Source organism: Pseudotabrizicola alkalilacus (assembly GCF_003443995.1).
GTDB classification, from domain to species: Bacteria; Pseudomonadota; Alphaproteobacteria; order Rhodobacterales; family Rhodobacteraceae; genus Pseudotabrizicola; species Pseudotabrizicola alkalilacus.
Map to the genome: position 1 here is coordinate 282915 of NZ_QWEY01000001.1, position 56267 is coordinate 339181.

The 56267-nt window shown below is 64.9% G+C and carries 53 protein-coding genes, 1 tRNA gene and 1 riboswitch (2 of these 55 cut by a window edge); of the genes, 24 read left to right on the forward strand and 30 right to left on the reverse strand.

The window, feature by feature from the left end; translation table 11 throughout:
* The 5 genes from D1012_RS01390 to D1012_RS01410 all read left to right on the forward strand — a co-directional run.
* A protein-coding gene (locus D1012_RS01390; protein ID WP_118149545.1) for an amino acid ABC transporter substrate-binding protein crosses the window boundary here: on the forward strand, positions 1-828 show its 3' portion. 198 nt of this gene lie to the left of the window's left edge; only the last 828 of its 1026 coding nucleotides appear in the window; the start codon falls outside the window, past its left edge; the stop codon is at positions 826-828.
* Between the two features lie 136 nt (positions 829-964).
* On the forward strand, positions 965-2218 hold the full coding sequence (locus tag D1012_RS01395) for an amino acid ABC transporter permease (protein WP_118149546.1): 1254 nt from the start codon (positions 965-967) through the stop codon (positions 2216-2218).
* 1 nt (position 2219) lies between these two features.
* A complete protein-coding gene (locus tag D1012_RS01400; protein ID WP_118149547.1) occupies positions 2220-3530 on the forward strand; it encodes an amino acid ABC transporter permease in 1311 nt (436 codons plus the stop codon).
* A 12-nt stretch (positions 3531-3542) separates the two neighbouring features.
* Positions 3543-4331, forward strand: a complete 789-nt coding sequence (locus tag D1012_RS01405; RefSeq protein WP_118149548.1) for an amino acid ABC transporter ATP-binding protein — start codon at positions 3543-3545, stop codon at positions 4329-4331.
* Between the two features lie 111 nt (positions 4332-4442).
* The gene (locus D1012_RS01410) at positions 4443-5177 is read left to right on the forward strand and encodes a pseudouridine synthase (protein ID WP_118150007.1); all 735 of its coding nucleotides are present in this window, start codon (positions 4443-4445) and stop codon (positions 5175-5177) included.
* 17 nt (positions 5178-5194) lie between these two features.
* Here the strand turns inward: D1012_RS01410 and D1012_RS01415 are convergent, their stop codons facing one another.
* The 4 genes from D1012_RS01415 to argB form a co-directional block, all read right to left on the reverse strand.
* Complete coding sequence (locus D1012_RS01415) at positions 5195-5380, reverse strand: hypothetical protein (protein ID WP_118149549.1); 186 nt, start codon at positions 5378-5380, stop codon at positions 5195-5197.
* 184 nt (positions 5381-5564) lie between these two features.
* Positions 5565-6068 carry a SixA phosphatase family protein gene (locus tag D1012_RS01420; protein ID WP_118149550.1) on the reverse strand — a complete coding sequence of 168 codons (504 nt, stop codon included), beginning with the start codon at positions 6066-6068 and terminating at the stop codon, positions 5565-5567.
* 41 nt (positions 6069-6109) lie between these two features.
* Entirely contained in the window at positions 6110-6763 is a 654-nt protein-coding gene (locus D1012_RS01425; protein WP_118149551.1) for a ferredoxin, read from the reverse strand.
* A gap of 63 nt (positions 6764-6826) precedes the next feature.
* A complete protein-coding gene (argB, locus tag D1012_RS01430) occupies positions 6827-7705 on the reverse strand; it encodes an acetylglutamate kinase (protein ID WP_435530896.1) in 879 nt (292 codons plus the stop codon).
* Positions 7706-7842: 137 nt separating this feature from the next.
* On the opposite strand from argB, the gene D1012_RS01435 reads away from it, so the two are divergent.
* The 6 genes from D1012_RS01435 to yihA all read left to right on the forward strand — a co-directional run bounded on the left by D1012_RS01435 (position 7843) and on the right by yihA (position 14597).
* Positions 7843-8574, forward strand: a complete 732-nt coding sequence (locus D1012_RS01435; RefSeq protein WP_118149553.1) for an SDR family oxidoreductase — start codon at positions 7843-7845, stop codon at positions 8572-8574.
* Positions 8575-8674: 100 nt separating this feature from the next.
* Positions 8675-9544, forward strand: a complete 870-nt coding sequence (gene ttcA / locus D1012_RS01440; RefSeq protein ID WP_118149554.1) for a tRNA 2-thiocytidine(32) synthetase TtcA — start codon at positions 8675-8677, stop codon at positions 9542-9544.
* A gap of 158 nt (positions 9545-9702) precedes the next feature.
* The gene (locus D1012_RS01445) at positions 9703-11157 is read left to right on the forward strand and encodes a putative bifunctional diguanylate cyclase/phosphodiesterase (protein WP_233517004.1); all 1455 of its coding nucleotides are present in this window, start codon (positions 9703-9705) and stop codon (positions 11155-11157) included.
* A 190-nt stretch (positions 11158-11347) separates the two neighbouring features.
* On the forward strand, positions 11348-13204 hold the full coding sequence (gene yidC / locus D1012_RS01450; protein ID WP_118150008.1) for a membrane protein insertase YidC: 1857 nt from the start codon (positions 11348-11350) through the stop codon (positions 13202-13204).
* Positions 13201-13947: an MOSC domain-containing protein gene (locus tag D1012_RS01455; protein ID WP_118149556.1), complete on the forward strand. Its 747-nt coding sequence runs from the start codon at positions 13201-13203 to the stop codon at positions 13945-13947. Before yidC ends, D1012_RS01455 begins: the two co-directional genes overlap by 4 nt.
* Positions 13944-14597 (forward strand): ribosome biogenesis GTP-binding protein YihA/YsxC, encoded by a 654-nt coding sequence (yihA, locus tag D1012_RS01460; protein WP_118149557.1) that lies wholly within the window; start codon positions 13944-13946, stop codon positions 14595-14597. Before D1012_RS01455 ends, yihA begins: the two co-directional genes overlap by 4 nt.
* Here the strand turns inward: yihA and yidD are convergent.
* From yidD to rpmH, 3 genes are read right to left on the reverse strand one after another with little or no spacing between them, the layout of a single operon-like run.
* Positions 14568-14837, reverse strand: coding sequence for a membrane protein insertion efficiency factor YidD (yidD, locus tag D1012_RS01465; RefSeq protein WP_118149558.1), 270 nt, complete (start codon positions 14835-14837; stop codon positions 14568-14570). The two genes, yihA and yidD, sit on opposite strands and share 30 nt — an antisense overlap.
* Positions 14834-15247 (reverse strand): ribonuclease P protein component, encoded by a 414-nt coding sequence (gene rnpA / locus D1012_RS01470; RefSeq protein ID WP_118149559.1) that lies wholly within the window; start codon positions 15245-15247, stop codon positions 14834-14836. The genes yidD and rnpA overlap by 4 nt, the downstream gene beginning before the upstream one ends.
* A 42-nt stretch (positions 15248-15289) precedes the next feature.
* Positions 15290-15424, reverse strand: a complete 135-nt coding sequence (gene rpmH, locus D1012_RS01475) for a 50S ribosomal protein L34 (protein ID WP_118149560.1) — start codon at positions 15422-15424, stop codon at positions 15290-15292.
* Positions 15425-15673: 249 nt separating this feature from the next.
* Between rpmH and D1012_RS01480 the strand changes: the two genes are divergently transcribed.
* The 4 genes from D1012_RS01480 to D1012_RS01495 all read left to right on the forward strand — a co-directional run bounded on the left by D1012_RS01480 (position 15674) and on the right by D1012_RS01495 (position 19383).
* Positions 15674-16387, forward strand: coding sequence for a TVP38/TMEM64 family protein (locus D1012_RS01480; RefSeq protein WP_118149561.1), 714 nt, complete (start codon positions 15674-15676; stop codon positions 16385-16387).
* A 1-nt stretch (position 16388) separates the two neighbouring features.
* Entirely contained in the window at positions 16389-17807 is a 1419-nt protein-coding gene (locus D1012_RS01485) for a dihydrolipoyl dehydrogenase family protein (protein ID WP_118149562.1), read from the forward strand.
* A 99-nt stretch (positions 17808-17906) separates the two neighbouring features.
* Positions 17907-19256 carry a sensor histidine kinase gene (locus D1012_RS01490; protein WP_118150009.1) on the forward strand — a complete coding sequence of 450 codons (1350 nt, stop codon included), beginning with the start codon at positions 17907-17909 and terminating at the stop codon, positions 19254-19256.
* Positions 19257-19306: 50 nt separating this feature from the next.
* Positions 19307-19383 (forward strand) — tRNA-Arg (locus tag D1012_RS01495).
* Between the two features lie 170 nt (positions 19384-19553).
* Here the strand turns inward: D1012_RS01495 and D1012_RS01500 are convergent.
* The 8 genes from D1012_RS01500 to D1012_RS01535 form a co-directional block, all read right to left on the reverse strand.
* Positions 19554-21590: a vWA domain-containing protein gene (locus D1012_RS01500; protein WP_118149563.1), complete on the reverse strand. Its 2037-nt coding sequence runs from the start codon at positions 21588-21590 to the stop codon at positions 19554-19556.
* Positions 21587-22126: an RNA polymerase sigma factor gene (locus D1012_RS01505; protein WP_118150010.1), complete on the reverse strand. Its 540-nt coding sequence runs from the start codon at positions 22124-22126 to the stop codon at positions 21587-21589. The genes D1012_RS01500 and D1012_RS01505 overlap by 4 nt, the downstream gene beginning before the upstream one ends.
* Positions 22127-22422: 296 nt before the next feature.
* Positions 22423-23010: a peptidoglycan-binding protein gene (locus D1012_RS01510; RefSeq protein ID WP_118149564.1), complete on the reverse strand. Its 588-nt coding sequence runs from the start codon at positions 23008-23010 to the stop codon at positions 22423-22425.
* A 148-nt stretch (positions 23011-23158) separates the two neighbouring features.
* Positions 23159-24730 carry a 5-guanidino-2-oxopentanoate decarboxylase gene (locus tag D1012_RS01515; protein ID WP_118149565.1) on the reverse strand — a complete coding sequence of 524 codons (1572 nt, stop codon included), beginning with the start codon at positions 24728-24730 and terminating at the stop codon, positions 23159-23161.
* A 3-nt stretch (positions 24731-24733) separates the two neighbouring features.
* On the reverse strand, positions 24734-25909 hold the full coding sequence (locus tag D1012_RS01520; RefSeq protein WP_118149566.1) for a pyridoxal phosphate-dependent aminotransferase: 1176 nt from the start codon (positions 25907-25909) through the stop codon (positions 24734-24736).
* On the reverse strand, positions 25906-26559 hold the full coding sequence (locus tag D1012_RS01525) for a TetR/AcrR family transcriptional regulator (protein WP_118149567.1): 654 nt from the start codon (positions 26557-26559) through the stop codon (positions 25906-25908). The genes D1012_RS01520 and D1012_RS01525 overlap by 4 nt, the downstream gene beginning before the upstream one ends.
* A gap of 90 nt (positions 26560-26649) precedes the next feature.
* Entirely contained in the window at positions 26650-27552 is a 903-nt protein-coding gene (locus D1012_RS01530) for a cation diffusion facilitator family transporter (RefSeq protein WP_233516982.1), read from the reverse strand.
* A gap of 96 nt (positions 27553-27648) precedes the next feature.
* Positions 27649-28302, reverse strand: coding sequence for an SH3 domain-containing protein (locus D1012_RS01535; protein WP_118150011.1), 654 nt, complete (start codon positions 28300-28302; stop codon positions 27649-27651).
* Between the two features lie 185 nt (positions 28303-28487).
* Between D1012_RS01535 and D1012_RS01540 the strand changes: the two genes are divergently transcribed.
* Positions 28488-29474 carry a 2-hydroxyacid dehydrogenase gene (locus tag D1012_RS01540; protein ID WP_118149569.1) on the forward strand — a complete coding sequence of 329 codons (987 nt, stop codon included), beginning with the start codon at positions 28488-28490 and terminating at the stop codon, positions 29472-29474.
* A gap of 265 nt (positions 29475-29739) precedes the next feature.
* On the opposite strand, the gene D1012_RS01545 is transcribed toward D1012_RS01540, so the two are convergent.
* From D1012_RS01545 to D1012_RS01590, 10 genes are all read right to left on the reverse strand, one after another.
* Positions 29740-30744, reverse strand: a complete 1005-nt coding sequence (locus D1012_RS01545) for an NAD-dependent epimerase/dehydratase family protein (RefSeq protein WP_118149570.1) — start codon at positions 30742-30744, stop codon at positions 29740-29742.
* Positions 30745-30812: 68 nt separating this feature from the next.
* A complete protein-coding gene (locus tag D1012_RS01550) occupies positions 30813-31703 on the reverse strand; it encodes a DMT family transporter (RefSeq protein ID WP_118149571.1) in 891 nt (296 codons plus the stop codon).
* Positions 31704-31819: 116 nt separating this feature from the next.
* Positions 31820-32746 (reverse strand): 2-hydroxyacid dehydrogenase, encoded by a 927-nt coding sequence (locus tag D1012_RS01555; RefSeq protein WP_118150012.1) that lies wholly within the window; start codon positions 32744-32746, stop codon positions 31820-31822.
* Positions 32747-32749: 3 nt separating this feature from the next.
* Positions 32750-33889 carry a rod shape-determining protein RodA gene (gene rodA / locus D1012_RS01560; RefSeq protein ID WP_118149572.1) on the reverse strand — a complete coding sequence of 380 codons (1140 nt, stop codon included), beginning with the start codon at positions 33887-33889 and terminating at the stop codon, positions 32750-32752.
* A 9-nt stretch (positions 33890-33898) separates the two neighbouring features.
* Positions 33899-35842, reverse strand: coding sequence for a penicillin-binding protein 2 (mrdA, locus tag D1012_RS01565; RefSeq protein ID WP_118149573.1), 1944 nt, complete (start codon positions 35840-35842; stop codon positions 33899-33901).
* 10 nt (positions 35843-35852) lie between these two features.
* Positions 35853-36392: a rod shape-determining protein MreD gene (locus D1012_RS01570; protein ID WP_199489423.1), complete on the reverse strand. Its 540-nt coding sequence runs from the start codon at positions 36390-36392 to the stop codon at positions 35853-35855.
* Positions 36385-37368 (reverse strand): rod shape-determining protein MreC, encoded by a 984-nt coding sequence (gene mreC / locus D1012_RS01575; RefSeq protein ID WP_118149575.1) that lies wholly within the window; start codon positions 37366-37368, stop codon positions 36385-36387. Before mreC ends, D1012_RS01570 begins: the two co-directional genes overlap by 8 nt.
* 76 nt (positions 37369-37444) lie before the next feature.
* Positions 37445-38482: a rod shape-determining protein gene (locus D1012_RS01580; protein WP_118150013.1), complete on the reverse strand. Its 1038-nt coding sequence runs from the start codon at positions 38480-38482 to the stop codon at positions 37445-37447.
* 294 nt (positions 38483-38776) lie between these two features.
* Positions 38777-39490, reverse strand: a complete 714-nt coding sequence (locus D1012_RS01585) for an SGNH/GDSL hydrolase family protein (protein WP_118149576.1) — start codon at positions 39488-39490, stop codon at positions 38777-38779.
* 181 nt (positions 39491-39671) lie between these two features.
* A complete protein-coding gene (locus D1012_RS01590) occupies positions 39672-41249 on the reverse strand; it encodes a 2-isopropylmalate synthase (RefSeq protein ID WP_118149577.1) in 1578 nt (525 codons plus the stop codon).
* 458 nt (positions 41250-41707) lie between these two features.
* Between D1012_RS01590 and D1012_RS01595 the strand changes: the two genes are divergently transcribed.
* The 3 genes from D1012_RS01595 to D1012_RS01605 all read left to right on the forward strand — a co-directional run bounded on the left by D1012_RS01595 (position 41708) and on the right by D1012_RS01605 (position 45120).
* The gene (locus tag D1012_RS01595; protein ID WP_118150014.1) at positions 41708-42607 is read left to right on the forward strand and encodes an alpha/beta fold hydrolase; all 900 of its coding nucleotides are present in this window, start codon (positions 41708-41710) and stop codon (positions 42605-42607) included.
* A 327-nt stretch (positions 42608-42934) separates the two neighbouring features.
* On the forward strand, positions 42935-43597 hold the full coding sequence (locus D1012_RS01600; protein ID WP_118149578.1) for an SDR family NAD(P)-dependent oxidoreductase: 663 nt from the start codon (positions 42935-42937) through the stop codon (positions 43595-43597).
* Positions 43594-45120: a cryptochrome/photolyase family protein gene (locus tag D1012_RS01605; protein ID WP_118150015.1), complete on the forward strand. Its 1527-nt coding sequence runs from the start codon at positions 43594-43596 to the stop codon at positions 45118-45120. The genes D1012_RS01600 and D1012_RS01605 overlap by 4 nt, the downstream gene beginning before the upstream one ends.
* 274 nt (positions 45121-45394) lie before the next feature.
* On the opposite strand, the gene D1012_RS01610 is transcribed toward D1012_RS01605, so the two are convergent.
* Complete coding sequence (locus D1012_RS01610; RefSeq protein ID WP_233516983.1) at positions 45395-46861, reverse strand: MORN repeat-containing protein; 1467 nt, start codon at positions 46859-46861, stop codon at positions 45395-45397.
* A gap of 143 nt (positions 46862-47004) precedes the next feature.
* On the opposite strand from D1012_RS01610, the gene D1012_RS01615 reads away from it, so the two are divergent.
* Positions 47005-48669 (forward strand): NAD+ synthase, encoded by a 1665-nt coding sequence (locus D1012_RS01615; RefSeq protein ID WP_118149580.1) that lies wholly within the window; start codon positions 47005-47007, stop codon positions 48667-48669.
* Between the two features lie 152 nt (positions 48670-48821).
* Here D1012_RS01615 and D1012_RS01620 read toward each other — a convergent pair whose 3' ends face one another.
* Positions 48822-49766, reverse strand: coding sequence for a 1-phosphofructokinase family hexose kinase (locus tag D1012_RS01620; RefSeq protein ID WP_118150016.1), 945 nt, complete (start codon positions 49764-49766; stop codon positions 48822-48824).
* 188 nt (positions 49767-49954) lie between these two features.
* On the opposite strand from D1012_RS01620, the gene wrbA reads away from it, so the two are divergent.
* The gene (gene wrbA, locus D1012_RS01625; RefSeq protein WP_118149581.1) at positions 49955-50548 is read left to right on the forward strand and encodes an NAD(P)H:quinone oxidoreductase; all 594 of its coding nucleotides are present in this window, start codon (positions 49955-49957) and stop codon (positions 50546-50548) included.
* A gap of 72 nt (positions 50549-50620) precedes the next feature.
* Here the strand turns inward: wrbA and D1012_RS01630 are convergent, their stop codons facing one another.
* The 3 genes from D1012_RS01630 to D1012_RS01640 all read right to left on the reverse strand — a co-directional run bounded on the left by D1012_RS01630 (position 50621) and on the right by D1012_RS01640 (position 52645).
* Positions 50621-51064 carry a GFA family protein gene (locus D1012_RS01630; RefSeq protein ID WP_118149582.1) on the reverse strand — a complete coding sequence of 148 codons (444 nt, stop codon included), beginning with the start codon at positions 51062-51064 and terminating at the stop codon, positions 50621-50623.
* A 120-nt stretch (positions 51065-51184) separates the two neighbouring features.
* On the reverse strand, positions 51185-52117 hold the full coding sequence (locus D1012_RS01635) for an MBL fold metallo-hydrolase (protein WP_118149583.1): 933 nt from the start codon (positions 52115-52117) through the stop codon (positions 51185-51187).
* 117 nt (positions 52118-52234) lie between these two features.
* On the reverse strand, positions 52235-52645 hold the full coding sequence (locus tag D1012_RS01640; RefSeq protein ID WP_118149584.1) for a metallopeptidase family protein: 411 nt from the start codon (positions 52643-52645) through the stop codon (positions 52235-52237).
* 145 nt (positions 52646-52790) lie between these two features.
* On the opposite strand from D1012_RS01640, the gene gltX reads away from it, so the two are divergent.
* The 3 genes from gltX to gcvT all read left to right on the forward strand — a co-directional run.
* Complete coding sequence (gene gltX / locus D1012_RS01645; RefSeq protein ID WP_118149585.1) at positions 52791-54122, forward strand: glutamate--tRNA ligase; 1332 nt, start codon at positions 52791-52793, stop codon at positions 54120-54122.
* 137 nt (positions 54123-54259) lie between these two features.
* On the forward strand, positions 54260-55636 hold the full coding sequence (locus D1012_RS01650) for an MATE family efflux transporter (RefSeq protein WP_233516984.1): 1377 nt from the start codon (positions 54260-54262) through the stop codon (positions 55634-55636).
* A gap of 85 nt (positions 55637-55721) precedes the next feature.
* A riboswitch (glycine riboswitch) is annotated at positions 55722-55827 on the forward strand.
* A gap of 178 nt (positions 55828-56005) precedes the next feature.
* Positions 56006-56267, forward strand: partial view of a glycine cleavage system aminomethyltransferase GcvT gene (gene gcvT, locus D1012_RS01655; protein WP_118149586.1) — the 5' end (the start) only. Its footprint extends 875 nt past the window's final position; the window shows 262 of its 1137 coding nt (coding positions 1-262); it begins with the start codon at positions 56006-56008; its stop codon lies beyond the right edge, outside the window.

Below are 56267 nucleotides of genomic sequence, written 5' to 3' on the forward strand. Positions count from 1 at the left end.
GCCGTCGCCGGTGCGATCTTTGGCGATGCGTCGAAAGTGGTCTATATCCCCACCACCTCGTCGGACCGCTTTGAACAGCTGACCTCGGGCAAGATCGACTTTCTGATCCGGAACACCACCTGGACCTTCTCGCGCGACACCGACCTGAACATGGATTTTGTCGGCGTGAACTACTACGACGGTCAAGGCTTCATGGTCCGCAAGGATCTGGGCGTGTCTTCGGCAAAAGAGCTGAACGGCGCCACGATCTGCATTCAGACCGGCACCACCACCGAACTGAACCTGGCTGACTACTTCAAAGCCAACAACATGACCTACACGGCGGTTCCGATCGAAACCAACGCCGAAGGCGAACAGCAGTATCTGGCTGGCGCCTGCGACGCCTATACCACCGATGCCTCCGGTCTGGCTGCAACGCGCGCTGCGTTTGCTGACCCGGAAAACCACATCATCCTGCCCGAAATCATCTCCAAAGAACCGCTCGGGCCTGCCGTGCGTCATGGCGACAGCGCCTGGGGTGATGTGATCCGCTGGACGATGAACGCTCTGGTCGCTGCCGAAGAATTCGGCATCACCTCGGCCAACATCGAAGAGCTGGCGACCTCGTCGCAGAACCCGGAAATCCAGCGCCTTCTGGGCACCTCGGACAACCTGGGCGCGATGATCGGGCTTGACGCCGACTGGGCCAAGAACGCGATCAAGGCCAGCGGCAACTATGGTGAGATCTTTGCGGCCACCATCGGCGAATCGACCCCGATCGGTCTGGCGCGTGGTCTGAACGCGCAGTGGACCCAGGGCGGTCTGCTGTACACCCCGCCGTTCCGTTGATCGGCTGAAACGTCTGGGCGCGCCGTCATGGCGCGCCCTTTCCAAAAGTGAGAACAGGGTTATCCGCAGCGCCGGGGGAACATCCCCCACAAATAAGGGCAAAGCCCGGGGGCGCGCGGACTTCAGGGGAAAATAAATGGCCGTAGTCACGGAAGAACCGAAAGCTGGCTTTCGGCTCGGGATGCTCATCTATGACACCCGCTACCGTTCCATAACCATTCAGATCGTTGTGCTTATGCTGGTGATGTTGGGGGCTGCCTGGCTCATCGACAACCTGCTGCGCAATCTTGATGCGCTGGGGCGTGGCATCTCGTTCGGGTTCCTGTGGAACCGGGCCGGTTACGACATCAACCAGACGCTGGTGGAATACACCAATGACAGCAGCCACGCCCGCGCCACGCTGGTCGGTCTGCTCAACACGCTGCTGATCGCCGTTCTGGGCTGTATCGCGGCGACGGTTGTGGGCGTGATCGCAGGGGTGCTGCGTCTGTCGAAAAACTGGGTGATCGCCCGGCTGATGACCATCTATGTCGAGATTTTCCGCAACATCCCGCTCTTGTTGTGGATCCTGATGATCTACACCGTCTTCACCGAGGCACTGCCCGCCCCGAACGCCTTTCGCGGCGATACTCCGGCGGCGTCGATGGTGCTGTTTGACACGGTGGCCTTTACCAACCGCTACACCGCCATTCCCTGGCTGATCTTTGACCGCTCGCTCGGCTGGCTGCCCTTGGGCCCGCTGTGGCTGAACCTCGACCTTGCGCTGATCCTTGCGGCGCTGGTCGGCGGCTTCCTGATCAACCGGACCATCCTGCGCCGCGCCACCCGGATCCAAGAGGCCACCGGCCTGCGCCCCACCACCTGGTGGCAGTCGCTTCTGGCGCTGTTCGGGCCGATCATTGTGGTGTTTCTGGCGCTTGGCACCCACCTCGACAGCCCCTCGCTGCAAGGCTTCAACTTCACCGGCGGCTTGCAGGTGTCGAACTCGCTGGTTGCCCTGTGGCTGGCGCTGACGCTCTATACGGCGGCCTTCATCGCCGAAATCGTCCGCGCCGGGATCAACGCCATCTCGCGCGGGCAGTCCGAGGCCGCCTTTGCCCTGGGCCTGCGCCCGGGCCGCACGATGAACCTGATCATCCTGCCGCAGGCGCTGCGGGTCATCATCCCGCCGCTGATCTCGCAATACCTGAACCTGACCAAGAACTCGTCGCTGGCCATCGCCGTCGGCTACATGGACCTGCGCGGCACGCTGGGCGGCATCACGCTGAACCAGACCGGGCGCGGGCTGGAGGCGATGATGCTGTTGATGCTGATCTACCTGATCATCAGCCTGCTGATCTCGTCGGCGATGAACGTCTACAACAATTCCGTCAAGCTGAAGGAGCGCTGAGATGAACACCAGCACAAGCACCTTCGTCCGCACCGAAATGCTGCCCGAACAGTCCCCGCCGCTGACCGAGGCCGGGGCCGTCAAATGGGTGCGCGAGAACCTGTTCTCGTCCGTCCTCAACGGCATCCTGACCGTGCTGGGCGTCGCTGTCGTGGCCTATATCATCGTCGGCATCGCGCCCTGGCTGTCACGCTCGGTCTGGAACGCGGGCAGCCTGTCTGAATGCCGCCAGATCATTGCTGCAACCTGGGGTGAGGGCGTCACCGGCGCCTGCTGGGCAGTGATCCGCGAACGCTGGCCGCAATACCTGTTCGGCTTCTACCCGTCGCACCTGTACTGGCGCCCGGTTCTGGCCTTTGCCCTGCTGGTGGTCGCCGTGGCCCCGGTGCTGTTCGACAAACTCCCGCGCAAGATGCTGTGGTTCTCGCTGGTCTACCCGGCCGTGGGCTTCTGGCTGTTGTGGGGCGGCTCGGTCTGGGTGCCGGTCACTGCCCTTGCCGGCTTCGCCATCGGCTATGCCGCCGCCAAACTGATCCAACCCGTCGCCGGAACCATCCTGGCCACCATCGCGGCGGTGCTGGCCCCGGTCCTGTGGTGGCTGTTCCTCGCCGGTCCTGTCGCTGACGCGCTGCACTCCATCATGCCCATAGCGCTGCAAGGCGTGCGCTCGCGCGAATTCGGCGGCTTTGTTCTCGCCTTCACCATCGGCTTCACCGGCATCGCCTTTTCGCTGCCGCTTGGCGTGATGCTGGCGCTTGGCCGCCAGTCCGACATGTTCATCGTCAACAAGCTGTCGGTCGGCTTCATCGAGTTCATCCGCGGTGTGCCGCTGATCACCCTGCTGTTCACCGCCTCGCTCTTGCTCAACTACTTCCTGCCGCCGGGCACCGACTTCGACATCATCCTGCGCGTCATCATCATGGTGGTGCTGTTCGCCGCCGCCTATATCGCCGAAGTGGTGCGCGGCGGTCTCGCTGCCCTGCCACGCGGCCAGTACGAAGCCGCCGACGCTCTGGGGCTGGATTACTGGAAGGCGCAGCGCCTGATCATCATGCCGCAGGCGCTGAAAATCTCGATCCCCGGCATCGTTTCCACCTTCATCGGCCTGTTCAAGGACACCACCCTTGTTGTCTTCGTCGGCCTTCTGGATCCGCTCAAGGGCATCACCGACGCCGTCCGCGCCTCCACCGACTGGAAGGGGATCTATTGGGAACCCTACATCTTTGTCGGCGCCATCTTTTTCCTCTTCTGCTTTGGCATGTCCCGGTACTCGATGTACCTGGAATCCAAGCTGAAAACCGATCATCGCTAAGGGAGCCGGAACATGTCCGAAGCCATTGCCCGCCAGATTGACCCGTCCCAGATGAAGGTCAGCGACGAAGTTGCCATCCAGATCAGCCAGATGAACAAGTGGTACGGCACCTTCCACGTGCTGCGCGACATCAACATGACCGTCAACCGGGGGGAGCGGATCGTGATCTGCGGTCCCTCCGGGTCCGGCAAATCCACCCTGATCCGCTGCATCAACCGGCTGGAGGAACACCAGCAGGGCCAGATCATCGTCGACGGCACCGAACTCACGTCGGACCTGAAAAACATCGACAAGGTCCGGTCCGAGGTTGGCATGGTGTTCCAGCACTTCAACCTGTTCCCGCATCTGACCATTCTGGAAAACCTGACGCTCGCCCCGATCTGGGTCCGCAAGACCCCGAAGGCCGAAGCGATCGAGGTGGCGATGCACTACCTGCGCAAGGTGAAAATCCCCGAACAGGCCAACAAATACCCCGGTCAGTTGTCGGGCGGCCAGCAACAGCGCGTGGCCATCGCGCGCTCGCTGTGCATGAAACCGCGCATCATGCTGTTCGACGAACCCACCTCTGCCCTCGACCCCGAGATGATCAAAGAGGTGCTCGACACCATGATCGAACTGGCCGAAGAGGGCATGACCATGCTCTGCGTCACCCATGAAATGGGCTTTGCGCAGGCCGTGGCGAACCGGGTGATCTTCATGGATCAGGGCCAGATTGTCGAACAGAACAACCCGAAAGAGTTCTTCAACAACCCGCAATCGGACCGGACCAAACTGTTCCTGTCACAGATCCTCGGGCACTGATCCGCGCCGGATGTTTCGGAAAAGGGGCCCTCCGGGGCCCCTTTTGCATCTTGTGCAAGCGCGTCTGGTCTGAAAACTGGGGTCATGACCGTTCCCGAAGGCAGACAGCAGATGACCACCCCCCCGACATCCCGCGTGGACAAGCTCTTGTCCTCCATGGGCTATGGCTCGCGCAGCGAAATGGCGCAGCTGGCAAAGGGCGGGCGCATCACGCTGGACGGGGCTGCACTGTCAGACGCATCGGCGCGCATCCGCGTGACCGCCGATCTGCCCACCCGTATGAAGATCGACGGTCAACCGCTCGATCCTGTGGCAGGGCTTGTGATCCTGCTTCACAAACCTCTGGGCATGACCTGTTCACACAAAGAGGCGGGGCCGCTGGTCTATGACATCCTGCCGCCCCGCTGGCGGCAGCGCAGCCCGGCGATTTCCACCATCGGACGGCTGGACAAGCAGACATCGGGCCTGTTGCTGCTGACCGATGACGGCGCGCTGCTGCACCGCGTGATCAGCCCGCGCCGCCATGTCGCGAAAACCTATCGCGCCCGGCTGGCCCGCCCGCTGACCGGGACCGAAGCCGCGCTGTTCGCGTCAGGGGGGCTGATGCTGGAAGGCGATGCAAAGCCGCTGGCTCCGGCGCAGCTGCAGGTGATTTCGGAGACCGAGGCGCTGCTGACGGTGACCGAAGGCCGCTATCATCAGGTGCGCCGCATGTTCGCCGCCACCGGCAACCACGTCGAAGATCTGCACCGCGAGAGTTTGGGCAGTCTGGCCCTGCCGGACAGCCTGTCCCCCGGTCAGTGGGCGCTGCTGGACGAAGACCAGATCGCGCTGATCTTCGCATGATCAAAGGCGGCCGCGCGTTATTCGGCGGTCTTGCCCGCCGCCTTGGCCTTCATCCGCTCCAGCAGCTCTTCCTTGCTGGGACGCAGGTTCGGGGTCTTGGTCGGGGCCTTGGCCTTCAATTCCTTGCCCGGCTTGGCGCTGGGGTCTTTCTGGCGACCCTGATCCTTGCTCAGTTTCGGGTTGCCTGATTTCGCGTAATCCATGGGCTGTCGCCTTGTTTTAGATCCTGATCATGCGTCATGCCTGAAACCGGGCACCGCCGCAAGCGGTGCCCAAGGGGTGGCTCAGTGTGGGAAACCATTAACATTTGGTAAATTCCACAGGGTCAAGCCGTTGATTTCATGGGTTTCCTTCCCTTGTAACACAGGGGGAACCCGCAGGCAGCGGTCAGGCCATGATCTCGCGCGGAACGATGAAATCATCCACCGCCCCCTGCCCAAAGCCCACATCCGCCCAGGTGTCGGCCACAAAGTCGACCACCAGCGTCGCCCCGGTCGGATAGCGGCCGAACTCCGGATTGACCGGGGCATGCGCCACGATCCGCCCCGCAAATTCCGCAATGCCGGGGTTATGCCCGACCATCATCACCGTATCCGCCGTCGCATGGCGCAGCACCGCCAGCATCACCTCCGCCCCGGCATGATAGAGCGCAGGCTTCAGCTCCAGCACCGGCTCCCCCGGCAACGCGGGCGCGATGCCCGCCCAGGTCTTGCGGGTCCGCAAGCTGTCCGAGCACAGCACCTGACCCGGCACATAGCCCCGGCTTGCCAGCCATTGCCCCAGATCCGCCGCCGCCGCCCGGCCCCGCTCGTTCAGAGGGCGGTCATGGTCCGGTGTCAAAGGATCGTCCCAGCTCGATTTCGCATGCCGCGTCAAGATCAGGCGCTTCATTCCTACTCCCCCCAATTCAAATTCCCCCCGGATACGGGCGGTTAACCCGCCCTGTGGAATCGCCCCATGTGATAGGCCGACTGTTCGGCAAGTCTTGCATAGCCTTGCGACACCGGGCAAGCGCGCCGAACCCTGCAGCCCGCCGCCAGACAATCCGCGCCCTCGGGCAGATCCAGAAACGCATGGCAGGCCGCCACATCATAGCCGCCCGCCGACAGCGCCCCCACCGGACAGGCCGTGACACAAGGCTGCGCACAGTCGTCACAGGGCCGGGACGCCGCCCCAAAGTCCAGCGCCTGCGGCAGGATCAGCGCCCCCCGCATGCTGACCAGCAACCCCTGTGTGTCATGCACCAGAAACCGCACCGGGCTTTCCCAGATCCGCCCGCTCCGCAAGGCCCAGGCAAAGAACGGATGATAAGGCGGCCCGCCAAAGGGAAACCGCGCCTTGCCGCCCAGATCACAGGCCAGCCGCCCGATCACCCGGCGCGACCAGCGGTCGACCGGATCCGGCCCGCCCCATTCCGGCTGCGCCTTCAGATGCGGCCAGAACCCCGGCTCGCGCGGCCCCAGCAGCACCAGAGTACGCGCCCAAGCCGGAAACCCCGGCTCGCCCGTACAGTCAAAGCCGCCCAGAACCTCCAGATACTCTGGCTCCAGCGCTGCGGTCAGACGGTCAAGGCTCAGCTCTGGCATTTGCTGCTTTCCAAATACTCCCGCCGGAGGCGTCCGCCCATTGACCCGAAAACGACGGTCAGATCACCGCCGCACCAGCGGTTTCACCCGCGGCTCGGTTGATCGGATCTGGCTGCCCGCGCCGTGGTCGGTGAACAGCTCCAGCAGGCAGGCGTTCGGGATGCGGCCATCCAGAATCGTCACCGCCCGCGTGCCCTGTTCGATCGCCAGCAGCGCGGTTTCGGTCTTGGGGATCATCCCGCCCGAAATCACGCCATCCGCCGTCATCTGCCGGATCTCATCCGGGGTGATCTGGGTCATCACCTCTCCCGCCGCGTTCTTGACGCCCTGCACATCGGTCAGCAGCAGCAGGCGGTCAGCCTGCAACGCGCCTGCGATGGCCCCGGCAGCGGTGTCGCCGTTGACGTTAAAGGTCTCGTTGTCGGCCATGCCGGTGCCGACCGGGGCGATCACCGGGATGATTCCGGCCTTGTACAGATCGCGCAACACCTGCACGTTCATCTCGACGGGGCGGCCGACAAAGCCCAGCTCCGGGTCATCGGCCTCGCACACCATCAGGTCATCATCCTTGCCGGAAATGCCGACAGCGCGGCCGCCGGCATCCATGATCGCCTGCACGATGCGTTTGTTGACCAGACCCGACAGGATCATCTCCACCACCTGCACGGTGGCCTTGTCGGTCACCCGTTTGCCGCGCACGAATTCCGACTTGATGCCCAGCTTGTTCAGCATGTCGTTGATCATCGGACCACCACCATGCACCACGACCGGGTTTACGCCGACCTGACGCATCAGCACGATGTCGCGGGCGAATTCGGCCATGGCGGCGTCATCGCCCATGGCATTGCCGCCGAACTTCACCACCACGACCGAGTCGGCGTAGCGTTGCAGATAGGGCAGGGCTTCGGACAGCATCTTGGCGGTGTTCAGGGCATCTTGCATGGTCAGGGTCTGCTGTTTCATGGGGCCTCCGGGGTTGTGGGGTTGGTAGCGTCTTTGGCTCCACCTGCCAAGCGCCGTGTCCCGGCTTGTCTTTCCCGACCGTAAGCGTAGGGTTTGTCCAACTCAAGGAGACTGCCATGTCCGAACCCAAAACCATTGTCCTGACAGGTGCATCGCGCGGCATCGGGCATGCCACGGTCAAGCGGTTTTCAGCCGAAGGCTGGCGGGTGCTGACCTGTTCGCGCCAGCCGTTTGATGCGCGCTGCCCCTGGCCGGGCGGTGAAGAGAACCATATCCAGATTGATCTGGCCGATCCCAACAAGACCATTGCAGCCATCGAGACGATCAAGAGCAAGATCAATGGCCGGCTGGATGCGCTGGTCAACAACGCCGGGATCAGCCCGAAAGGTGCTGATGGAGCGCGGTTGAACACCCTGGACACCGATCTGCGGACCTGGGGTCAGGTGTTTCATGTCAATTTCTTCTCTTCCGTCATCATGGCGCGCGGGCTGAAAGATGAGCTGGCGGCTGCCAAGGGGTCGGTGGTCAATGTCACCTCGATTGCCGGGGTGCGGGTGCATCCGTTTGCGGGTGCGGCCTATGCCACGTCAAAGGCGGCGCTTGCCGCACTGACGCGTGAGATGGCGCATGATTTCGGGCCCTTGGGGGTGCGGGTCAACGCGATTGCGCCGGGTGAGGTCGAGACGGCGATCCTGTCACCGGGGACCGACAAGATTGTGGAGAAACTGCCGATGCAGCGGCTGGGTCAGCCGAAAGAGGTGGCCGATGTGATCTGGTTTCTGTGCTCGGACCAGTCGAGCTATATCTCGGGCGCCGAGATCGAGGTGAACGGCGCGCAGCATGTCTGACGTGCCGCCTCATGCTCTCTCGCGGGCATGTGCGAAAAGCAGGACTGCTTGACGCGCGCGCCCATGGGTCGCATATCCGGGCAACCCTGCGGAGGCCACCATGCTTGACGATGCCGACGACATTCACCCGCTGTTTCATGGCGCGCCCAAAGGGCTGGAGTTCCGCAAGCTGCGCAAGCGGCTTGTGCAACAGGCGCGCGACGCGATTGACACCTATGGCATGGCCAAACCGGGCGAGCGCTGGCTGGTCTGCCTGTCGGGCGGCAAGGACAGCTACACGCTGCTGGCGGTGCTGCACGAGCTGAAATGGCGCGGGCTGTTGCCGGTGGACCTGTTGGCCTGCAATCTGGATCAGGGCCAGCCCGGCTTTCCCGCGACGGTGCTGCCGGAGTTTCTGACCCGCATGGGGGTGGAGCACAGGATCGAGTATCAGGACACCTATTCGGTGGTAATCGACAAGATCAAGCCGGGCGGCACCATGTGCAGCCTATGTTCCCGGCTGCGGCGCGGCAACCTGTACCGAATCGCACGCGAGGAGGGATGCTCGACCGTTGTGCTGGGCCATCACCGCGATGATATTCTTGAGACATTCTTCATGAACCTGTTTCACGGCGGCCGTCTGGCCTCGATGCCGCCGCGTCTGCTGAACGAGGAGGGCGACCTGTTCGTTGCCCGGCCCCTGGCCTTTGTGGCCGAGGCGGATTGCGACCGGTTTGCGCGCTCGATGGGGTACCCGATCATCCCCTGCGATCTGTGCGGCTCGCAAGAAGGGTTGCAGCGCGCGCAGGTGAAAAAGCTGCTGGATGAATGGGAGACACGGGTGCCGGGGCGGCGCCAGGTGATGTTCCGGTCGCTGATGAATGTGCGCCCCTCGCATCTGGCCGACCCCGGCCTGTTCGATTTTGCCGGGTTGATGCAGCTGGCGGGGCCAGTTGCAGAAAATCTTCCGCAACTTCGGGGGGAAGATTAAGCATTCAGATACCCTTGGCCGCCTAGCTTGGGGCGACGAGGGTGACGGGCCCGCGACACTTCGGGGGCACTATGAACAGGACTTCCTCACCCACATCTTCGGTCCGGGCTCTGCTGCGCCGGGTGTCAGGGGGGGATGGACTGGTTTTGTTGCCTGCCGTGTCCGTTGCCGCCTTCTGGTTCGGGGGGGAACTGGCCTTGCTGACCCTGGCCATCGTTGTGCCGGTGGCTTTTGCCCTGATCGGGCTGCGCAAGATGGGTTCACGCCCGCCTGACACCACCCCCGGATATGATGGATTCGCGACCGAGGCGCAGTTTGTCGCCAATCTTGACCAGGTGCTTGCGGGGGTGGCGACCCATGGGCGCACCACGGCCTGTTTCGTGTTGATGTTCGATGAACTGGATATGCTGGTGGACCGGCACGGGCGGCTGGCCTTTGACCGCGTGATGATGCGCACGGGGGAGCGGTTGGGCCTCTCGCTGCGCGAAGGCGACGTGGTGGCGCGGTTGTCTGGCCATGGCTTTGCCGTCAGCCTGGGGCCGGTGCGCCGGTTCGATCTGGAAGCGGCGGTCCAGATGGCCGCGCGATTGCAGTCGGCAGTCAGCGTGCCTTTGGCAGTTGATGACATGACGGTGTACCCGTCGCTGTCCGTCGGGTTCTGCCTGGCCGAGCGCGCCCCGGCCCTGCTGGGCGGCCCTTTGCTCGATGCGGCTCAGGCTGCGGCAGATGAGGCGCTGCGCAATGGCCCCGCTGCCATTCGTGCCTATCAGCCCGATATGGCCCGCCGCCGTGCCGACCGCGCCGAGTTGCGCGCTGGTCTGGAACATGCACTGGATGAGGGGCAGATCCGCCCGTGGTTTCAGCCGCAGCTGTCCACCGAAACCGGTGAAATCAGCGGGTTTGAGGCATTGGCCCGCTGGCACCACCCCGAGCGGGGGATCATCGCCCCGTCAGAGTTTTTGCCACTGGTCGAAGATGCGGGTTTGTCAGAGCGCCTGGGCGAGGTGATTCTGTACGGTGCTTTGTCGGCGCTGACCCGGTGGGACAAGGCCGGTCACCACATCGAGCGGGTAGCCGTCAATTTCTCTGCCTCGGAACTGCGCAACCCGCGGCTCCCCGACAAGTTGAAATGGGAACTGGATCGGTTTTCCCTTGCCCCACCGCGTCTGACGATCGAGGTGCTTGAAACCGTGGCGGCGCGGTCTGACAATGATGTGATCGTGACCAATCTGGCCCGGATTGCCGAGTTGGGTTGCGGTATTGATCTGGATGACTTTGGCACTGGTCAGGCCTCTATCGCCAATATCCGCCGCTTTGCCGTGCGGCGGATCAAGGTCGACCGCTGCTTTGTGTCGCGTAGCGACACGGACCCCGAACAGAAACGCATGGTCGCGGCAATCCTGTCGCTCTGCGACCGGCTTGGGCTCGACACCGTGGCCGAGGGTGTCGAAACCCCCGGCGAGCATGTAACGGTCGCCCAGCTGGGCTGTGGCCATGTACAGGGCTTTGGCATTGCAAGGCCGATGGCGGTAGAGGAAACGTTTGGCTGGATTGCCCGGCATGAAACCGGCAGGGCGCGGACCAGCCAGATCGGACGCTCGCAACAGCTGTGAACAGGCCCCGCACCGGGTCGGCTGGGCACAGACTGAACTGTTCCCGGGATTGCCGCCCAATCGTCTGCGGGGGAGGGTGGTGGCGGATCTGCCACATCAATACTCGGGCCGAAACAGGAAAACCGCTTGACCTTTCCCGCCCCCTTCTGTTGAACGACCGCTGACCTGAACAATGGTGGCGGAAGTCCCGATGGACGATCAGAACAAGAACCTCATCCTCGCAACCGTGCTGTCCTTTGTGGTCATCATGGTCTGGTTTGTGATGTTTCCTCCACCTGAGCCGGTGATTGACCCCAATGCGAACACCCCGGCGGTGACGCAGACCGATGCGACCTTGCCCCCGGCTGCGACGCAGCCCGGCGCGACCGCAACGGCTGATGGAGCAGCCCCAACGGCCGAAGCGCCGCGGCTGACCATCGACACGCCGGAACTCACGGGCTCGATCTCGCTGCTGGGGGGCCGGATCGACGATCTGGAGCTGAAAACCTACAAGCAGACGCTGGACGAAAACTCCGGCATCGTGCGCCTGCTGGCGCCGGTGGGGCAGCCAAACGCCTATTACGCGCTGTTCGGTTGGGGCCCCGCCGGGGCGCTGAACTTCGAGGACGTGCCCGGTGCCAACACCGAGTGGATGCCCGCAGGCGGCGGCACCCTGTCGCCCGGTCAGCCGGTCACGCTGCGGTGGGACAATGGCAACGGCCTGAACTTCACCCGCCAGATCGCGGTGGACGAGCATTTCATGTTCACCGTGACTGAGAGCGTGCAGAACACCGGCACGGCCGAGGCGCGGCTGTTTCCCTATGGTATCGTCGCCCGTCATGGCAAGCCGACCAATCTTGAGAACTTCTTTGTCAGCCACGAAGGCGTGGTCGCCCGCGCCGATGGCAAGCTGACCGAAACCGATTACGATGACGTTGCCGACCTGCCGCTGGTCGACCGCGAAGGCGCACAGGCGCAGGTGGTCGAAGCGCAAACCGATGGCTGGATCGGTTTCACCGACAAGTACTGGATGACGGTTCTGGTGCCGGAACAGGGCAAGCCCTTTACCTCGGTCACCAAATTTGTGCCGCAAGCCAATATCTACCAGACCGAGACCCGTCAGGCGGTCGTTGCGGTGGCGCCGGGTGAAACGGTGTCTTCGACCCAGCGGCTGTTTGCCGGGGCCAAGCGGTGGGAAACCATCCGCGCCTATCAGAATGATGGCGCTGTCGGCACCACCGCTCAGCCGATCCCCGGCTTTATCGACGCGATCGACTGGGGCTGGTTCTTTTTCCTGACCAAGCCGATCTTTGCGATCCTGCACTGGCTGAATGCCAATATCGGCAACATGGGTGTCGCGATCATCGCGCTGACCTTTATCCTCAAGCTGCTGGTCCTGCCGCTGGCCTATAAATCCTATGTCAGCATGGCACGGATGAAAGAGCTGCAGCCCGAGATGGAGGCGCTCAAAGAGCGTGCGGGCGACGACAAGCAGATGATGCAGCGCGAGATGATGAAGCTGTACAAGGATAAAAAGGTAAACCCGGCTGCCGGGTGCCTGCCGATCCTGATCCAAATTCCGATCTTCTTTGCGCTGTACAAGGTGATCTTTGTCACCATCGAACTGCGTCATGCGCCGTTCTTTGGCTGGCTGAACGATCTGTCGGCCCCCGACAGCTCGTCGATCTTCAACCTGTTTGGCCTGCTGCCCTGGGCTTCGCCGGAACCGGGCACGATCCTGGCCCTGGTGTTCATCGGCATTCTGCCGATCCTGCTTGGCATCAGCATGTGGCTGCAGCAAAAGCTGAACCCGGCGCCCTCTGATCCGACGCAACAAATGATCTTTGCCTGGATGCCCTGGATTTTCATGTTCATGCTTGGCGGCTTTGCCAGCGGGTTGGTCGTGTACTGGATCACCAACAACGTGATTACCTTTACCCAGCAATACGCCATCATGCGCAGCCATGGTCACAAGCCGGATCTGTTCGGCAACATCAAGTCCGGCTTCAAGAAAAAGCCGCCTGTTGTTCCGGTGGCTGACAAGAGCGCGAAGCCCAAGAAGAAATGATCCGGCTGGCCCAGATCTGCCGCCATCCGATCAAATCCATAGGTTTTGAGGAACTGGCAAGCGCGCCCCTGACACAGGGGCGCGCTTTGCCGTTCGACCGGGAATGGGCGGTGCTGCACGAGGCTGCAAAGGCCGATGCCCTGACCGGCTGGACCCCCAAGATGAACTTTCTGCGCGGCGTGGCCGGGCCAGAGCTTATGGCGATCCGCGCCCGGCTGGATGAGGGCGCGCGGCGGGTAACGCTGAGCCATCCGACAGCGGGCGAGATCACGCTGGCCCCGGATACCGACAGCGCCGTGCTGGTGGAATGGTTGCGACCGCTCTGGCCCGCCGACCGGCCCGCGCCTGCGCGGGTGGGTCATGTGCCGGGGCAGGCGATGACCGATGTGCCCGAGCCATTTGTGGCGGTTCTGAACCTGGCCTCCAACGCCGATCTGGGCGCGCGGATGGGGCGCGATCTGTCGATGCATCGCTGGCGCGGCAATCTGTGGCTGGAGGGGCTTGCCCCTTGGGCCGAGTGGGATCTGCTGGGCCGCACCCTGCGGATCGGCGGGGCCGAACTGCGGATCGAGCAGCGCATCACCCGTTGCAAGGCGACGACCGTCAACCCGGAGACGGGAGCTGTCGATGCCGACACGCTGGGCGCGCTGCAAAGCGCGTTTGGCCATCAGGACTTTGGCACCTATGCCATGGTCACAAAATCCGGTCCCATCGCGCGTGGCGACCAAGTGGAGGTGCTATGAGCGCTGTACGTTTTCCCTTGGCCGAGATGCCTGACCTTGAGCCCCGCGAAAAGGGGCGGCTGCTGTTTGCCGGGCCGGTCGATTTTGTCAAAGGCGTGGTCGCCATGCCGGGCCTGCCACCGGCGGACCGGCTTGAGGTCTGCTTTGCCGGGCGCTCGAACGTCGGGAAATCCAGCCTGATCAACGCGCTGACCGGGCGCAAGACGCTGGCGCGGGCGTCGAACACGCCGGGTCGGACACAAGAAATCAACTATTTCGCCCTGGGCGAGCAGCGCTATATGGTCGACCTTCCCGGCTATGGCTATGCCGAGGCGCCGCTGGCTGTGGTCGAAAAATGGCAGGCGTTGCTGCGGTCGTATCTGCAAGGGCGCCAGACCCTGCGGCGGGCCTTTGTGCTGGTGGACACCCGGCACGGGATCAAGGCGGTGGATCAGGAGATCCTGTCGCTGCTGGACAAATCCGCGGTGACTTTTCAGGTGGTGATGACCAAGGCCGACAAGGTGAACGCGGCGACGCGCGAGGCCAATATCGAACAGGTGCAGGCGGCGCTGACCAAGCATCCGGCGGCCTATCCGGAAATCGTGATCACCAGTTCGGAAAAGGGTGAGGGGATCGAGACCCTACGCGCGATCATCGCCACGCTGGAGTGAGGCATCATGTGCCGGGTCAGACCCCGGCACCGGGTCATAGCCGTGACCGCCCCATGGGTGGCAGCGGCAGATCCGATGTGCGGTCAGATAGCCGCCCTTGAGGCCGCCATGGCGCTGCAGCGCCTCCAGCGCATAAGCGGAGCAGGTGGGCTGAAAGCGGCAGCCATGGCCGACCCAAGGGCTGAGCAACAGGCGATAGGCGCGCACCGGCAGCGCCACCAGATGCGCCAGCGGGGTCATGCCCGTGGCGCGTGTATCGCACGCAGCGCGGTTTCCAGATCGGTCAGCAATTGGGCAAAGGGGCGGTCCACGGTCACACCGGGCCGGGCCACCAGCACATAATCCCATCCGGGCTGTGCCAGTTGTGGCAACACGGCACGCGCAATTTCCCGCAGGCGGCGCTTGGCGCGGTTGCGGAACACGGCATTGCCGATTTTCTTTGAGGCGGTAAAGCCGACCTGCACCCCCGGCTTGCCATCATTGCGGCAGCGGGCCTGCACCAGAAAACCACCCGCGCCCTGCCTGCGCGCCGAGGCTGTGCGCAGGAATTCGGGGCGGTGGCGCATGGTCGTTATGCAAAGTGAAACCGCCGGAGGCGCACAGGGCGCTTCGGCGGTTATGCCAATGCCCGTTTCCTCCGGCGGCGTCATGTCTTGCCTATCCATAAGCGGCCCTGAACGGGGCCGAAGGACTTATGCCGACAGCTTGTGACGGCCCTTGGCGCGGCGGGCGGCCAGCACCAGACGACCACCTTTGGTGGCCATGCGGGCGCGGAAACCATGGCGACGCTTGCGGACCAGGTTGGACGGTTGAAATGTGCGCTTCATCGCGGCTCTCCATCAGACGGCTTGCCCGAACCCCAAAGGATTCGAGGGCAGGGAACTTGAAGCCCGGTCTTTACGCAGGGTTTGAACCCAAGTCAACGCAAGGCACGCCGAATTCGGGCAACATTTCGCAGAAGATCGCGGCGGCAGGCCTGATCAATGCACCGTGATGCCGTTGTTGCAAAGCAATTTTGCTGAAACACATCTCCACCCGCGCCCGTAGGGAAGGGAAATGCTGTTGAAAGGGATGTCATGCCGACCACTGAAAACCCCTGGCTGAAACGCCTGCCGATCCTTGTGATTGCCGCTGTCGCTGTTCTGGGGGCCTTTCTTTTGCGCGATCAGTTCAGTTTTGACTCGCTTGCCCGGCACCGCGAGTCGCTGCTGGCGTTTCGCGACGGGAACTTTGCCTTTGCCAGCCTTGTCTTTGTCGCGACCTATATGGTGATCGTGGCGTTCAGCCTGCCGGGGGCGACCATTGCCACCTTGACCGGCGGCTTTTTGTTCGGGCTGTTTCCGGGGGTGTTTTACAATGTCGGCGCGGCAACGCTTGGCGCGGTGGCGATTTTTCTGGCCGCCCGCGCCGGGTTTGGCGCGGATGTGGCGGCGCGGATCGCGGAAAAGGGCGGGGCGGCGGCCCGGCTGCAACAGGGGCTGCGCGACAACGAATGGTCGGCCCTGCTGATCATGCGGCTGGTGCCGGTGGTGCCGTTTTTTATCGCGAATCTGCTGCCGGCCTTTGTCGGTGCCTCGCTGATGCGGTTCGCAGTGACCACATTTTTCGGGATCATTCCGGGCGGGCTGGTGTTTACCTCGGTGGGCGCCGGTCTGGGCGAGGTGTTCGCACGCGGCGAGACCCCTGATCTGTCGATTATCTTCGCGCCGCATATCATCGGCCCGATTCTGGGGCTGGCCGCCTTGTCGGCGCTGCCTGTACTGCTCAAGCGTTTCAAAAGGGAGGCCTGACATGAGCCTGATCGAGACAGACATCTGCATCATCGGCGCAGGCTCCGGCGGGTTGTCGGTGGCGGCGGGCGCGGTGCAGATGGGCGCGCGCGTGGTGCTGATCGAGGGCGGCGAGATGGGCGGCGACTGCCTGAACGCGGGCTGCGTGCCGTCCAAAGCGCTGATCGCGGCGGCCAAGGCGGCGCAGGCAATGCGGGACGGCGCGCGTTTTGGCATCACCCCGGTCGAGCCGGAGGTCGACTTTGGCGCGGTCAAGGATCACGTGGCACAGGTGATCACCACGATTGCCCCGGTCGACAGTCAGGAGCGGTTCGAGGGGCTAGGCGTTCAGGTGATCCGCGATTGGGCGCGGTTCACTGGGCCGGATACGCTTGAGGCGGGGGGCCAGACCATCAAGGCCCGCCGTTTTGTCATTGCCACCGGCAGCCGCCCGCTGGTGCCGCCGATTGCGGGCATTGAGACCGTGCCCTACCTGACCAACGAGACAATCTTTGCTCTGCGCGACCGGCCCGCGCATCTGATCATCATCGGCGGCGGGCCGATCGGGATGGAAATGGCACAGGCGCACCGGCGGCTGGGAGCATCGGTGACGGTGATCGAGGGCGCAAAGGCGTTTGGCCGGGATGATCCGGAACTGGCGGCGGTGGCACTGGCCAATCTGCGCGCCGAAGGGGTGGAGATACTGGAAGATGCGCCGGTCACAACCGTTTCAGGTCAGGCGGGTGCTATCAAAGTCACGCTGAAAGACGGCCGTGATGTGCAGGGCAGCCATCTGCTGCTGGCGGTCGGGCGCAAGGTGCATCTGGACGGGCTGAACCTTGAGGTTGCCGGGGTGACCCACGACCGAAAGGGTATAGCCGTCGGCCCCGATCTGCGCAGTTCCAACCGCCGGGTCTATGCAGTGGGCGATGTGGCGGGCGGGCTGCAGTTTACCCATGTCGCGGGCTACCACGCAGGGATCGTAATCCGCCAGATTGTGCTGGGCCTGCCTGCAAAGACCAGCACACATCACATTCCATGGGTCACCTACACCGACCCGGAACTCGCTCAGGTTGGCCTGACCGAGGCCGAGGCGCGCAAGGCGCATGGCGATGCGCTGACCGTGCTGCGGCAGGAGTTCGCGCACAATGACCGCGCACAGGCCGAGGGCAAGCCGAAGGGGCTGCTGAAGGTGATGGTGGTCAAGGGCAGGCCAGTGGGTGCGTCCATCGTCGGGCCGCAGGCGGGCGAGTTGATCGGGCTTTGGGCCTTTGCCATCGCGTCGCGCGTCAAGATGTCGGCAATCGCCGGCATGGTTGCGCCCTATCCGACGTTGGGTGAAATCTCGAAACGTGCGGCAGGAGCCTATTTTTCCCCTAAACTCTTTGATAATCCTATGCTCAAGCGGTTTGTGCGGCTGGTGCAGAGATTTTTGCCGTGACGCAAGGCGACAGGAGGGCGAAACAGGGTGAAGGCGGGGCACGGCGGGTTTTTCAAGACGCTCTCGGGGCGGTTCCTGCTGCTGACAATCGCCTTTGTCATGTTGGCCGAAGTCCTGATTCTGGTGCCTTCGGTCGCGCGGTTCCGGGCTGATTATCTGCTGTTGCGGCTGGAAAAGGCGCAGATCGCCTCTCTCGCGCTGCTTACAACGGATGAGGTGATCGCGCCGGATCTGGAGGCCGAGTTGCTGGTGAATGCGGGCGTGTTCAACGTGGTGCTGCGCCGCGATGAGGTGCGGCAGCTGGCACTGTCCTCGCCCATTCCGGCAGCGATCTATGATACGTATGATCTGCGTGCCTCTGGCCCGTGGGAGCTGATCCGCGATGCCATCGGCGTGATGCGCGATCCGGTCAACCGGGTGATCCGGGTGATCGGCAATCCGGTGCAACAGGCGGGGCTGCTGATCGAGGTCACGATGGAGACCGGGCCGTTGCGAAAGGCGATGCTGGAATACGGCCTGCGCATTCTGGTGCTGTCGGTGCTGATTTCGGCGGTGACGGCGGTTTTGTTGTTCATATCGGTGCAGCGGATGATCGTGGCCCCGATCCGCCGCGTGGTGCGCCACATGCAAGCCTATGCCGAGGCCCCCGAAGACGCCCGCCGCGTGATCGCACCAACCTCACCTGTGGTCGAGCTGCGGGCGGCCGAGGATGCGCTGGAAAGCATGCAAAAGCAGCTCACCGGCGCGTTGCGGCAAAAGGAACGGCTGGCCCAGCTGGGCGGGGCGGTGGCCAAGATCAGCCACGATCTGCGCAACATCCTGACCACGGCGCAGCTGTTTGCCGACCGGATCGAGGGCAGCGCCGACCCGATGGTGGCCCGCGCTGCGCCCAAGCTGGTGAACTCGATCAGCCGCGCGGTCAGCCTGTGCGAGTCGACGCTGGCCTTTGGCAAGGCCGAAGAACCGCCGCCACGGCTGGAGCGGCTTGCCCTGCGCCCGCTGGCCGAAGAGGTGGCCGAGGCCGAGGGCCTGCTGGGCGAAAGCCCCGTCACCGCCCTGATCGACATCCCCCCCGGTTTCATTCTGCGCGCCGATGGCGAGCAGCTGTTCCGCGTGCTGTCCAATCTGGTGCGCAACGCCCGGCAGGCGATGGAAGCAACGGGGCAGGGCGGGGTGGTCGAGATTTCGGCAGGCGAGGATGATGCGCAGTGGTGGTTACGGGTGGGGGACACCGGGCCGGGACTGCCGCCAAAGGCCCGCGAGCACCTGTTTGCCGCGTTTCAGGGCGGCACGCGCAAGGGGGGCACCGGGCTTGGACTGGCCATCGCGGCAGAGCTGATCCGGGGCCATGGCGGTCGGCTGGAGCTGGGGCGCAGCGATAGCGATGGTACAGAGTTTCTGATTCACCTGCCCAAACAGATTTCGGAAAACAGTCTTGCGAATGTGTGACTTTTGCCCTTGCAAACCCCGGCGGGGGCCGCTAAATCCGCCCTCATAGTGGACCCGTAGCTCAGCTGGATAGAGCATCAGACTACGAATCTGAGGGTCGGGCGTTCGAATCGCTCCGGGTTCACCATTCCTCTTTCAGGCGTCGCCAAGAAATTGCCTTTTTTCATCAGGCAGTTGCCCTGTGACATGATTTTACATGTCCCGCCTGCGAGTCAGACTGCATTCCCTGTGCGCCGCCGCGTTGCTGTGCCCCAGCGTCGCGTCACCGCCGGGGCAAGCAAAGCACTGACCGCGCTGTCAGCGGGCCAGCGATTGCGCCAGCCGCATCAGGTTGACCGCCTCGATCCGGTAGCCATAGCGGTCTTCGCCCCGGTTTGCTTCGGCCAGCGTGATCGCTTCATCCCAGCCCCAGTCACCCAGATAGGTTGAACTGCGCAACAGCTGCCCGAACCCGGCAATTGCTGCGGCAAAGCGCGCTTCTTGCAAAAGCGCCTCCCCCTGCACCGCGTCAGTGGTCTGCTGTGCGCCCGCGACAATCGGCGCCTCGATCAATGCGCTGACCGTCTCACGCGGGGCCTTGTAGCGCAGGCGCAGAAAGCCCAGCTCGGGCGCATCTTCCACAATGTCGCCCGTCGCCGCCTCTTCGGCCATCGCATCGGCCACCGCCGTGCCATAGCGCAACGGGTCGTGCAGCAGCGCCGGGCTGCCCGGTGCCGTCACCTCATAGATCGCGGTCACCGCATGGCCCGCGCCAATCTCGCCTGCATCCACCGCGTCATTGTTGAAATCTTCGCGGCGCAGGGCGCGGGTCTCATAGCCGATCAGCCGGTATTCCGCGACCTGCGCCGGGTTCCATTCGACCTGAATTTTCACATCGTCGGCAATCGGGAACAGTGCGCCGGTCAGCTGATCCACCAGCACTTTGCGCGCCTCTTGCAGCGTGTCGATATAGGCAGCCATTCCGTTGCCGTTCTGCGCCAGAGCCTGCATCGTGGCGTCATCCAGATTGCCCCGGCCAAAGCCCAGCACCGACAGATAAACCCCGGTGTTGCGCTTGCGGGCGACAAAGGCCGCCAGCCCCTCGGGGTCATCCACGCCGACATTGAAATCGCCATCGGTGGCCAGCAGCACGCGGCTGACCTCACCGGCCGCCGTCATCCCTTCGGCAAGGCGATAGGCCAGCGTCAGCCCCTCGGCCCCAGCGGTTGCGCCGCCCGCGTCCAGCCGGTTCAGTGCGTTCATAATCGTCGCGCGCTCCGAGGCCGGGGTTGGCGGCAGCACCTCGCCCGCCGAACCGGCATAGGCAACGATGGCCACCTGATCCTCGGGGCGCAGTTCGGCCAGCATCAGCGACAGCGATTGTTTCAACAGCGGCAGCTTGTTTGGCTCATTCATCGAGCCAGAGGTGTCGATCAGGAACACAAGGTTCAGCGCCGGTCGCGCCGCCACCTCGGGCATCCGGCCCTGCAACGCGATATGCACCAGCCTTGTACCTGCGTTCCATGGCGTCGGCATCACCGTGACAGTCGGGTGGAACGGCGGCTCCCCGGCCTTTGGGGCGGGATAGGCATAGGGGAAATAATTCACCATCTCTTCCACCCGCACCGCATCGGGCTCGGGCAGGGCACCCGCCATCAGGCTGTTGCGGACGATGGCATAAGACGCGGTATCCACATCCACCGAAAAGGTTGAAACCGGCGCCTCTGCCGTGACTTGCACCGGGTTCGCGCCCGCATTCGCGAACGCTTCGTCATCTTGGAGCGGCGGGGCCATCTGGTCGGCGTCAACAAGCGCCATGGCAGAGGGCTCCACGGCCATGGGTTCTGCGGTCTGCGCCTCCATTGCCAGATCCGCCGCGCCACCCTGCGGGACCGCCTGTTCCACCGGGGCCGCTTTGCGGGTCATCATCGTCTCAGGTGCTGGCACGGCTTCCGGCGCAGGTGCCAGTTCGGCCACCGGCGCGTTGCGCAGTTCAGGGGCAGCTGGCGCGGGGGCCTGCGCCGGGCGGGGCGTCGCCATCCTGCCGGGGGGCTGCTCTGTCTGTGGCAAGAACACCACCAGTCCCAGCGCCAGAGCCGCGACCGATGTGGTCGCCGCCAGCAGGGGTTTCAGTTTCAAAGCATTCAGCATCTTGCGCACTCCACCGCCAAACCCCGCCTGCAAGGGGCGGTCAACATTGGAACGCAGCGGCGCGCCCGATCCTTGGCGACCGAGGGCCGAGTCTTCATACGCCTCCATCGCGCGGGCCAGAGCCGCCGCTTTTGCAGCGGGGTCGCTGGCGGGGGCCGCCTTCAGCGCGGCTTTCAGTCTGTCGAGTTCGGGGTCACGGGTCATGCCTTTGCCTCCTCGGCGGCCATGGCGCGCAGCCGTTTCTTTACCTCCGACATCCGCCAGGCGATGGTGCCTTCGGACAGGCCCAGCACCGCCCCGGCTTCGGCTTGCGTCATCTCTTCGCCCAGCACCAGCGCCACAGTATCGCGCAATTCCACCGGCAGCCGCCCCATCGCCGCTGTCAGCCAGTCCTGTGCGGCCCGGTCCTCAGCCATCGCCTCCTGCCGGGCGATTTCCCAGTCGCCCCAGCCATCGGCCGCGCGATTGCGCACAGCCGCGCGGCGGCGGGCGTCATGGGCCGCATTCACCACCACCCGGTAGAGCCAGGTGGTAAACCGCGCCTCGGCCCGCCAGCCGCGCAGCCGGTGCGGCAGGGCGGCGCAAATCTCCTGCGCCAGATCTTCGGCTTCGGCCCGGCTGCCGGTCAGCCGCCAGCCAAGCCCGAAGATCCGGTCATAGTGCCGGGTGACCAGCGCCGCAAAAGCGGCACGGTCGCCACCGGCAGCGGCCAATGCAAGAGTTTCGTCAGGCGTTTCCATCAGCATCACACTAGGTCAGACGCAGGCCAGGGGGCAATCCTTGGCGAAAATTCAGGCGGGCGGAAAACATCACGGCTTGTATCACTTTTGACAAAAATGCGCCCCGGCCGGACAAGGGCCGGGGCGCAGAAACCGTTCTGCCACAGTTTGAGAGAGGACAGAACGGCGGCCAATCGCTTTGCGGGCAATAAATTCAAGGGCAATATCTGCGCCCCGACCGGGGATGGGCCGGGGCGCGTAAAGCGCCTTGTCCTGAGGGGACAAGGGACAAGACGCTGTTCGAAACGCTGGCCGGATCAGTAGAGCAGGCTGTCATAAACCCCAAAGCTGCCGGCACGGGTCTGCAACTGACGCTCGCCGCCGCTGTCGCGGGCATAGGCCACCACGGCGCGATAGGTGCCGGGACCAAAGGCGGCATCAATCCCACCGTTGTAATAGCCAAAGGCGCGCAGACGGCTCTGGATCGCGCGGCGTTGCGCCACTGAATAGCTGTTGAAAGACTGCGCCGCGATGGTCGCATGCACCGAATTGTTCGACCCGATCACCCGCCCGCTGGTTTGGTGGTGCTGGTCATGGCGGGGGCGATAGTGGTGCTGCGGTTCCGGCTGCGGGCGTGGGCGATAGTGGTGCTGCGGTTCGGGCTGTGGACGCGGGCGGTAATGCGGCTGGGGCTGCGGCGTGGGCCGGTACACCGGCTCGGGCTGCGGCTGGCGGGTCTGGGCCTGCGACTGGTTGATCAGCGCGCCGACGATGACAGCCGCCGCAACGCCCTTGATAAAGTTGCGCTCGTTCTTGCCAAGCGCCTGCGCCGGGGCCGCAGCGGTGACGGCGATCGACAAGGCGGTGACTGTGGCAATGGCAGCGGTCTTGACAGATTTAAACATCGGGTTTCCTTTCCCAGTGATCGCGAGGGCTGAGCAGAGCGCCCGCTGTGATGGAAAAAGATATGCGCTCTAGCCCCGCGCTAGGCAAAAACGCCGCGCTGTTATGCGATAGCATCCGTAAAATCAAACAGTTACGGGAAATGACTTTTCAGGGCGCGCGCAACTCGATCAGCCGTGGTCCGTTCTGCGCCTGCTGCAAAGCCGCGCGCAACGCGTCCGGATCGGGCGCAAGGCTGGCAAAGGGCAACCCGCAGGCCTCGGCAAACGGCCCGAGACTCAGCGGTGACGGATCGCAACCGATCACCTGCGCCCCGGCCCCCGCCATCGCCTCGGCAATCTCGCGGTAACCGGCATTGTTCCAGACGACAAAGCTGATCGGCAGGCCTTCGTCACGGGCGGTGCGCAGTTCCGCAGCGCTGAACTGCAATCCACCGTCGCCGATCAGACAGACCACCGGAACGCCGGGCGCGGCCAAAGCCGCGCCGATGGCCGCACCGGGGCCAAAGCCAAGCGCGCCATAGCCGGTGGCGGCATTGAACCAGCCGCCCGCGCGGTCATGGTCATAATACAGGTTGGCGGCATAGACCGGCTGGGTGCTGTCGCCGAGAAGGATCGCGCCGGGCAGCGCGTCGCGCATCGCCTCGACGATTTTCTGTTGCGCCTGCATCGCCGGATGCAGCCCCGCCAGTTCGGCCCATGCCGCGCGCCGCGTGGCCTCGGCCCGTGCCGGACCATCGGCCTGCCGCGCGGCCACCGCCTGCGCCAAAGCCGCAAGCGCCAGCCCGGCATCCGCCTGAATCCGCAGCGCTGCCGGGTGTCGCGCCAGCTGCTCGGCACAGGCGTCGATGCGGATCATCCCTGACAGATCGGGAAATCCGCCGCGCACATACATGTCATAATCGGTTGGCGCCAGTTCGGTGCCCACCGCCAGCACCAGATCGGCCCCGGCAATCAGCGCCCGCACCGCATCCAGACTGGGCGAGGCGGGCACCCCCAAGGCATGTCCGAACATCACGCCCCGCGCATTCACCGTCTGCACCACCGGCGCATCCAGCGCTTCGGCCAGCGCGCAGAGCGGCCCCGCCGCCGCCTTTGTCCCGCCCCCGGCAAGGATCACCACCCGCCGCGCCGCGTTCAGCTGCTGCGTGGCTCCGGCCAGCGCCGCCGCCTCGGGTGCCCGCCGCGCCAGCGGCAGCGCGGGCGGCAGCGCCCCGGCCTCCAGCGCCATCACATCGGTCGGCACCTCGATATGCACCGGGCTGGGACGCGCCCCCAGCATCAGTGCAAAGGCCCGGTCCAGCACCGGCCCCAGCATCTCGGGCGCGCTCACCCGCAACGTCGGGCACAGTGCGCGCACCATTCCGGCCTGATCGGGCAATTCGTGCAGCAGGCCAAAGCCTTGCCCCAATGAGTCGCGCCGGTTCACCCCCGACACCACCAGCATCGGCACCGAATCGGCCCGCGCCTGTGCCATCGCGGTCAGCGCATTGGTCAGCCCCGGCCCGGTGATCACAAAGGCCACCCCCGGCTTGCCCGTCACCCGCGCATAGCCATCGGCCATAAAGGCCGCCCCCTGCTCATGCCGCGCTGTCACATGGCGCAGGGATGACCCGGCCAGCCCGCGGTACAGCTCCACCGTGTGCACACCGGGGATGCCGAACACCACCTCGACCCCGCGCGCCGCCAGCCCTTCGACCAGTCGCATCCCCACCGTTGTCATGCGCTACACCCCGCTGTGCGCAAAACGCGCAATCCGCGCCGCCGCCTCGGCGATCACCGCATCGGGTTGCGTCAGGCTGATACGCAGCCAGCCCGCCAGCCCGTCGCCAAAGCTTTCGCCTGGCATGCAGGCCACGCCTTCGGCCTCCAGCAAGGCCAGAGCAAAGCCCTCGCCGCTCAGCCCGCTCGCCCGCACGTCCAGCAGCGCGAACATGCCCGCATCCGGGCGATGCACCCGCAGCCCCGCCACCCCGTCCAGCGCCTCTGCCAGCATCTGCGCCCGCGCGGCATAGCGGGTCGCCATGCCACGTGCGACGGGGGAAGGGGACGAAATCGCTTCCGCCGTCGCATCGGCCAGAAACGGCTGATTGCCGAACAGCATGGTTTCGGCCAGCGGCAGGGCGCGGCTGACAAAGTCGGCCGGACCGACACACCAGCCAGACCGGAACCCCGGTGCCGCATGGGATTTGGAGATCGACGCTGCCGCGATCACCCGATCCGCCAGATCAGCCTGCGACAGCGGAGAGACAAAATCGGTGCCGTCAAACACCAGCTCTTCATAAACCTCATCCGACAGGATCCACAGATCATGGGCGCGCGCGACCTCACCCAGCGCCGCAATATCGGCGGGCGTCAGCACCGCCCCGGTCGGATTGTGCGGCGTGTTCAAAAACAGCACCCGGCTGCGGGGCGTAATCCGCGCCGCCACATCCGCCGCCTGCATGCGAAAGCCATGCTCGGCCCGCAGCGGCACCGGCACCATGGCGGCACCGCTGGCCCGGATCACACCCTCATAGGTCGCATACATCGGGTCGCCTACCAGTACTTCGTCGCCCGCCGAGGCCAGAGCGCGCAGCACCATATACAAAACGGTCTGCGTGCCCGGCAGGCACAGAAACTGATCCGGGCCAAAGTGCCGCCCGCGCCGCGCTGTGTAGCGCTCGGCCAGCGCCCGCAACAGCCCGGCCTCACCCCGTCCGTTCGAATACCCCGTGCGCCCGGCGGTCATCGCGGCCACCGCCGTCTGGACTAGACGGGCGGGCGGCGGCGTGTCGGGCTCGCCGATGGTCAGCTCCAGCACCTGCCGCCCTTCGGCCTTCAGCGCGCGCGCCCGCAGATGAACGCCCCATTTGGCGCCCCCCAACCCGGACAGATCGTCAAGCACAGCAGCGTATTTCATGGAACCTCGGCAGAGTTGGGGGCAGGGGGTGGCAGGGGCAACGGCGTCTTCAGAATGGCGGAGATGGCAGACAGGCCGATCCGCTCCACCTCTCCGGCGGCAAAGCTGTCGGGCAGCGTGCCGCCTTCCAGCCACAGCCCGTCAATCACCGCATTGCAGGCAATCGACAGCGCCCGCGCCGTGGCCGGGTCGGCCTTGCCCGGTAACGCCTGAATCAAGGCCTGAAGCCGGTCGCGGTAGCCCAGATAGGTGGCCTCATGCACCTCGCGCATCATCGGATCACGCCGCACATGGTGCAGGAACCCGGCCCAGAGCCGCACGCGTTCGCCATCCATGACCGGAGGCCGCAGACTGACCGCAACAAACGCTGCCAGCCGCGCCGCCGGATCATCGCTGGCGCTCTCGGTCGCCGCCAGACTCTCTGACGTCATACGATCCATCAGCGCGGCATAAGCGGCGCGGGTCAGGTCATCCTTGGATTGGAAATAATGCCGGATCAGCCCGGCGGTGATGCCCGCCCGGTCCGCAATCGCCCGCACCGTCGCCGCCTGTGGCCCGCCTTCGGCCAGCAATTCCAGTGCCGCAGCGATCAACGCCTCCCGGCGCTGTTCCTGCGATTCCCGACGATAGGGGCGGCGGTCCTCGGCCATGGGATCTCCTTATTATACGATTGTATAATTAAGCAGTATCTTAGGATAGTCCATGCCCTGATGGAAAGGTGTTTCACATAAATCGGGCTGTCACGGCGCGCCGGGCGGGGTTGCCCGGTCCTCCGCCACATCCTTGTGAACGATCACATCAGCCTCCGGATAAGCCTGCAGGATCGCCCGCCGCAGCCCCGCGCCAATGGCATGCGCCTCGCGCAGCGGCTGGCCACCTTCCAGCTCGATATGGATCTGCACGAAAATCCGGCTCCCGGCAGTCCGGGTCTTGATGTCGTGATAGCCCTGCACCCCCGGCCAGTCGCGGGCAATCGCCTCGATCCCGGCAATCACCACCGGATCGGCCCGCCGGTCCATCAGCGCGTTGAACGCATCCCGCCCGATCCGCAGCGCCCCCAGCGCCAGCATCCCCGCCGCTGCTAAAGCGACCACCGAATCCACCGAGGTCAGCCCGAACGCGCGCGACGCCCAGAGCGAAGCAATCGCCCCGATGTTCGGCAACAGATCGCCCAGATAATGCAGCCGGTCCGCCGCCACCACCTTGTTGCCGGTGCGCCGGGCCACCCGGCCCTGCCAGATCACCAGCCCCAGCGTCAGCAGGATTGACACCGCCATCACCCCCATGCCGACGCCCTCGCGCATGAGGGTCTCCGGCTCTGGTGCCAGCAGGCGCTGCACCGAAGCCACCCCGATCACCCCCGCTGACACCAGAATGAACAGCGCCTGACCCAGCGAGGCCAGATCCTCTGCCGAGGTGTGGCCAAAGGCATGATCCTCATCCGCTGGCTTGGCCGCATACAGAATCGCCGCCATCGCCATCAGGCTGACCATCAGATCCATCGCACTGTCAGCCAGTGACGCCGCCACCGACAGCGACCCGGTCTGCCCCAGCGCCCACAGCTTCAGCACCACCAGAACCCCGGCCACCGAGACCGAGGCAACCCCCGCCGACAAATTCAGCCGTGTCTGTTCGGATGCCATCTTTGCCCCCATCTTCGCGTCAAAGGGGGCATGCGCTACCCCGTCGCGCCGGTCAAGCGCAAGCAGATTTCCGACCCGGCGGCGGTCAAAGCGACGCTAGTCGATCACCTCATCCGCCGTGACACCCCACAGGCTGCTGACCGGGGCCCAGCCGCGCTGCCCGTCCACTGTAACCCGGCACCAGCCATCAGCACAGCCGATCACCCGCGCGACCACCCCGCGCTCGGCCTGAAATGCCGCCAGCGAGGTGGTATCGTCGCGGCTGTAAAACGTTGCCATATCTTCGGCCACCATCACCGAGCGCACGCCAGACAGCAGCGCATAATGCACCCAGCCACCCACGCCTTCGGCATCCTCGACCCGGCGCCAGTGGCCATGTTCGGCGGTGATCTTGAGCGGCATGCCGACCCGTGTGAACACCCAGTCGATCCGGTGCGACAACCCCGGCCCGCGCCGGGCATTGCCCTCGCCCGATTTGAGCGAGACATAACGCGGCAGCGGCAGGTTGGTCACCGCGCCCTTGTTCGGATCGCGCGGCTCTGCCACCGGCGCGGCCGCCGGCGGAGCGGGTGGCCCTAACGGCCGCATCGCGGGCGCGGCACCGGTGGCCTCGGTCGCCGTCAGCGGCACCGTTTCGGGCGCTGCCGGGGCCGACACCAGCACCGGCCGCGGCTTTGGCCGCACCACATCCGACAGCACCGGACCCGCCCCCGCGATCAGGGCCACGCCCGTCAGCAATGCCTTCAGCATGTCGTTCACCATCCGCCTGTGGCCGGGTATGCCCCCGGTCTGTTGGTTCTGCTTGTCGGACAGCCCGGCAAAGGGCTGCCTCCACTCAACTTTCGGGCCTTGATCGCTTAGGGTCTTGTGCCCCGCCCCGGTTCCCGTCACTTTGCCCTCAGGCGCGCGCCAAGATCAAGTCCAGGGAGGCCTCGATGCCCGCACAACGGCTAAGTGTTGTAGTCACGCGACGGTTGCCCGAACCCGTCGAGACGCGGATGAAGGAACTGTTCGATGTCGAGCTGCGCGACCCCGACACCCGGATGACGCGCGAAGAGCTGGCGAATGCCATGCGCCGTGCCGATGTGCTGGTGCCCTGTGTCACCGACCCGATTGATGCCGCCTTGATCGGTCAGGCGGGCGACAAGCTGAAACTCATCGCCAATTACGGCGCGGGGGTTGACCACATCGACGTCGCCACCGCCCGCCAGCGCGGGATTCTGGTGTCAAACACCCCCGGCGTGGTCACCGAAGACACCGCCGACATGACCCTGGCGCTGATCATGGCCGTCACCCGCCGCATTCCCGAAGGACTGGCGGTGATGCAGGCGGGGGCGTGGCAGGGCTGGGCCCCCACCGCGTTCATGGGCGGGCGTCTGGGCGGCAAACGGCTGGGCATCCTTGGCATGGGCCGGATCGGTCAGGCCGTTGCCCGTCGCGCCCGTGCCTTTGGCATGCAGGTGCATTACAACAACCGCAAACGCCTGCGCCCCGAGCTGGAGGCGGAGCTGGACGCGACCTTCTGGGAAAGCCTCGACCAGATGGTCAGCCGGATGGACATCCTGTCGATCAACTGCCCGCACACGCCTTCGACCTATCACCTGATGAACGCGCGTCGGCTGAAGCTGATGAAACCGACCGCCGTGATCGTCAACACCTCGCGCGGCGAGGTGATTGACGAAAACGCCCTGACCCGTGGCCTGCGCGCGGGCGAGTTGGGCGGCGCGGGCCTCGACGTGTTCGAGCACGGGCATGAGGTCAACCCGCGCCTGCGCGAACTGCCCAATGTGGTCCTGCTGCCGCATATGGGCAGCGCCACGCTGGAAGGCCGGATCGAGATGGGCGAAAAGGTCATCATCAACATCAAGACCTTTGCCGACGGCCACCGCCCCCCGGATCAGGTGGTGCCGGGCCAACTGTAGCTTTCAAGGAAATTGAGCGGCTGCGCCGCATTGTTTTTATCTCGGCTCTGGCCTGCGGCCAACCGCCTCGGTCACAGGGGCGTTGCCCCTCGCCGCCCGAAGAGGGGCGGCTCACCCCAGAGTATTTGGAAAAGCAGCAAATCACTGGGGCACGCCCCGGCTTTGCAGCTTTCCCAAATACTCCCCGCGCGGAGCGCATTTTCCGAGGCGGTTGGCCGCAGGCCAGAGCCGAGATAAAAATAGTGCGCGCGGCAGCGCGCTCCGCTTATCTGGCGTTCCAGCCGCGATACCAGTCGACGAACCGCGCCACCCCGTCGCGGATATCGGTACGGGGCAGGGGGCCGACCAGCGCCTCGATCAGGCTTGCATCTGCCCAGGTGGCAGGCACGTCGCCGGGCTGCATCGGCAGCAGGTTTTGCTGCGCCGTGCGCCCGGTCGCAGCCTCGATGGCCCTGATGAAATCGGTCAGCTGTTCGGGCGCGCCATTGCCGATGTTGACCACACGGAACGGCGCGACGGGTGACAGGCTGTCCATCTGGCCGACCGGCGTTTCACCGGGCGGGGTGGCGATCAGCCGGGTGATGCCTTCGACCAGATCGTCGACGTAGGTGAAATCGCGGCGCATGTCGCCGTGGTTGTAAACGTCAATCGGCTCGCCGTTCAGGATCGCCTTGTTGAACTTGAACAGCGCCATATCCGGGCGGCCCCAGGGGCCATAGACGGTAAAGAACCGGAACATCGTCACCGGCAGGCCGAACAGATGCGCATAGCTGTGCGCCATCGCCTCATTGGCGATCTTGGTGGCGGCATAAAAGCTCATCGGGTGGGTGGCGCGGTCGGTCTCGGCATAGGGCATCTTGGTATTGGCGCCGTAGGCCGACGAGGTCGAGGCCAGCAGCAGATGCCGGGGCGGGTGGGCGCGCGCCGCCTCCAGCACCTCATGCGTGCCGATCAGGTTGGATTGCACATAGGAGCGGGGGGCCTCGATCGAATAGCGCACCCCGGCCTGTGCCGCGAGGTGGATGATCACATCCGGGCGCAGCTCTGCCGTCAGCCCGGTCAGGCGGCCCGGATCCTCCAGCATGCCCTTTTCAAAGCCAAATCCCGGCTGGGCCTGCAAAATCTCCAGCCGGGCCTGTTTCAGCGCCGGGTCGTAATAGGTGGTCAGACCGTCAAAGCCTGTCACCTGCCAGCCATCGGCCAGCAGCCGCCGCGCGAGGTGAAAGCCAATAAAGCCCGCCGCCCCCGTGATCAGAACCTTGCCTGCCATACCCGTTCCCCATTTGCCCGATGTTGTGCCTGCTTAACGGGTCTGGGGCTTGCGGGTAAAGGCTGGACTCACATCGGCACACCGGCCACCGGGGCAGGGGCGCGCCGTCGCGCGCCGGACAGCGCGTTGAACGCCACTGCCGTCATCAGCACCGCGCCGCCCGCAAGGGTTCCGGCCGAAGCCGTTTCGCGCAGCGCCAGAAACACCCAGAGCGGGGCCAGCAGCACCTCGACCATCGACAGGAGCGTCAGCTCTGCCGCCGGGATCACCCGGCTGCCCGCGGTATAGAGCGCCATGCCGGTGGCCAGAACGCCCGCCCCCATCGCCATTGATATCGCAATGTCGCGCCATGGCGCCCACAGGGTCTGGCCCTCGACCGCCAGTACCACACCGGCGGCCAGCATCGAAAACAGCCCGCCCAGCACCACGGCGGGCAGCATGTCTGCCAGCCTGCCCCAACGCAGGGCGATGGTAAAACTGGCAAAGCCAAGCGCCGACAGCAGCGCCGCGACATTGCCCGCCATCGCCCCCGCCGCCAGCCCTTCGCGCACCATCAGGAACATGCCGATCCCGGCCAGGGCAATTGCGGCCCATGTCGCCGGGCGCACCGTCTCGCGCAGGATCAGCCAGCCCAGCAGCGCGGCCAGAAACGGCGAGGCCGAGAACAGGAACACCGCATTGGCGACGGTGGTCGCCTGAAAGGCAAAGATCGCGCCGCCAAAGGCCAGCACCAGCCCGATGCCGCCGACCACGCCCGACCACCCCACACGGCGCAACGGCGTGATCACCCCGCCCGAGCGCCACCAGATCACCGCCAGCAGCACCGGGATCATCCCGGCCGAGCGCCAGAACAGCACGGCCCAGGTGCCCGCGTCATGGATCTGGCGGATCAGCAGCCCGTTCAGCGACCAGAGCAGGGCCGCCAGCAGCACCAGTTTCACACCCGTCTTGTATGGCATCCTTGCCCCCTGCCGCGCCTGCCGGGATCAACGGCGGGCAGGGCGATCAAAGACGGGCGGAGGCCGGGCGTCTGTTCTGTCCGCGACCTGGCAAGGTCGCGGTCATTATCGCCCGCTCAATATCCCAAGGCGCGGTCCACCCGGTGCAACAGCGGCTCACCCGCCTCCGCGCGGCGGATGTTTTCGGCGATCACGCCGGAGGCCGACGCGGCACGGGTATCGGCTGCGATATGCGGGGTGACGGTCACGCGCGGATGCGCCCAGAAGGCGTGATCTTGCGGCAGGGGTTCCACCCGGAACACATCCAGCGTGGCATGGCCGATTTGTCCTGCGTCCAGCGCAGCCAGTAGTGCCTCATCGTCGATCAGCGGCCCGCGTCCGGGGTTCAGCACCACCGCCCCGCGCGCGGGCAGCGCCAGCGTTTCGGCATTCAGCGTGTTCTCGGTTCCCGGCGTGCGTGGCAGCAGCGTCACCACGATCTGCGCCCCGGTCAGTGCCTGCCGCAAGCCATCCTCCCCGGACAGGCAGCGCACGCCCGGCACCGTCTTTGCCGTCCGGCTCCATCCCGTCACCGGAAAGTTCAGACCGGCCAAAGCCTGCGCGCAGGCGATGCCCAAGGCGCCCAGACCCAGCACAGTGACGGGCCGGTTGCGCGCCAGCGGCGGCGCAACCGGGATCCAGCGGTGTTCCGGGTTCATGATATGCGCATCCATCCCCAGATGATGGCGCAAGGTGTGGCCCACCACCCATTCGACCATGCTTTCGGTCAGCGACGGATCGACCATCCGGCACAACGGCTGGGTCAGTGTGGCATTGCCGACAATCCGCTCCACCCCTGCCCAAAGCGACAGCACCGCCTTGGCCCGCACAAAGGGCGTGAAATCCTGCAGCGGCGCGCTGGGGGCATAGATGATGTAATCGACCGTGCCGGGGTCTGCCTCCTGCACCACCTGCGCCGTGATCCCCGCCTCTGTCAGCGCTTGCGGCAGCACATCGGAATACTCGCCCCAAAGGTCAGGGGCGGCGAACAGGACAGTGATCATCATCTACCTCGGTCTGTGAACATGGGCGCTCTGGATCAGGCCAAAGGCCACCAAAAGCACCAGCATCGCCGATCCGCCATAAGACAGGAACGGCAGCGGAATGCCGACCACCGGGGCCAGCCCCATCACCATCGCCAGATTGATCGCCAGATAAAAGAAAAAGTTTGCCGCAATCCCCAGGATCAGCAGCACCGAAAACCGGTCCTTGTTCTGCATCGCAGAGACGTAGCAGAACACCAGAATCAAGGCATACAGCACCAGCAGGCTGAAGACGCCGACAAAGCCGAACTCCTCGCCCAGAGTGGTAAAGATGAAATCGGTGTGCTTTTCGGGCAGAAAGTTCAGCCGGCTCTGGGTGCCCTGCATGAATCCCTTGCCACCCCAACCGCCAGACCCCAGCGCGATCTGCGCCTGAATGATGTTGTATCCCGCCCCCAGCGGGTCGGAGGTGGGGTCCAGAAACGTGTCGATCCGGCGGAACTGATAGTCATGAATCAACTGCCAGTCTGTGCCCCGGCTGGCCATGATCGCCCAGACTGTGCTGACAATGCCGCTGATCACCACCCCGAAATACCACCAGCTGACCCCGGCCAGCAGCATCACCGTGCCGCCGATCATCAACAGGATCAGCGCCGTGCCCAGGTTGGGCTGCATCAGCACCAGCACGGTGGGAATCACGGTCAGAACCACCGGGATCAGCACCCACAACAGGCGCGAGGTCTTTTTGACATCCAGCCAGTCGTAATAGGCCGCCAGCATCATCACCAGCGTCACCTTGGCCATTTCCGAGGGCTGCAGGCGGATGCCGCCAACCTCGATCCAGCGTTGCGCACCCATGCCCATGCTGCCGAAAAACTCGACCACCAAAAGCAACAGGATCGAGACGATATAGGCCAGCAGCGACATGTTGCGCCAGAACCAGATCGGCACAAAGGCGACAAAGAGCATCAGCACCGCGCCAAGCGCAAACACCTGCATCTGCCGCCCGGCCCAGACATCCATGCGCCCGCCCGCGATGGAATACAGCGCCAGCCAGCCCACCGCAGAAACCGCTGTCACCAGCACGATCAGCGGCCAGTTCAGGTGCAGCACCTTGCGCAGGCCGGTGGGCACGAATTTGACGCGATATTCCAGAAAACTCATGCCGCCCCCTTATGCGCGGGTGGATTCGGGGGCACGGCCATCGGCATCGCGCAGTGGCAGCTTTTGCAGCATCGACTCGATCCGGTTGCGCTGGCTGGCAGGATAGGCCGACAGCGGCGGCAACCCGCCGCTCAGCGCGCGCAAAATGGCATCGCGCGCGATCGGAGCTGCGGCCGTTGAGCCGCCGCCGCCGTGCTCCACCACCACCGACACCGCATAGCGCGGGTTGGCATAGGGGGCAAAACCGACAAACAGCGCATGGTCGCGGCGGTTCCACGGCAGCTGATCGTTGGAGATCACCCCGCGCGCCCGTTCTGCCGCCGTGATGTTGCGCACCTGACTGGTGCCGGTCTTGCCCGCCCAGACCAGCGCCTCATCCGCGATACGCGACGATTTTGCCGTGCCACGCTCGGCATTCATCACCGCGAACATGCCCGACCGGATCTTGCGCATGATGTCTTCCGAAATGCCGATGTCAGGGGCCTCGGGCACCGGCACATCCTTGCCATCGACCGACCGCACCAGACGTGGACTCACCGCGCGGCCCGTCGCGATCCGCGCCGTCATCACCGCCAGTTGCAAGGGCGAGGTCAGCACATAGCCCTGACCGATGCTGGCGTTGATCGTGTCGCCGATCCGCCAGTCCTGCTTGTGCCGTTCCTGCTTCCACGCCCGGTTGGGCATGATCCCATCGGCAATGGCCGACATCGGAATGTCGTGGCGGATGCCAAGGCCAAAGCGCTTGCCCATCTCGGCGATCTTTTCGATCCCGACCCGCTGGGCGATGTCGTAATAGTAAACGTCGCAGCTTTCCGACAGCGATTTTTCCAGATTGACAGCGCCGTGCCCGGCGCGCTTCCAGCAGTGAAACCGCCGACCGCCAAACTCCAGATGGCCGGGGCAGCGCACGGTGGTATTGACCGTGATCACCCCCGCCTCCAGCGCCGCAAGCGCGGTGATCATCTTGAAGGTCGAGCCCGGCGGGTACAGCCCCTGCACCGTCTTGTTGGCCAGTGGCCGGTGGTCATTCTCCATCAGCCCGTTGTAGTCGGTATGGCTGATACCGCGCACGAACAGGTTGGGGTCGAATGACGGCGAGGACACACAGGCGATGATATCGCCGTTGGTCACATCCATCACCACCGCCGCTGCCGATTCATCGCCCAGCCGGGCCTGCACGAAATTCTGCACATCGGCATCAATCGTCAGCCGCACGTCTGATCCCGGATCACCCTCTTCCCGCTCAAGCTCGCGCATGACCCGGCCCACGGCATTGACCTCGATCCGCCGCGTGCCCGCCCGGCCGCGCAGCTGGTCTTCCAGCCAACGCTCCACCCCGATCTTGCCGATCTGGAATTTGGGAATGCGCAGCAGCGGGTCCGGGCTTTCCAGCGCCTCCAGATCACGCTCCGACACCGGGCCGACATAGCCCAGCACATGCGCGAAATCTGTGTCACGCGGATATTGCCGGCTCAGCCCCACCTCGGGCGAGACACCGGGCAGTGACGGCGCATTCAGCGCGATCTTTGACAGGTCTTCCCAGGTCAGACGATCCGCCACGGTGATCGGCGCAAACGGGCTGGTGCGGCGCATCTCTTTGGTGGTGCGGTCCAGATCATCGGCGGTCAGCGGAATGATATGCGCCAGCTTGGCCAGCACCTCATCAACATTCCCCGCGTCTTCGCGCGTGATCACCACCCGGTAATTCTGCTCGTTCGCGGCCAGCACCTTGCCGTTGCGGTCATGGATCAGCCCGCGCGCCGGCGGGATCAGCCGGATCGAGATCCGGTTTTCCTCGGCCAAGAGCTTGAACTGATCGGCCTGATCGACCGACAGATAGCGCATCCGCGCGCCCAGCACCGCGAACATTGCCGTCATCGCGCCGCCCATCAGCAGCGCACGGCGATGCGTGACGCGGGCAGAGTCTTCGGTTTCCTTCGGGCTGCGTCTCACGTCTTGCCCCTCACAACCGGCGTCCGTAATTGTCCACTTCGCCCGTGGCGGGCTTGCGCAGGTCAAAGGCCAGACGGCTGGCCCCCACGACAACAGGATAGCACAGGATCGACCACAAAACCTGCATCAAGGCAAAGCCGAATGCCGGTTGCGGCAGGAACGATAGCGTGAACACCAGCCGGTAGGCCAGCAGACAGGCGATCATCAGCCCCGCCACCATCGCCCATTCTGCCACCAGCGTCAGCTCGCGCGTCAGCGCCACGCGGTTGCGCACAAACTCCACCGCCATCACCACCAGCGCGGTCCACAGCCCCGGCGGCCGCAGCAGGATCATGTCCTCCAGCAGCAGCACCCCCGCCAGCAGCCAGACCGGCAAATACTCCGGCCGCCGCGTTGCCCATGCAAAAATCAGACACAGCATCAGATCCGGCCCCGGCCAGTCCCCCGCCTCTGACCCCAGCGGCAGCAGCCGCAGGTACAACAGCAGCAGCGCGATCCCGACAAACAGCCCGCGATAGAACCAGACGCTGGAGCGCCACGCATCACTCACTGTTGCCATCCGTCTCGGTGCTGGCATCCGCCGCAGGCAGGGCCTCGGGCTGATTGCCGCGCGCAGGCAGCGCCTCGGTGTTCAGGGCACCACTGGTGTCGGGCCCGTCCGGCAACAGCGGCGGGGCCACCAATGCGCCCGCGTCGGTGATCGGCGCCAGCTGATGGCTGCGCAGCACGCGCAGAAACTCCAGCCGCTGATAATCCGCGCTCAGACTGACCCGCAAACGCCGGTCATTGCCCAGCACCACCTGACCCACCAGGAGCCCGGCCGGAAACATCCCGCCATCGCCAGAGCTGACCACCCGGTCCCCCGGGCGCACCTCATCGGCCTTTTCCAGAAACTCCAGCGGGGGCAGGGCGGTGTTGTCGCCCGAGAGCAGCCCCTTTTGCCCCGAGGGCTGCACGGTCACCGGAATCCGGCTGTTGGTATCGGTCAGCAGGATCACCCGCGCCGTCCGCTCGCCAACGCCCGAAATCCGCCCCACCACGCCGATGCCATCCATCGTGGCCCAGCCATCCAAGATTCCGTCCCGCGCGCCGACATTGATCAGCACCGATTGCCGGAACGGGCTGCCACTGTCGGCCAGAACCTGCCCCGTCACATGGGTCAGCTTCGGGTCGAGCCGCACCTGATTGAGGTCCAGAAGCCGCGCATTCTGCTGTTCCAGCTGCAAGGCCGCTTCTTTCCACGCCTTCATCTGCTGCAGCTCGCGGCGCAGATCCTGATTCTGCGCATGCAGGCTGGCATAGCTCTGGAACTGTTCGATCATCCCGGCAGCGGTGGTCACCGGCGTCATCGCCCAGTCAAACGACGGCACCACCCGGTCGATCAGTGCGGCGCGGAACCGCTCAACCCGCGGGCTGTCGATCCGCCACAACAGGAACAGCCCCAGCAGCGACAGCACCAGAATCCCCACCAGAACCCGCCGCAGCGGGCGGGAGAATTCTTCGGGGTCTGTCCGCGTCTTTGCCATGCCGGTCTTCAGTTCCGTCTGTCACGTCCGGCCCAAAGCGGGCCGCCACACCCAAGTCCCGGCCCTCGGGCCCGGATCAGCTGTCGTAATCAATCACATGCCGCAGCTGCTTTTCGTATTCCAGCGCCTTGCCGGTGCCCAGCGCCACACAATTGAGTGATTCATTCGCGACCGAGATCGACAGCCCGGTCTGTTCGCGCAACGACAGGTCCAGATCGCCCAGTAGCGCACCGCCGCCGGTCAGCATCACGCCCCGGTCCACAATATCGGCGGCAAGGTCGGGCGGTGTCGCCTCCAGCGCCTGCATCACCGCGTCGCAGATCTGCTGGACGGGTTCCGCGAGGGCCTCGGCCACCTGCGCCTGATTGATCTCGGTCTCTTTCGGCACACCGTTCAGCAGATCGCGGCCGCGGATCTGCATGCTGGCCCCACGCCCGTCATCGGGCATCCGGGCGGTGCCGATGCTGGTCTTGATCCGCTCGGCAGTCGACTCGCCGATCAGCAGGTTCTGGTGACGGCGCAGATAGTTGATGATCGCCTCATCCATCCGGTCGCCGCCCACCCGCACCGAACGGGCATAGACGATATCGCCCAGCGACAGCACCGCCACCTCGGTCGTGCCGCCGCCAATATCCACCACCATATTGCCGGTCGGATCGGTGATCGGCATCCCCGCGCCAATCGCCGCCGCAATCGGCTCGGCAATCAGCCCGGCGCGGCGCGCGCCTGCCGACAGAACCGACTGCCGGATCGCGCGCTTTTCCACCGGGGTCGCGCCATGCGGCACACAGACGATGATCTTGGGTTTGGAAAATGTGGTGCGCTTGTGAACCTTGCGGATGAAATGCTTGATCATTTCTTCCGCCGCTTCAAAATCGGCAATCACCCCGTCGCGCATCGGGCGGATCGCCTCGATGCTGCCCGGCGTGCGGCCCAGCATCAGCTTGGCATCCTCCCCCACCGCAAGCACCTGCTTTTTGCCGTCCTTGGTATGATAGGCCACCACCGAAGGCTCATTCAGCACGATCCCCTTGCCACGGATATAGACAAGCGTATTCGCCGTGCCGAGGTCGATCGCCATATCCGAGGAAAACAGACCCGAGAATATCGACATGCCTTTGGTGTCCTTTTGATACGTCACAAACCCCTCGACTCGCAAAACCGATAGGGGCGGGTTCATATAAGGCTCAGGGGAAACAGGCGAAAGGGCAAAGGATCGCACGGGCGTCAATCCGCTGTGACATCGCAAAACTTGTCAGATTGCAATTATTTGGCGTGGCCTATGGCAGTAGACCGCGCCGGAATTGCACCATTGCAATGTCGCCCGAAACACCCCCGCCTCAAACCGGCCTTTGCCCGCGCACGGCACCCGTCGCGCCGGACGGCCCGCTGCGGCCCAAAGCCCGAATCACCGGCGCCGGGGCGCGGGCAAGCCCTGTTTCGGCGCGCCTTTTATGACCGCCGCAATCCGGGCACCAATCCCCTGACTGCCCTTGTACGACGGGTGAATCCGGTCGATCCCGTGATAGCTCGCGTCCCGATAGGGCACCAGATCGGCCATCGGCACAAAGGTCACCCCGGCATCGAACCCTGCCATCAGCGTCAGCCGCCGGTCCAGCTCGTTGCCCGCCCGGCCACAATGCTTGATCGGTGTCCCCATGCCCGGATTGCGCAGATAGCCCGCGTAAACCACCCGCGCCCCGCTGGCCCGGATGCGCGCGACATAAGCCGGAATCGCCCCGCCGCGCCCGTCCGCCGTTACCAGCCGGTTCAGCACGCCCTGACACAGGCTGCAGCCACAGCCGAGCAGCAGGTCATTGCCGCCGCCGTTCATCACCACCCAGTCCCAGTCGCCCTCGCGGTATTGCGTGCTCAGCCGCAATCCCGCAGCGCCCGAGATCGGCAGCGGATGGAAATAGCGCGCGGCAAACACCGAGCGGTCCAGCACCTTTGCCCCCAGCTCCGCCTCCAGCACATCGGCCACCGCCTTGTTGTTGGCGCGGTTGGCGGCAAACATCGAATCCCCAACCACCAATACCCGCGCGCCAACCCCCTGTGATACAGGTTCGCCGCAGCCAAACAGCAGCGCCAGCGCCAGCAGCGCCATAGTGATCCGAATCATGATTTGCCTGTTCCCGGTCCGTTGACTGCCAGAAACACCACTCAACCTTGGCGACAAGGTGACAAACCTTGGTCAACCCCGTGACCAGATCCGGCCCTGTGGCTTGCTGCTTTGCAAATACTCATCTTCTTGCCGCTGTCAGCCGCTGGCCCTGTCCGATAACAGGGCCAGCGGCTTTACCTCACTTGCCGTGATAGCTCACCGTCTTGGTGTCCGTGCCCGGCGCGGTCTTCTGCCGCCGCACGATCAGCTTGTTCAGCGCGTTGATATAGGCGCGTGTGCTGGCCACGATCGTATCGGTGTCGGCCGAGGCGCCGGTGACAATCCGCCCGTCCTCCTGCAACCGCACCGAAACCGTGGCCTGCGCATCGGTGCCCTCGGTCACCGCATGCACCTGATAGACCTCCAGCCGGGCGGAATGCGGGAACAGCATCTTCACACAGTTGAACGCGGCATCCACCGGGCCATCGCCGGTCGCGTCAATGCTGTGATCCACGCCGTCGATGCTCATCACCATATCGGCCTCCTGCGGCCCCTCGGTGCCGCAGATCACCCGCAGCTTTTTCAGTTGCAGGAATTCATGCGCATCATTGGTCTGCTCATCGGCGACCAGAGCCACCAGATCCTCGTCATAGACCTCTTTCTTGCGGTCGGCCAAAGCCTTGAACCGCACAAAGACGTCGTTCAGCTGGTTGTCGGCCAGCTCGACCCCCAGCTCTTTCAGCTTGGCGCGCAGCGCCGCCCGGCCGGAATGCTTGCCCATGGCGATGTTCTTCTGCACGAGGCCGATATCCTCGGGCCGCATGATCTCAAACGTCTCGACATTCTTCAAAACGCCATCCTGATGGATGCCCGACTCGTGCAGGAAGGCGTTCTTGCCGACAATTGCCTTGTTGAACTGCACCTGAAAGCCCGAGACCGACGCCACCCGGCGCGACAGGTTCATGATCTTGGTCGTATCAATCGCGGTCCGGTACGGCATGATGTCATTGCGGACCCGAAGCGCCATCACCACCTCTTCCAGCGCGGTATTGCCCGCCCGCTCGCCCAAGCCGTTGATCGTGCATTCGATCTGCCGCGCGCCAGCCTCTACCGCGGCCAGAGAGTTCGCCGTCGCCATGCCCAGATCATTGTGGCAATGGGTGGCAAAGATGATCTCATCCGCCCCCGGCACCCGCTCCAGCAACATGCGGATCAGTGCCGCACTCTCGCGTGGGGCGGTATAGCCCACGGTGTCGGGAATGTTGATCGTGGTGGCCCCTGCCTTGATCGCGATTTCCACCACCCGGCACAGATAGTCATGTTCCGTCCGGGTCGCATCCATCGGCGACCATTGCACATTGTCACACAGGTTGCGCGCATGGGTCACCGTGTCGTGAATGCGCTCGGCCATCTGGTCCATGTCCAGATTGGGGATCGCCCGGTGCAGCGGCGAGGTGCCGATAAAGGTGTGGATGCGCGGCGAGCGCGCGTGTTTCACCGCCTCCCAGCAGCGGTCGATATCCTTGAAATTCGCCCGCGCCAGCCCACAGATGGTGGAGGTCTTCGCGCGCTTTGAAATCTCCGACACGGCGGCGAAATCGCCCTCCGAGGCGATGGGAAACCCGGCCTCGATGATATCGACGCCCATTTCGTCCAAGAGGCCGGCAATCTCCAGCTTTTCCTCATGGGTCATGGTGGCGCCGGGGCTTTGCTCGCCATCGCGCAACGTGGTGTCAAAAATGAAAACGCGGTCCTGCGGTGCAGTTGCAGATGTCATCGGTCTGTTCCTTGAATGTCTTTGGCTTGTCCTTGTTGGGCGCTGTTCCCCTCCGAGCGGCAGCACCCAAAGGGCACGCTCAGAGGCAGCTAAGGAGAAGCAGACCACGGGCGGCCGACAGGGCGACGGCCCCGTTCAAGCATGCGATATGTGTGTCCCGTGTCATGCTGGCGACGATAGCCGCGCCGACCGGAATGTAAAGAGGCGATTTGCCCCCGATTTGCCCCCGCCGCACCCCCACCCCTCTCCCCTCCCCACAGAGGGGGAGGGGAAGCGCCCGACCTTTGCCCCATGCACCCCACGCCAGCCGACAAAGCGCCTCCCTCCCCCCTTGTGGGGGAGGGATGGGGTGGGGGGACTGTCGCGCCGGATGCAGTTTTCCGTCAGGCACACCCGCCATTGCCACCTGTCAGTCCTCTGCCTAGGCTTTGGAAAAGGGGCGCAAGAAAGGGTATCCGATGAAATCCATCACCGCTGGCTGTCTGGAGATCCATTATCATGAGACCGGGCCGGACAGCGGCGATCCGGTCATCCTGCTGCACGGCTTTCCCTATGATCCGCGCGCCTTTGATGCTGTGGCCGCCCGGCTTGCCGCGCAGGGATTCCGCTGTCTGGTCCCCTATCTGCGCGGCTATGGCCCGACCCGGTTTCTGTCGCCGGATACGATGCGCTCGGGCCAGCAGGCGGCATTGGGGGCGGATTTGCTGGCCTTCATGGATGCGCTGTCGATCCCAAGTGCGCTGCTGGGCGGCTATGACTGGGGCGGGCGTGCCGCCTGCATTGTCGCAGCCCTCTGGCCCGGGCGGGTGCGCGGCCTTGTCAGCTGTGGTCAGGGCTATAACATCCAGAACATAGCACAGGCCAGCACGCCCGCTCCGGCGGCCGAGGAAGCCCGCTACTGGTATATGTATTATTTCCACACCGAACGGGGCCGCGCCGGGCTCACGCTCAACCGCAACGACCTGTGCCGCCATATCTGGCAGATCTGGTCGCCCAGCTGGCAGTTTGACGCCGCGACATGGGCGGCATCTGCGCCGTCGTTCGACAACCCGGATTTTGTGGAGATCGTCCTGCACTCCTACCGCCACCGCTTTGGCGGTATCCCCGGCGATCCGGCCTATGACGGTATCGAGGCGCAACTGGCCGCGCAACCCGGTATCACCGTGCCCGCCATCGTGCTGCAAGGCGGCGATGACGGCGTCGATCCGCCAACCCTGCACGACCCGCACCGCCCGCATTTCACCGGCTTTTACGCGCGCCAGATCATCGACGGCGCGGGCCACAACCTGCCGCAAGAAGCCCCGGAGGCCTTTGCCGCAGCGGTGCTGACGCTGGCGGCACGGACCGCGCGGGACTGACCGACCCAGCACGCAGGGGCCGTCGCGGGTGGCATCGAGCCACCCGCGACGGCGTTGCCACGCAAGGCTGACCCGGCGCGATGGATCTGCAGTGCGCGGTCGGTTTGCCGCCGGTGATGCGCTCCGCGCGGGAGTATTTAGCAAGCAGCAATGGGCACAGAGCGCGAGCCTGTCTTTTGCCGGTGCATCCCTTAACAAGCTCTTAATTTCACTTGGTCAACCCGTTGATTTTGCTGTTCTCCACGCGATGTAACACAGGGGGAACCCGCCGCCATTGAACCCTCTCCCATCCGCCCTACCTGAGCGCCGGAACCAAAGGGGGCGGCGATGCGGGCATTGGTGGTGGGGGCGTCGGGCGGGATCGGGCGGGCGGTGGCCGACCGGCTGGAGGGGCAGGGGGCCGCGGTCACCCGCCTGTCGCGCCGCGAGGACGGGCTGGATCTGACCGATGCGCCCGGTCTCGCCCGACTGATGGGGGCGCTGGAGGGGGTCTATGACCAGATCCTCGTCACCACCGGCGCGCTGGAGCTGAACGGGGTGCCGCCCGAGAAATCCCTGCGCAGCCTTGACCCCGCCGTGATGGCCGCCCAGTTCGCCCTGAACGCCACCGGCCCGGCGCTGGTGCTGCAGCACAGCCTGCGCCTGTTGCCCAAGGACCGCCCCGCCCGTTTCGCCGTCCTCTCGGCGCGGGTCGGCAGCATCGGCGACAACGCTCTGGGCGGCTGGTACAGCTACCGCGCCGCCAAGGCCGCGTTGAACCAGCTGATCCATACGGCGGCGATCGAGATCGCCCGCAGCCACCCGCAGGCTGTCGTGGTCTGCCTGCACCCCGGCACGGTGCAGACCCCGCTGACCGCGAAATATGCAGGCTCCCACCCTGCCGTCAGCCCGGATCAGGCGGCAGACCACCTGCTGGCTGTGCTGGAGGGGCTGACCCCCGCCGACAGCGGCGGTTTCTTTGACTGGCAGGGAAAGCCGGTTCCATGGTGACGCGGCTTGTCCTGATCCTTGGCGATCAGCTGACGCCGGGGCTGAGCGCCCTGCGCGCCGCCGACCCAGGCAGGGATGTGGTGGTGATGGCCGAGGTGAAGGCCGAGGGCAGCTATGTTCCGCACCACCCGCAAAAGATCGCGCTGATCCTGTCGGCGATGCGGCACTTTGCGGCGGACCTGCGCGCGGCCGGGTGGCAGGTCGCCTATACAAAGCTGGACGACCCCGACAACAGCCACGCGATCCCCGGTGAACTCCTACGGCGCGCGGCCGAGTATGGGGCCGGCGACATCCTCGCCACCCGCCCCGGCGAATGGCGGCTGATCACCGCGCTGGAGGAGATGCCGCTGCCGGTCAGCCAATGCCCTGATGACCGCTTTCTGTGCTCTGACGCCGCGTTTGCCGCATGGGCCGAAGGGCGCAAACAGTTTCGCATGGAATGGTTCTACCGCGAGATGCGGCGCAAGACCGGCCTGTTGATGCAAGGAGACCAGCCCACCGGCGGGCAGTGGAACTTTGATCCTGACAACCGCAAACCGGCCAGGCCCGACCTGTTCCGCCCGCGCCCGCCCCGGTTCGCGCCGGATGCCATCACCGCCGGGGTGCTGGATCTGGTGGAGCAGCACTTTCCCACCCATTTCGGCCGGTTGCGCCCGTTTGGCTGGGGCGTGACCCGCGCCGATGCCCTGATGGCGCTGGACTGGTTCATCGGGCAGGCGCTGCCGCGCTTTGGCGATGAGCAGGATGCGATGCTGGCGGCGGATCCCACGCTCAGCCATTCGTTGCTGTCGCCCTATCTGAACATCGGGCTGCTGACGCCGCTGGAGGTCTGCCGCGCCGCAGAGGCCGCCCATGCCGCAGGCAAAGCCCCGCTGAACGCGGTGGAAGGCTTTATCCGCCAGATCCTCGGCTGGCGGGAATTCGTGCGTGGTATCTATCTGCGGCACGGCCCCGGCTATGCTGGTCAGAATGTGCTGCAGGCCGACCGCGCCCTGCCGCCGCTGTATTGGGGGGCAAAGACCGACATGGCCTGCCTGTCGCATGCGGTCGGCCAGACCCGGGATCTGGCCTATGCCCATCACATCCAGCGGCTGATGGTGACCGGAAACTTCGCCCTGCTGGCCGGAATCAGCCCGCAGGCGCTGCATGAGTGGTATCTGTCGGTCTATATCGACGCCTTCGAATGGGTGGAGGCCGCCAATACCATCGGGATGAGCCAGTTTGCCGATGGCGGGGTGCTGGGGTCGAAACCCTATGCCGCCTCAGGGGCCTATATTGACCGGATGTCGGATTACTGCGCGGGCTGTCGCTACACCGTGGCGCAGAAAACCGGCGACGGGGCCTGTCCGTTCAACCTGCTCTACTGGCACTTTCTGCTGCGCCATCGCGCGCGGTTCGCGGCCAACCCCCGCATGGCGCAGATGTACCGCACCTGGGACAAGATGGACCCGGCCCGCAAGGCGACGACCTTGTCGGAGGCGGAGGCGTTCTTGCAGCGGCTTGAGGCGGGCGAGACTGTCTGACCGGAGGCACGGGGCCATCGTGGCGGGCATCGAGCCCGCCCCGATGGCGTTGCCACGGTAGGCCTGAGCCGGACGGGCGATCTGGGTCGTTGGAAAGCGGCGCGGTCGGATGCGCTCCGCGCGGGAGTATTTGCATAGCAGCAATCCAAAGGGGCTGTGATTTGCTGCTGTGCAAATACTCCATAGGTTCGCCACTGGTCCGAGGACCGGCGGTTTAAGGTGCGCGCAGCCGACCTGAAAAGCGTGCGTTTTTGCGCGCTCTGTTTGAGAGACATCAGGGAGTGGAGGCCGGGTCTGCGGGTGTGGCCTCGCCCTCTGGCTCGGCCTCGGACGGTGGCGGGGCGGGGGCCATCAGGATGCCGTTTTCCCACAGGCCTTCGGCAATCTGGCCGCTGGCATAGGTGAGTTTGCCGGGGCCGGCGCGGCGGCCTTTGGCAAAGCCGCCCTCATAGACATCGCCATTGGGATAGGTGGCGGTGCCGGTGCCGTCGATCTCGCCCGCTGCCCAGTCGCCGGTGTAGCGAAAGCCGTCGGGGCCGGTGATCTCGCCCGTGCCTTGCCGCAGCCCGGCGACGAAATCGCCGGTGTAGACCGCGCCGTCGGGATAGGTGGCCACCCCTTTGCCCTGCCGCTGGCCGTCGACAAAGGTGCCCTCATAGCTGTAGCCATCGGCCAACGTCAGCTTGCCCTGACCATTGGGCTGCGCGGCGCTGAAGCCGCCGGTATAGGTCGCGCCATTGGCATAGGTGGCGGTGCCCTCACCCTGAATCACGCCTGCGACCCATGCGCCGTCATAGGTGGACCCATCGGCATAGGTGATCTTGCCAATGCCTTGGGCCTGATCATCCTTGGTCGCGCCTGCATAGGTCGCGCCATCGGGAAAGCGGATGGTGCCGGTGCCGGTCAGGCGGCCATCGACCCAGTCGCCTTCGAGCACGGTGCCGTCCTGCGCGCGGAACACACCTTGTCCGGTGCGTTTGTCGGCATGAAACACGCCTTCGAACACATCGCCATTGGCATAGGTGGTCTTTCCGGTGCCCTGACGCTGGCCTTCGGCAAAGCCGCCCTCATAGGTGTCGCCATTGGGCTGGGTCAGCTTGCCGGTGCCATTGATCTGACCGGCCAGCCAGTCGCCGACATAGGTCAGGCCATCGGGCATGGTCAGTGTGCCCTTGCCCTGCCGTTCGCCCGCGACCAGCGTGCCGTCATAGACCGCGCCATCGGCATAGGTGATCTTGCCCGCCCCGTCCTTGAGCCCTTCGGCCCAGGCGCCCTCATAGCGGTAGCCGCCGGGGCCGTCCTGCACGCCCTGACCGTGGTGTTTGCCATCGACGAAAGCGCCGGTGTAGACCGAGCCGTCGGGATAGGTGGCAATGCCTGCGCCGGTCATCTTGCCGCCGGTCCAGTCGCCCTCATAGCTGCCGCCATTGGCGTAAGAGATCTTGCCCCGGCCTTCGGGCTTGCCCGCCGCAAACTGGCCCTCATAGACCGAGCCGTTGGGGTAGCGCGCAACACCCTGGCCGAGGATTTCCCCGGCCACCCAGTCGCCGGTATAGCTGTAGCCATTGGGCAGGGTATAGGTGCCGGTGCCGTGCTGGCGGCCGTTGAGAAAGGTGCCCTCATAGAACGAGCCGTCGTCATATTGTTTGGTGACGATATCTCCCTCCTGGGCCAACACGCCCCAAGGCAGGGCAAGACCCAGAGCCACCGCGCCCAGCATTGATCTGACTCTGTGCCGCATCCGGACCCCCTGCCGTAATTCCATGCAAAGCCTAGCCGCGCCGCCCGCCGCTTACAAGCTTTGCGGCCGGGCGGCTGCAATCACTTTCCCTTGGCGGACAACCTGCTAGAACATCGCCATCTCCGTGTCTGAAAGGTGCCGCCATGGCCGATCTGTTCCGCATGACCCTTGCCCAGCTGAACCCGACAGTGGGTGATCTGGCTGGCAATGCCGCCAAGGCGCGCGCGGCCTGGGGGCAGGGGCGCGCGGCTGGCTCGGACCTTGTGGCGCTGACCGAGATGTTCATCACCGGCTATCAGACCCAGGATCTGATCCTGAAACCGGCGTTTCAGCAGGCCGCGATTGCCGCCATCCATCAGCTTGCCACAGACTGCGCCGATGGCCCGGCGCTGGCCATCGGTGGCCCGGCGGTGCAGGACGGGCGGCTGTATAACGCCTATTATGTTCTGCACGGCGGGCGGGTGACCGCCACGGTGCTCAAGCATCATCTGCCCAATGACACGCTGTTTGACGAAAAGCGGCTGTTCACCGCGGCCGATGTGCATGGCCCCTTTACCATCAACGGCGTGCGCATCGGCTCGCCGATCTGTGAGGATGCCTGGCATCCTGATGTGGCGGAAACCCTCGCGGAAACCGGGGCCGAGATCCTGCTGGTGCCCAATGGCAGCCCCTATCATCGCGGCAAGCCGAACCTGCGGCTGAACCTGATGATTTCGCGCGTGGTCGAAACCGGCTTGCCGCTGGTCTATCTGAACATGGTCGGCGGGCAGGATGATCAGGTGTTTGACGGCTCCTCCATGGTGCTGAACCCCGGCGGGCATCTGGCGGCGCAGCTGCCGCAGTTTGATGACCATCTGACGCAGATCACCTTTCGCCGCACTGAGGATGGCTGGCGGGCGGATGCGGGCGAGATTGCGCAGATCCCGCCGATCGGCGAGGCGGATTACCGCGCCTGCGTGCTGTCGGTCGCCGACTACTTCGCCAAGACCGGGTTCAGACAGGCGGTTCTGGGTCTGTCGGGCGGGATTGATTCGGCCATCGTCGCCGCGATTGCGGCTGATGCGCTGGGGCCGGAAAACGTGCGTTGCGTGATGCTGCCGTCAGAGTTCACCAGTGCCCATTCGCTGGAGGATGCGGAGAAATGCGCCCGTGCCCTGGGCTGCCGGCTGGATACCGTGCCGATCAGTGCCGCGCAGGCGGCGGTGCTGGACACCCTCGCGCCGCTGTTTGAGGGGACGGAGGAAGGCATCACCGAGGAGAATATCCAAAGCCGGTTGCGCGGCGTGATGCTGATGGCGATTTCCAATAAATACGGCGAGATGCTGCTGACCACCGGCAACAAGTCGGAAATGGCGGTCGGCTATTGCACGATCTATGGCGACATGAACGGCGGCTATAATCCGGTCAAGGACATGTACAAAACCCGCATGTTCCTGACCGCGCGCTGGCGCAATGAAAACCACCGTGACTGGATGAAGGGCCCGGCGGGCGAGGTGATCCCCGAGCGGATCATCACCAAACCGCCGTCGGCCGAGCTGCGCGCCAACCAGACCGATCAGGACAGCCTGCCACCCTATGAGGTGCTGGACGGCATCCTTGAGGGGCTGGTGGAGCGGGAGGCTTCGGTGGCCGAACTGGTGGCCGAAGGCTTTGACCGGGCCACGGTTAAAAAGATCGAACACCTGCTTTATATCGCGGAATACAAACGCTTTCAGTCCGCGCCCGGCACACGGCTGACGCAAAAGGCGTTCTGGCTGGACCGCCGCTACCCCATCGCCAACCGCTGGCGCGACCCCAGCGGCGCGTGACACCGGACCGGAGCTGCGCCCCCCACCCCCAGCCCCTCCCCACGAGGGGGAGGGGAGGCACCCGACCTTTGCCGCAAGCGCCTGCGTCGCGGCACAAAGCACCTCCCTCCCCCCTTGTGGGGGAGGGCTGGGGTGGGGGGCTGCATGACGGCTCAGATATCGCGCGCCGCCGCCTCGTGCATCAGGCGCATCACGTCTTCGGCGCGGCAGAGCATGGTGGCATCGGTCATCACCGCCGCCGCTGCGGCGGCGGAGGCCATGGCAAGCGCCTGTGCGCTGTCCTGGCCGCGCGCGAGGCTGAGCACAAAGGCCGCGACAAAGCTGTCGCCTGCGCCCACGGTCGATTTCACCCGCACCTTTGGCGCGGGCGAGAACAGCCGCCGCCCGGCTTCGGCCAGCACATTGCCTTCGGCGCCGCGCGCCACGATCACCCGTTTCGCCACGCCGCGCGCCACCAATCCGGCGGCAAAATCCGCCGTATCGGTCAGGGTTTCCAGACTGTGCCCGGCCAGCTCTTCCCCCTCTTCGCCGTCCATCCGCAGCACCTCCAGACCGGGGATCGGGGTGCGCACCGCCTCGGTCAGCGCCGCGCCAGAGGTGTCTAGCACCACAAGCGAGCCTTCCATGCTGGCCGCCAGATGCGCCGGAAAATCGGCGGGCACGCCGGGCGGCTGGCTGCCCGAGATCACGCTGTAGCCGCCGGGCCGCGCGGTGGCGGCCAGCAGGGTAAACACCCGCGCCCGTTCTGCCGCGCCCCAGACCGGGCCGGGCAGCATGAAGCGGAACTGCTTGCCCGAGGACTCTTCGGTCACGGTCAGGCTCTGCCGGGTCTCGCCCGGCCCAAGGATCGACAGGAATGTTACGCCTTCGGCCCGGATCAGCCCGGCCAGCCGGTCGCCGGTCAACCCGCCAAGCGCCACCAGTGCCAGCGAATCGCCCCCCAGTGCCTTGATCGCGCGGCTGACGTTCAACCCGCCGCCGCCGGGGTCCAGATGCGGATCAGTGCAACGCAGTTTGTGGCCGGGAATGATCTGTGGCACCCCGGTCGCCATATCCAGCGCGGGGTTCAGCGTGAGGGTCAGGATGGGAGCTTGCATGGCGGCGTCCTTTTGGGTCTCCCGCATGTTAGCGCCAACAAGTGTGATCGGAAAGCAGTGCTGTGATTTTGCATCGGTGCAGGTTGATCAGTGCGATTTCGCACGAAACCTGCGCGTTATCTTGGAATTCCCGCAAGTCATGCACACATCTAGTCTGTACCAAGTAACCCCAGCCCGGAGGCTCTGTCATGTCTGTCAAGCTCGCTGTCCTGTTCTATTCGACCTATGGCACCAACCATCAGATGGCCGAAATCGCGGCCGAGGCCGCCCGCGCGGCGGGGGCCGAGGTCAAGCTGCTGCGCATCGCCGAAACCGCGCCGGAGGCGGTGGTGAACGGTCAGGATGCTTGGAAAGCGCAGGTTGAAAAGGCCGCCGACATTCCGGTGGCCAAGCCCGAAGACATGGAATGGGCCGACGCCTATCTGTTCTCAGCCCCCACCCGGTTTGGTGCGGCACCCAGCCAGCTGCGCGCCTTTATCGACACGCTGGGCGGCCAATGGGGCAGCGGAAAACTGGCCAACAAGGCGGTCAGCGCCATGACCTCGGCGCAGAACCCGCATGGCGGACAAGAGGCCACGATTCTGGGCCTTTATACCACCTTCATGCACTGGGGCTCGGTCATCGTGGCCCCCGGCTACACCGACAAGGCGCTGTTCGCGACGGGGGGCAACCCCTACGGCTACAGCCACACTCAAGGGGCCGAGTTTGACGACAAAGCCAACGCCTCGATCGGCCATCAGGCGCGGCGCACGGTGGAAATTGCGGCCAAGCTGAAGGGCTGAGTGGCAAAGGGGGGCGGCGCGCCGCCCCCCGGCGCGATGCAATCCGCGGCGGGTTGAGCCCAGCTGACTCAGCTATCTTTGATACGAAACAACCTTCGCATTCCACGCTTCGTTCTCGGCAATCGTATCCCGGTCCGGTTCGGGAAGTTCACCAATCGCATCGGTAAAGCTACATCGGTAGAGATGGTTAATCTGAAGTGTGGGCGGGGCGATTTCGGGATCGTCAAGTGTTCCGGTCGCAACCTCGATTTGATCATCATCGAAGTTTTCGAGGCTCAGCGGTGTGCCGCAATCGCCGCAGAAACCGCGTTGGCTGACGTTTGAGCTTGCAAACAGACGGCGATTTCCCGAAGTCCATTCCAAGCCGTTTGCGATGACAAGCGGTGCATAAAATGCGCCGAAAGCGCGCTGACACATACGGCAGTGGCACACTGACGAGCGGCCGAGAGACTCAGCTTTGTAGCGCACCGCACCACACTGGCATCCGCCGGTTATCACAGTCTTCTGACTATTCATCAGCAGAACATCTCATCAAAACGATTTCTGGTCCAGAGTACCCATTCAAGCGATTGCAGCAGCAGTCCATCTGACGGCTCCACCCGGAACGGGGCGGGGTTTCCCCGCCCCTGTGTCGTGTCAGCCGTTCAGCAGCATCTGATAGCTCACCGGCACATAGCGGAAACCGTCGTCCATCGCCTCGACATAGCCCACGCCGGGGAAGGGCATGTGGTAGCCGACAAAGGGCACGCGGTCGGCGGCCAGCATGCCGAACAGCTGTTTGCGGGTCGCGGCGGCGGCGGCTTTGTCCATATCGAACCGCACCTCCCAGTCCGGCTTTTGCAGCGACCAGACGTAGTGGTTGGCGGTATCGGCGGCCAGAACCAGCTGCTGCCCGTCGCTTTCCAGCCGATAGGCCATATGGCCGGGGCTGTGGCCAAAGGCGGCCATCGCGGTTACGCCGGAGGCCACCGAACCGCCATCTTCGAGCATGGTCATCTTGTCTACCAGTGGCTTGACCTTGGTATCAAACCCCTCATTCCCGGCCTGTGCCCAGTGATTGTGCTCCACCGATCCGGTGACATAGCGCGCATTGGCAAAGGTGACGCCCGCATCTCCCGACAGCCCGCCGATATGGTCGCCGTGCATATGGGTCAGCACCACCACGTCAATCTGATCCGGGGTGTAGCCCGCCGCCGCCAAGGCCCCGGTGATCGCCTCGGGCGCAAGGCCGGTGTCGAACAGCACCAATTCGGCCCCGGTGTTCACAACTGTCGGGGTGAAAAAGTTCTGGCTTTTGTCAGCGGGGATGAAATGGGCCTGCGACAGTGCGGCAAATTCCGCGGGCGAGGCGTTGAGCCCGAAGGTTTCCTGCGGGTTTTCCAGCGCGCGGGTACCGGCAAGCAGGGTTGTCACCTCGAACCCGCCCAGTTTGAAGCGGTTGAACGGGGCCACGGTCGCGCCCATCATCTCGGCGGCGGCATGGGCGGCACGGGGCATCAGGGCGGGGGCAAAGGGCAGGGCGGCGGCGGCAAACAGCGCCGAGCGGCGGGTCAGTGCGGGCATCGTCATCGGTGTCCTCCTGTGAAACTGTGGGAGGAATGGTAACGCCAAAGCCCCCTGTCTCCAGTCACGGAGCCGTCATCGCCTGTGCGCAAGTGCACAGCACCCTGCGCGAGGATGTACCGGCTACTCCCACCACGGGTCGATCCGGGCGATGTCGTCATCGCTCCAGCCAAAATGATGCGCGACTTCATGCACCAGCACATGGGTCACCAGTTCCTGCAGCGACACATCCCCCCGGTCCAGCCATTCATCCAGAATGGGGCGGCGGAACAGCCAGATCACATCGGGCTGCATCGGCTGGTCGCTCACCGATTTTTCGGTCAGCGGGATGCCCTCGTACAGCCCGGTCAGCTCAAACGGATCGTCGATTTCCAGCGCTTCCAGAATCTCGTCCGGCGCGAACTCCTCGACCCGCAACCGGATCGCGGTGGCGGCGGCGCGGAACGGGCCGGGCAGGCCCGCGATTGCGCCGTGCGCAAGCTGTTCGATCAGGGCAAGGTCGGGGGCGATGGCGCCGGGCGGGATCTGGGTCATGTGCCAGATATAGGGGGCAGGGCAGGCCGGTGAAAGACCCACGCACCCCCGGCTTGTGCAAACCGGCTGTGCGCCCCTGTGCCTTGCGCAAACTGGACAATACTCCCCCGCTGTGACAGGGAAGAGCGGTTGCAGGAGATGCTCGATGACCCGCCCCACCATTACCCGTTTTGCCCCGTCACCCACCGGCTATATCCATGTCGGAAATCTGCGCACCGCGCTGATGAATTACATGATCGCCCGCAAGTCCGGCGGCCAGTTCATCCTGCGGCTGGATGACACCGATCAGGAGCGGTCCAAGCAGGAATACGCTGATGCGATCATGGCCGATCTGGAGTGGCTGGGCCTGCACTGGGACCGGGTGGAGCGGCAATCGCTGCGCATGGACCGCTACCGCGAGGCCGCCGAAGACCTGAAGGCCAAGGGCCGGTTTTATGAGGTGTTCGAGTCGCCCGTTGAGCTGGACCTCAAGCGCAAGAAACAGCTGAACATGGGCAAGCCGCCGGTCTATGACCGCGCCGGGCTGGCGCTGTCAGAGGAAGACAAGGCAAAGCTGCGGGCCGAGGGGCGCGACGGCTATTGGCGTTTTCTGCTGAACCAGAACCGTATTGAATGGTCCGATGGCATCCTTGGCCCGGTGTCGATTGATGCGGCCTCGGTCTCTGACCCGGTGCTGATCCGCGCGGATGGTCAGGTGCTGTATACCTTTGCCTCGTCGGTGGATGACATCGACATGGGCGTGACCTTTATCGTGCGCGGTGCCGACCATGTGACCAATACCGCGACCCAGATCCAGATCATGGAAGCGATGGGCGGCACCCCGCCCGATTTCGCCCACCATTCGCTGCTGACCGGCGCGAAGGGGGAAGAGCTGTCGAAACGCCTTGGCACTCTGTCCTTGCGCGACCTGCGCGCGCGCGGCGTGGAGCCGCTGGCGCTGCTGTCGCTGATGGCGCGGCTGGGATCATCCAAGCCGGTGGAGCTGGTCGGCTCGATGGACGAGCTGATCGACGGGTTCGAGGTTGGCAGCTTTGGCTCTGCGCCCACCAAATTCGACGCCGAAGACCTGTTCCCCCTGACCCGGCACTATGTGCAGGGCCTGCCGTTTGACGCGGTGCAAGAGCGGATCACGGCGCTGGGCGTGCCCGGCGATAAGGCCGAGGGCTTCTGGTCGGTCGCGCGCGGCAACATCACCGTGCTCGATGATCTGGAAGGCTGGTGGACCCTGTTCCGCGACGGTGCCACGCCGCTGGTCGCCGACGAGGACCGGGAGTTTGTGGCGCAGGCGCTGGACCTGCTGCCCGCCCAACCCTGGACGCGCGAAACCTGGGGTCAGTGGACAGCGGCGGTGAAAGAGGCCACAGGCCGCAAAGGCAAGGGCCTGTTCATGCCGCTGCGCAAGGCGCTGACCGGGCAGGAGCACGGGCCGGAAATGGCCGATGTGATGCCGTTGCTCACCAAACGCCCCAGCCTGTGACGGGCGGATGTCTCTGAGCGGCTGACAGGCCGGGCTGTGGCTTGCGCGCCGTTGTCTTTCTGAAAACGCCGGGGGGCTGTCTGCCCCCCGGACCCCCCGAGTATTTTTACCAAGATGAAAGCCGCGAAGGTGTCGGGATGAGTGCGGGAGCAGATCCGGTGGCGGGCGAGGCGACACGCGGACCGGCGCCGCGGTTTGTGACCGGCAGTCTGATGCGCCATGTTGTGGTGATGTCGCTGACCTCCTCGGTCGGGCTGATGGCGATCTTCAGCGTCGATCTGATCAACATTCTGTATATCTCGTGGCTGCAGGACCCGGTGGCCACCGCAGCGGTCGGTTATGCCGGGGCGGTGTTGTTTTTCACCACCAGTTTCGGGATCGGGATTTCGATTGCGGTCTCTGCCGTGGTCGCGCGGGCGCTGGGGCAGCGCGACGCGTATCTGGCGCGGCGGCGGGCGACCAACGGGCTTTTGCTGGGGCTTGGGCTGGGGGTGGCGTTCACCGCCGTGGTCTGGGCCTTGCTGGGGCCGATTGTCGGTCTGTTGGGGGCCACCGGGCCGACGGCAGAAGAGACGGTGGGTTTCCTGCGTCATGTGATGCTGGGGCAGCCGCTGCTGATGCTGGGCATCACCGGGGCCGCAATCCTGCGCAGCCATGGCGATGCGCGGCGCGCGATGATGGTGACGGTCTGGGGCGCGGTGGTGCTGGCGATTGCCGATCCGATCCTGATCTTCGGGGCCGGGTTGGGGCTGACCGGGGCGGCCTGGGCGGGCAACCTGTCGCGGCTGGTGATTGCCGCGATGGCGATCTGGCCGCTGTGGCGGCAGTATGGCGGCTTTACCCGTGTCACGGGGGCGGAACTGGCGGAGGATGCGCGCGCCATGGCGGGCATTGCCGGGCCTGCGGTGCTGACGCAGGTCGCAACGCCGGTCGGGCAGGCCTTTGTCACCCGGCTGATCGCGCCCTATGGCGAGGCGGCGGTGGCGGGCATGGCGATTACCGGGCGGCTGACGCCGGTGGCGCTGGGCGTGATCTTTGCGCTGGCGGGGGCCATCGGGCCGATCATCGGGCAGAACGCAGGCGCGGGCCGGATCGACCGGGTGCGACGGGCAATCTGGGATGCGGTGATCTTTACCGCCGTCGTGATCAGCCTTGTGACGCTGGTGCTGTTCCTCTTGCGCGGGCCGATTGCTGATCTGTTCCATGCCGAGGGGGTGACGCGCGATCTGGTGTTCCTGTTCTGCGGGCCGCTGTGCCTGTTGTTCTTCTTCAACGGGCTCTTGTTCATCTCCAATGCCGCCTGCAACAATCTGGGCCGCCCGTTCCTGTCAACGCTGCTGAACTGGGGTCGGCACACGCTGGGCACCATTCCCTTTGCGATCTGGTTTGCCGGGTACTGGGGGGCTGGGGGCGTGCTGATCGGGCAGGCTGTCGGCGGGGTGATCTTTGGCATCGTCTCGCTGTGGCTGGTGTTCCGGGTGGTCGATCAATACGGCGCTCAGCCCAGGATATAGGCATCCGCCCCGTCGCTTTTTCCGCCCGACACGTCGCTTTCGTTTTCCCCCTTGCCAGCGGTCGCAGGGCCGCGCTAGATCGTCCCTGTCAGGATCGGGAGAATCCGGGCGCCATGCGCAAGCAGGGCATCCGGTGCCGAAGGAGCAACCGCCCCGGTAAACTCTCAGGCGCAAGGGACCGTTTTTGACACCGGAACTCTGGAGAGTGGCCAACCCTGGGATGGGGCGGCCCGCCGAAGGGATAACGATCTCAGGCGCCCGATTGTCGAAAGACAGCAAGGGCAAGGACAGAGGGGGCATCGCAGGGCAGGGATCAGTCTGTCCGAACGGTGCCGGAGTCTGTCTTCCGGCGGAACATATGGGGGCGGAATGACCGACCTGAACACGTCTGACCTGAAACGGCTTGCGCTGCACGACCTGCATGTCGCCCTGGGCGGCAAGATGGTGCCGTTTGCGGGCTATGAGATGCCGGTGCAATACCCTGCCGGTGTGATGTCCGAACATCTGCACACGCGGACCGCTGCCGGGCTGTTCGATGTCAGCCATATGGGGCAGGTGATCCTGCGGCCCACCGGCGACATGGCGGCGCTGGTCGCGGCGTTCGAGGCGCTGATGCCGGTCGATGTGGCGG

What these genes read in the sequence shown, in the direction of transcription:
- D1012_RS01395 (WP_118149546.1), top strand. Translation starts at nt 965, where the DNA reads ATGGCCGTAGTCACGGAAGAACCGAAAGCTGGCTTTCGGCTCGGGATG.
- D1012_RS01400 (WP_118149547.1), top strand. Translation starts at nt 2,220, where the DNA reads ATGAACACCAGCACAAGCACCTTCGTCCGCACCGAAATGCTGCCCGAA.
- D1012_RS01405 (WP_118149548.1), top strand. Translation starts at nt 3,543, where the DNA reads ATGTCCGAAGCCATTGCCCGCCAGATTGACCCGTCCCAGATGAAGGTC.
- D1012_RS01410 (WP_118150007.1), top strand. Translation starts at nt 4,443, where the DNA reads ATGACCACCCCCCCGACATCCCGCGTGGACAAGCTCTTGTCCTCCATG.
- D1012_RS01415 (WP_118149549.1), bottom strand. Translation starts at nt 5,380, where the DNA reads ATGGATTACGCGAAATCAGGCAACCCGAAACTGAGCAAGGATCAGGGT.
- D1012_RS01420 (WP_118149550.1), bottom strand. Translation starts at nt 6,068, where the DNA reads ATGAAGCGCCTGATCTTGACGCGGCATGCGAAATCGAGCTGGGACGAT.
- D1012_RS01425 (WP_118149551.1), bottom strand. Translation starts at nt 6,763, where the DNA reads ATGCCAGAGCTGAGCCTTGACCGTCTGACCGCAGCGCTGGAGCCAGAG.
- argB (WP_435530896.1), bottom strand. Translation starts at nt 7,705, where the DNA reads ATGCAAGATGCCCTGAACACCGCCAAGATGCTGTCCGAAGCCCTGCCC.
- D1012_RS01435 (WP_118149553.1), top strand. Translation starts at nt 7,843, where the DNA reads ATGTCCGAACCCAAAACCATTGTCCTGACAGGTGCATCGCGCGGCATC.
- ttcA (WP_118149554.1), top strand. Translation starts at nt 8,675, where the DNA reads ATGCTTGACGATGCCGACGACATTCACCCGCTGTTTCATGGCGCGCCC.
- yidC (WP_118150008.1), top strand. Translation starts at nt 11,348, where the DNA reads ATGGACGATCAGAACAAGAACCTCATCCTCGCAACCGTGCTGTCCTTT.
- D1012_RS01455 (WP_118149556.1), top strand. Translation starts at nt 13,201, where the DNA reads ATGATCCGGCTGGCCCAGATCTGCCGCCATCCGATCAAATCCATAGGT.
- yihA (WP_118149557.1), top strand. Translation starts at nt 13,944, where the DNA reads ATGAGCGCTGTACGTTTTCCCTTGGCCGAGATGCCTGACCTTGAGCCC.
- yidD (WP_118149558.1), bottom strand. Translation starts at nt 14,837, where the DNA reads ATGACCCCGCTGGCGCATCTGGTGGCGCTGCCGGTGCGCGCCTATCGC.
- rnpA (WP_118149559.1), bottom strand. Translation starts at nt 15,247, where the DNA reads ATGACGCCGCCGGAGGAAACGGGCATTGGCATAACCGCCGAAGCGCCC.
- rpmH (WP_118149560.1), bottom strand. Translation starts at nt 15,424, where the DNA reads ATGAAGCGCACATTTCAACCGTCCAACCTGGTCCGCAAGCGTCGCCAT.
- D1012_RS01480 (WP_118149561.1), top strand. Translation starts at nt 15,674, where the DNA reads ATGCCGACCACTGAAAACCCCTGGCTGAAACGCCTGCCGATCCTTGTG.
- D1012_RS01485 (WP_118149562.1), top strand. Translation starts at nt 16,389, where the DNA reads ATGAGCCTGATCGAGACAGACATCTGCATCATCGGCGCAGGCTCCGGC.
- D1012_RS01490 (WP_118150009.1), top strand. Translation starts at nt 17,907, where the DNA reads ATGTTGGCCGAAGTCCTGATTCTGGTGCCTTCGGTCGCGCGGTTCCGG.
- D1012_RS01500 (WP_118149563.1), bottom strand. Translation starts at nt 21,590, where the DNA reads ATGACCCGTGACCCCGAACTCGACAGACTGAAAGCCGCGCTGAAGGCG.
- D1012_RS01505 (WP_118150010.1), bottom strand. Translation starts at nt 22,126, where the DNA reads ATGGAAACGCCTGACGAAACTCTTGCATTGGCCGCTGCCGGTGGCGAC.
- D1012_RS01510 (WP_118149564.1), bottom strand. Translation starts at nt 23,010, where the DNA reads ATGTTTAAATCTGTCAAGACCGCTGCCATTGCCACAGTCACCGCCTTG.
- D1012_RS01515 (WP_118149565.1), bottom strand. Translation starts at nt 24,730, where the DNA reads ATGACAACGGTGGGGATGCGACTGGTCGAAGGGCTGGCGGCGCGCGGG.
- D1012_RS01520 (WP_118149566.1), bottom strand. Translation starts at nt 25,909, where the DNA reads ATGAAATACGCTGCTGTGCTTGACGATCTGTCCGGGTTGGGGGGCGCC.
- D1012_RS01525 (WP_118149567.1), bottom strand. Translation starts at nt 26,559, where the DNA reads ATGGCCGAGGACCGCCGCCCCTATCGTCGGGAATCGCAGGAACAGCGC.
- D1012_RS01530 (WP_233516982.1), bottom strand. Translation starts at nt 27,552, where the DNA reads ATGGCATCCGAACAGACACGGCTGAATTTGTCGGCGGGGGTTGCCTCG.
- D1012_RS01535 (WP_118150011.1), bottom strand. Translation starts at nt 28,302, where the DNA reads ATGCTGAAGGCATTGCTGACGGGCGTGGCCCTGATCGCGGGGGCGGGT.
- D1012_RS01540 (WP_118149569.1), top strand. Translation starts at nt 28,488, where the DNA reads ATGCCCGCACAACGGCTAAGTGTTGTAGTCACGCGACGGTTGCCCGAA.
- D1012_RS01545 (WP_118149570.1), bottom strand. Translation starts at nt 30,744, where the DNA reads ATGGCAGGCAAGGTTCTGATCACGGGGGCGGCGGGCTTTATTGGCTTT.
- D1012_RS01550 (WP_118149571.1), bottom strand. Translation starts at nt 31,703, where the DNA reads ATGCCATACAAGACGGGTGTGAAACTGGTGCTGCTGGCGGCCCTGCTC.
- D1012_RS01555 (WP_118150012.1), bottom strand. Translation starts at nt 32,746, where the DNA reads ATGATCACTGTCCTGTTCGCCGCCCCTGACCTTTGGGGCGAGTATTCC.
- rodA (WP_118149572.1), bottom strand. Translation starts at nt 33,889, where the DNA reads ATGAGTTTTCTGGAATATCGCGTCAAATTCGTGCCCACCGGCCTGCGC.
- mreC (WP_118149575.1), bottom strand. Translation starts at nt 37,368, where the DNA reads ATGGCAAAGACGCGGACAGACCCCGAAGAATTCTCCCGCCCGCTGCGG.
- D1012_RS01580 (WP_118150013.1), bottom strand. Translation starts at nt 38,482, where the DNA reads ATGTCGATATTCTCGGGTCTGTTTTCCTCGGATATGGCGATCGACCTC.
- D1012_RS01585 (WP_118149576.1), bottom strand. Translation starts at nt 39,490, where the DNA reads ATGATTCGGATCACTATGGCGCTGCTGGCGCTGGCGCTGCTGTTTGGC.
- D1012_RS01590 (WP_118149577.1), bottom strand. Translation starts at nt 41,249, where the DNA reads ATGACATCTGCAACTGCACCGCAGGACCGCGTTTTCATTTTTGACACC.
- D1012_RS01595 (WP_118150014.1), top strand. Translation starts at nt 41,708, where the DNA reads ATGAAATCCATCACCGCTGGCTGTCTGGAGATCCATTATCATGAGACC.
- D1012_RS01600 (WP_118149578.1), top strand. Translation starts at nt 42,935, where the DNA reads ATGCGGGCATTGGTGGTGGGGGCGTCGGGCGGGATCGGGCGGGCGGTG.
- D1012_RS01610 (WP_233516983.1), bottom strand. Translation starts at nt 46,861, where the DNA reads ATGCGGCACAGAGTCAGATCAATGCTGGGCGCGGTGGCTCTGGGTCTT.
- D1012_RS01615 (WP_118149580.1), top strand. Translation starts at nt 47,005, where the DNA reads ATGGCCGATCTGTTCCGCATGACCCTTGCCCAGCTGAACCCGACAGTG.
- D1012_RS01620 (WP_118150016.1), bottom strand. Translation starts at nt 49,766, where the DNA reads ATGCAAGCTCCCATCCTGACCCTCACGCTGAACCCCGCGCTGGATATG.
- wrbA (WP_118149581.1), top strand. Translation starts at nt 49,955, where the DNA reads ATGTCTGTCAAGCTCGCTGTCCTGTTCTATTCGACCTATGGCACCAAC.
- D1012_RS01630 (WP_118149582.1), bottom strand. Translation starts at nt 51,064, where the DNA reads ATGAATAGTCAGAAGACTGTGATAACCGGCGGATGCCAGTGTGGTGCG.
- D1012_RS01635 (WP_118149583.1), bottom strand. Translation starts at nt 52,117, where the DNA reads ATGACGATGCCCGCACTGACCCGCCGCTCGGCGCTGTTTGCCGCCGCC.
- D1012_RS01640 (WP_118149584.1), bottom strand. Translation starts at nt 52,645, where the DNA reads ATGACCCAGATCCCGCCCGGCGCCATCGCCCCCGACCTTGCCCTGATC.
- gltX (WP_118149585.1), top strand. Translation starts at nt 52,791, where the DNA reads ATGACCCGCCCCACCATTACCCGTTTTGCCCCGTCACCCACCGGCTAT.
- D1012_RS01650 (WP_233516984.1), top strand. Translation starts at nt 54,260, where the DNA reads ATGAGTGCGGGAGCAGATCCGGTGGCGGGCGAGGCGACACGCGGACCG.